The 57671-nt window shown below is 73.6% G+C and carries 46 protein-coding genes; 19 read left to right on the top strand and 27 right to left on the bottom strand.

All coding sequences use genetic code 11. The features are described from left to right. Positions 1–68: 68 nt before the first annotated feature. The 5 genes from AB0J67_RS00230 to AB0J67_RS00210 form a co-directional block, all read right to left on the bottom strand. Positions 69–1457, bottom strand: a complete 1389-nt coding sequence (locus tag AB0J67_RS00230) for a M1 family metallopeptidase (protein ID WP_363474580.1) — start codon at positions 1455–1457, stop codon at positions 69–71. A gap of 102 nt (positions 1458–1559) precedes the next feature. Continuing rightward, positions 1560–2366, bottom strand: a complete 807-nt coding sequence (locus AB0J67_RS00225; RefSeq protein ID WP_363474578.1) for a hypothetical protein — start codon at positions 2364–2366, stop codon at positions 1560–1562. A gap of 121 nt (positions 2367–2487) precedes the next feature. Beyond that, positions 2488–6588 (bottom strand): bifunctional nitrate reductase/sulfite reductase flavoprotein subunit alpha, encoded by a 4101-nt coding sequence (locus AB0J67_RS00220; RefSeq protein ID WP_363474576.1) that lies wholly within the window; start codon positions 6586–6588, stop codon positions 2488–2490. A 400-nt stretch (positions 6589–6988) separates the two neighbouring features. After that, entirely contained in the window at positions 6989–10384 is a 3396-nt protein-coding gene (locus tag AB0J67_RS00215; RefSeq protein ID WP_363474574.1) for a S8 family serine peptidase, read from the bottom strand. 161 nt (positions 10385–10545) lie between these two features. Further along, entirely contained in the window at positions 10546–12834 is a 2289-nt protein-coding gene (locus AB0J67_RS00210) for a UvrD-helicase domain-containing protein (RefSeq protein ID WP_363474572.1), read from the bottom strand. A gap of 193 nt (positions 12835–13027) precedes the next feature. Between AB0J67_RS00210 and AB0J67_RS00205 the strand changes: the two genes are divergently transcribed. Beyond that, a complete protein-coding gene (locus tag AB0J67_RS00205; RefSeq protein WP_363474570.1) occupies positions 13028–13546 on the top strand; it encodes a GNAT family N-acetyltransferase in 519 nt (172 codons plus the stop codon). 58 nt (positions 13547–13604) lie between these two features. On the opposite strand, the gene AB0J67_RS00200 is transcribed toward AB0J67_RS00205, so the two are convergent. From AB0J67_RS00200 to AB0J67_RS00185, 4 genes are all read right to left on the bottom strand, one after another. Next, positions 13605–14141 (bottom strand): MarR family transcriptional regulator, encoded by a 537-nt coding sequence (locus AB0J67_RS00200; RefSeq protein WP_363474568.1) that lies wholly within the window; start codon positions 14139–14141, stop codon positions 13605–13607. Between the two features lie 425 nt (positions 14142–14566). Further along, on the bottom strand, positions 14567–15049 hold the full coding sequence (locus tag AB0J67_RS00195) for a hypothetical protein (RefSeq protein WP_363474566.1): 483 nt from the start codon (positions 15047–15049) through the stop codon (positions 14567–14569). Beyond that, positions 15042–15566: a sigma-70 family RNA polymerase sigma factor gene (locus AB0J67_RS00190; protein ID WP_363474564.1), complete on the bottom strand. Its 525-nt coding sequence runs from the start codon at positions 15564–15566 to the stop codon at positions 15042–15044. Before AB0J67_RS00190 ends, AB0J67_RS00195 begins: the two co-directional genes overlap by 8 nt. A gap of 112 nt (positions 15567–15678) precedes the next feature. Then, positions 15679–16680 carry a universal stress protein gene (locus AB0J67_RS00185; protein WP_363474562.1) on the bottom strand — a complete coding sequence of 334 codons (1002 nt, stop codon included), beginning with the start codon at positions 16678–16680 and terminating at the stop codon, positions 15679–15681. Positions 16681–16978: 298 nt separating this feature from the next. On the opposite strand from AB0J67_RS00185, the gene AB0J67_RS00180 reads away from it, so the two are divergent. Continuing rightward, a complete protein-coding gene (locus AB0J67_RS00180) occupies positions 16979–18067 on the top strand; it encodes a DNA alkylation repair protein (protein ID WP_363474560.1) in 1089 nt (362 codons plus the stop codon). A gap of 134 nt (positions 18068–18201) precedes the next feature. Here AB0J67_RS00180 and AB0J67_RS00175 read toward each other — a convergent pair whose 3' ends face one another. Both AB0J67_RS00175 and AB0J67_RS00170 read right to left on the bottom strand, forming a co-directional pair. Beyond that, the gene (locus AB0J67_RS00175) at positions 18202–18636 is read right to left on the bottom strand and encodes a DUF4326 domain-containing protein (RefSeq protein WP_363474558.1); all 435 of its coding nucleotides are present in this window, start codon (positions 18634–18636) and stop codon (positions 18202–18204) included. A gap of 84 nt (positions 18637–18720) precedes the next feature. Then, on the bottom strand, positions 18721–19494 hold the full coding sequence (locus AB0J67_RS00170; protein WP_363474556.1) for a methyltransferase domain-containing protein: 774 nt from the start codon (positions 19492–19494) through the stop codon (positions 18721–18723). Between the two features lie 120 nt (positions 19495–19614). On the opposite strand from AB0J67_RS00170, the gene AB0J67_RS00165 reads away from it, so the two are divergent. Continuing rightward, a complete protein-coding gene (locus AB0J67_RS00165; RefSeq protein WP_363474554.1) occupies positions 19615–20352 on the top strand; it encodes a carbon-nitrogen hydrolase family protein in 738 nt (245 codons plus the stop codon). A gap of 109 nt (positions 20353–20461) precedes the next feature. Here AB0J67_RS00165 and asnB read toward each other — a convergent pair whose 3' ends face one another. After that, positions 20462–22339 (bottom strand): asparagine synthase (glutamine-hydrolyzing), encoded by a 1878-nt coding sequence (asnB, locus tag AB0J67_RS00160; RefSeq protein WP_363474552.1) that lies wholly within the window; start codon positions 22337–22339, stop codon positions 20462–20464. 185 nt (positions 22340–22524) lie between these two features. Here asnB and AB0J67_RS00155 point away from each other — a divergent pair, with 185 nt between their 5' ends. Then, complete coding sequence (locus AB0J67_RS00155; protein WP_363474550.1) at positions 22525–23217, top strand: response regulator transcription factor; 693 nt, start codon at positions 22525–22527, stop codon at positions 23215–23217. Beyond that, a complete protein-coding gene (locus AB0J67_RS00150; protein ID WP_363474548.1) occupies positions 23214–24908 on the top strand; it encodes a HAMP domain-containing sensor histidine kinase in 1695 nt (564 codons plus the stop codon). Before AB0J67_RS00155 ends, AB0J67_RS00150 begins: the two co-directional genes overlap by 4 nt. Positions 24909–25048: 140 nt before the next feature. Here AB0J67_RS00150 and AB0J67_RS00145 read toward each other — a convergent pair whose 3' ends face one another. Continuing rightward, positions 25049–25654, bottom strand: a complete 606-nt coding sequence (locus tag AB0J67_RS00145; protein ID WP_363474546.1) for a hypothetical protein — start codon at positions 25652–25654, stop codon at positions 25049–25051. 223 nt (positions 25655–25877) lie between these two features. Continuing rightward, entirely contained in the window at positions 25878–26048 is a 171-nt protein-coding gene (locus AB0J67_RS00140) for a hypothetical protein (protein ID WP_363474544.1), read from the bottom strand. Between the two features lie 254 nt (positions 26049–26302). On the opposite strand from AB0J67_RS00140, the gene AB0J67_RS00135 reads away from it, so the two are divergent. The 8 genes from AB0J67_RS00135 (at position 26303) to AB0J67_RS00100 (ending at position 40202) form a co-directional block, all read left to right on the top strand. Then, positions 26303–27559, top strand: a complete 1257-nt coding sequence (locus AB0J67_RS00135) for an AI-2E family transporter (protein WP_363474542.1) — start codon at positions 26303–26305, stop codon at positions 27557–27559. 402 nt (positions 27560–27961) lie between these two features. Next, positions 27962–28105, top strand: coding sequence for a hypothetical protein (locus tag AB0J67_RS00130; protein WP_363474540.1), 144 nt, complete (start codon positions 27962–27964; stop codon positions 28103–28105). A gap of 299 nt (positions 28106–28404) precedes the next feature. Then, the gene (locus AB0J67_RS00125; protein ID WP_363474538.1) at positions 28405–29697 is read left to right on the top strand and encodes a cytochrome P450; all 1293 of its coding nucleotides are present in this window, start codon (positions 28405–28407) and stop codon (positions 29695–29697) included. A gap of 230 nt (positions 29698–29927) precedes the next feature. Further along, positions 29928–35378, top strand: a complete 5451-nt coding sequence (locus tag AB0J67_RS00120) for a carboxyl transferase domain-containing protein (protein WP_363474536.1) — start codon at positions 29928–29930, stop codon at positions 35376–35378. A gap of 112 nt (positions 35379–35490) precedes the next feature. Further along, positions 35491–35883, top strand: coding sequence for a hypothetical protein (locus AB0J67_RS00115; protein ID WP_363474534.1), 393 nt, complete (start codon positions 35491–35493; stop codon positions 35881–35883). Then, on the top strand, positions 35883–38369 hold the full coding sequence (locus AB0J67_RS00110; protein WP_363474532.1) for a DUF4132 domain-containing protein: 2487 nt from the start codon (positions 35883–35885) through the stop codon (positions 38367–38369). The genes AB0J67_RS00115 and AB0J67_RS00110 overlap by 1 nt, the downstream gene beginning before the upstream one ends. A 73-nt stretch (positions 38370–38442) precedes the next feature. After that, positions 38443–38874, top strand: coding sequence for a VOC family protein (locus tag AB0J67_RS00105; protein ID WP_363474530.1), 432 nt, complete (start codon positions 38443–38445; stop codon positions 38872–38874). 53 nt (positions 38875–38927) lie between these two features. After that, on the top strand, positions 38928–40202 hold the full coding sequence (locus tag AB0J67_RS00100; protein WP_363474528.1) for an amidohydrolase family protein: 1275 nt from the start codon (positions 38928–38930) through the stop codon (positions 40200–40202). A 146-nt stretch (positions 40203–40348) separates the two neighbouring features. On the opposite strand, the gene AB0J67_RS00095 is transcribed toward AB0J67_RS00100, so the two are convergent. The 3 genes from AB0J67_RS00095 to AB0J67_RS00085 form a co-directional block, all read right to left on the bottom strand. Continuing rightward, complete coding sequence (locus AB0J67_RS00095) at positions 40349–41653, bottom strand: sigma-70 family RNA polymerase sigma factor (RefSeq protein WP_363474715.1); 1305 nt, start codon at positions 41651–41653, stop codon at positions 40349–40351. Continuing rightward, positions 41653–42072 (bottom strand): YciI family protein, encoded by a 420-nt coding sequence (locus AB0J67_RS00090; protein ID WP_363474526.1) that lies wholly within the window; start codon positions 42070–42072, stop codon positions 41653–41655. The genes AB0J67_RS00095 and AB0J67_RS00090 overlap by 1 nt, the downstream gene beginning before the upstream one ends. A 282-nt stretch (positions 42073–42354) precedes the next feature. After that, positions 42355–43707, bottom strand: a complete 1353-nt coding sequence (locus tag AB0J67_RS00085) for an alpha-lytic protease prodomain-containing protein (protein ID WP_363474524.1) — start codon at positions 43705–43707, stop codon at positions 42355–42357. A 127-nt stretch (positions 43708–43834) separates the two neighbouring features. On the opposite strand from AB0J67_RS00085, the gene AB0J67_RS00080 reads away from it, so the two are divergent. Together AB0J67_RS00080 and AB0J67_RS00075 are read left to right on the top strand one after the other, a co-directional pair. Beyond that, positions 43835–44584 (top strand): hypothetical protein, encoded by a 750-nt coding sequence (locus tag AB0J67_RS00080; protein ID WP_363474523.1) that lies wholly within the window; start codon positions 43835–43837, stop codon positions 44582–44584. Between the two features lie 69 nt (positions 44585–44653). Continuing rightward, positions 44654–45703, top strand: coding sequence for a hypothetical protein (locus AB0J67_RS00075; protein WP_363474521.1), 1050 nt, complete (start codon positions 44654–44656; stop codon positions 45701–45703). Positions 45704–45761: 58 nt separating this feature from the next. On the opposite strand, the gene AB0J67_RS00070 is transcribed toward AB0J67_RS00075, so the two are convergent. The 7 genes from AB0J67_RS00070 to AB0J67_RS00040 all read right to left on the bottom strand — a co-directional run bounded on the left by AB0J67_RS00070 (position 45762) and on the right by AB0J67_RS00040 (position 53023). Beyond that, positions 45762–46658 (bottom strand): RNA polymerase sigma-70 factor, encoded by an 897-nt coding sequence (locus AB0J67_RS00070; RefSeq protein ID WP_363474520.1) that lies wholly within the window; start codon positions 46656–46658, stop codon positions 45762–45764. A 14-nt stretch (positions 46659–46672) separates the two neighbouring features. Further along, a complete protein-coding gene (locus AB0J67_RS00065) occupies positions 46673–47875 on the bottom strand; it encodes an FAD-dependent oxidoreductase (RefSeq protein WP_363474518.1) in 1203 nt (400 codons plus the stop codon). Positions 47876–48007: 132 nt separating this feature from the next. Beyond that, positions 48008–48529: a hypothetical protein gene (locus tag AB0J67_RS00060; protein ID WP_363474516.1), complete on the bottom strand. Its 522-nt coding sequence runs from the start codon at positions 48527–48529 to the stop codon at positions 48008–48010. Between the two features lie 163 nt (positions 48530–48692). Then, a complete protein-coding gene (locus AB0J67_RS00055) occupies positions 48693–49259 on the bottom strand; it encodes a hypothetical protein (RefSeq protein WP_363474514.1) in 567 nt (188 codons plus the stop codon). A gap of 162 nt (positions 49260–49421) precedes the next feature. After that, the gene (locus AB0J67_RS00050) at positions 49422–51461 is read right to left on the bottom strand and encodes a PKD domain-containing protein (RefSeq protein ID WP_363474512.1); all 2040 of its coding nucleotides are present in this window, start codon (positions 51459–51461) and stop codon (positions 49422–49424) included. Between the two features lie 181 nt (positions 51462–51642). Further along, the gene (locus AB0J67_RS00045; protein ID WP_363474510.1) at positions 51643–52521 is read right to left on the bottom strand and encodes an LLM class flavin-dependent oxidoreductase; all 879 of its coding nucleotides are present in this window, start codon (positions 52519–52521) and stop codon (positions 51643–51645) included. After that, entirely contained in the window at positions 52514–53023 is a 510-nt protein-coding gene (locus tag AB0J67_RS00040) for a hemerythrin domain-containing protein (protein ID WP_363474508.1), read from the bottom strand. Before AB0J67_RS00040 ends, AB0J67_RS00045 begins: the two co-directional genes overlap by 8 nt. A 64-nt stretch (positions 53024–53087) precedes the next feature. Between AB0J67_RS00040 and AB0J67_RS00035 the strand changes: the two genes are divergently transcribed. Then, positions 53088–53456: a helix-turn-helix domain-containing protein gene (locus AB0J67_RS00035; RefSeq protein WP_363474506.1), complete on the top strand. Its 369-nt coding sequence runs from the start codon at positions 53088–53090 to the stop codon at positions 53454–53456. A gap of 16 nt (positions 53457–53472) precedes the next feature. Here the strand turns inward: AB0J67_RS00035 and AB0J67_RS00030 are convergent, their stop codons facing one another. Next, entirely contained in the window at positions 53473–53910 is a 438-nt protein-coding gene (locus AB0J67_RS00030) for a hypothetical protein (RefSeq protein WP_363474504.1), read from the bottom strand. Between the two features lie 109 nt (positions 53911–54019). Between AB0J67_RS00030 and AB0J67_RS00025 the strand changes: the two genes are divergently transcribed. Beyond that, complete coding sequence (locus AB0J67_RS00025) at positions 54020–54544, top strand: AAA family ATPase (protein ID WP_363474502.1); 525 nt, start codon at positions 54020–54022, stop codon at positions 54542–54544. Here AB0J67_RS00025 and AB0J67_RS00020 read toward each other — a convergent pair. Further along, complete coding sequence (locus AB0J67_RS00020; RefSeq protein WP_363474500.1) at positions 54504–55445, bottom strand: arginase family protein; 942 nt, start codon at positions 55443–55445, stop codon at positions 54504–54506. The genes AB0J67_RS00025 and AB0J67_RS00020 overlap by 41 nt on opposite strands. A gap of 264 nt (positions 55446–55709) precedes the next feature. On the opposite strand from AB0J67_RS00020, the gene AB0J67_RS00015 reads away from it, so the two are divergent. Continuing rightward, entirely contained in the window at positions 55710–56048 is a 339-nt protein-coding gene (locus AB0J67_RS00015; protein ID WP_363474498.1) for an RNA polymerase-binding protein RbpA, read from the top strand. A 70-nt stretch (positions 56049–56118) separates the two neighbouring features. Next, positions 56119–56769, top strand: coding sequence for an NAD(P)H-dependent oxidoreductase (locus tag AB0J67_RS00010; protein WP_363474496.1), 651 nt, complete (start codon positions 56119–56121; stop codon positions 56767–56769). Between the two features lie 18 nt (positions 56770–56787). On the opposite strand, the gene AB0J67_RS00005 is transcribed toward AB0J67_RS00010, so the two are convergent. Further along, positions 56788–57576 (bottom strand): class I SAM-dependent methyltransferase, encoded by a 789-nt coding sequence (locus AB0J67_RS00005; RefSeq protein ID WP_363474494.1) that lies wholly within the window; start codon positions 57574–57576, stop codon positions 56788–56790. Between the last annotated feature and the right edge of the window lie 95 nt (positions 57577–57671).

Raw genomic sequence — 57671 nt, 5'->3', positions numbered from 1 at the left:
CTAAAGTTAGCAATTGATTGCGCGCGATCCCGGCAGGTGCACGCCGGGGAATCCCCGGTCGGGTGCGCTCAGGACGGCCGGCCCTTGGTGTAGAGCCACTGGTCGAAGAACCCGTCAAGCCGCCGCCCGGCGGCCTGCTCGGCCAGGGCGATGAAGTCGGCGGTGCCGGCGTTGCCGTCGCGGTGCCGGTCGGTCCACGTGCGCAGCATGCCGAAGAACGTCTCGTCGCCGACGAGCTTGCGCAGGGCGTGCAGGGTCATCGCGCCGCGCTCGTACACGCTGTCCGAGAAGATCTCCTCCCGGCCCGGGTCACCCGGCGGGACCTGCCACAGGTCCGAGCCGCGGTCGGCGTAGCGCTGGTCGTACTGCTGCTGCACGCTCGGGCCGCCGTCGTGCTCCAGCCACAGCCATTCGGCGTACGTCGCGAAGCCCTCGTTGAGCCAGATGTCGCGCCAGGTGTCCACCGACACGCTGTTGCCGAACCACTGGTGGGCCAACTCGTGGGCGAGGATGCCCGTGTCAGGGCCGTCCGCCCAGGTCTGCGCGGTGTAGACGGGCCGGGTCTGGCTCTCCATCTCGTCCTCGACCCGGCGCTCGGCCACCACGACCCCGCCGTACGCGTCGAACGGGTACGGCCCGGCGATCGTCTCCAGGAAGTCGGCGACCTCCGGCGAGCGGGCCAGGTTGCGGTCGGCCTCCCCCACCGGCACCTTCTCGGCGATCGCCGTGATCACCGGCTTGCCCTTGTGCTCCCCCTGGGCGACCCGGTACCGGCCGACGGCCATGAGGGCCAGGTAGGAGGCCATCGGCGAGGTGACCTCCCACTGCCACGTCTGCCAGCCGTCGCGCTGGGTGCGCCCGCGCAGCAGGCCGTTGCTGATCCCGCTGTAGCCGTCGGGCACGGTCAGCTCGATGTCGTAGAGGGCCTTGTCACGAGGGTGGTCGTTGACCGGGAACCAGGCCGCGGCCGACTGCGGCTCGCCGACCGCGACGGCCCCGCGGCGGCTGGTGAAGAACCCGTTGTTCTCGGCGTCGCGATCGGGGGTGTCGGCGGGCCGCCCGCCGTAGGTGACCTCGGCGGTGAACGCGGCGCCCTTGGCGACGGGCGCGGCCGGGGTGATCACGAGCTCGTCGCCCTCGCGGGCGGCGTGGGCGGGGCGGCCGCCGACGGTGACCCCGCTCACGGTCAGGCCGTAGAGGTCGAGGTGGAAGCGGTCGAGCTGCTGGGTGGCCGTGGCCTGCACGGTGGTGGTCCCGTCCAGCCGTCCGGTGGCCGGGTCGAACCTGACCTTCAGCCCGTAGCGGGTGACGTCGTAGCCGCTGTTGCCGTAGGTCGGGAAGTACGGATCGCCGATGCCGCCGAGCCCCACGTCGGCGGACCCGCCGAACCCCGGCAGGCAGCCGGCGAGCAGGGTGGCGGAGAGGACGCCGACTCCGACTATCCGGACGATTCGCATGTGACCACGGTAGGGCGCGCCGTGCCGCGGTCATGGACAGTCGGCCAAGCTTGGAGAAACCTGTGATGCGGTCGGCGGCGCGCCCGGTCCGCGCGGCGGCGTTCAGACTCGCGGCTGCGGGCGCGGGCCGCGGAAGGCGGAAACCACCGCGCCCCGGCCCTCGCGGGCGCCGGGCTGCTGCGGCGGCGCCGCGTCGGTCTCGGCGAGCTCCCGGTAGCGGTGCAGGCAGGTGCCCACGGCGTACAGGAACGCGATGACGGCGGCGCCCTGGATGAGCTCCTCGGTGGACGCCGCCACCAGGTAGCGCAGGTACGCCGCGCCGGTCAGCTCCTGGCCGGGCAGGTGGGCCAGCAGGTTGCGGCCGGTCAGCATGCCCACGGCCTCGACGGCGGTCACGCCGATCACGAACGCCGCCGCCGACCCGCAGATCATCCACCGGGTCCGCGCCCGCAGGTGCAGCAGGAACGGCACGTACGCCACCGCGAAGACCAGCACCAGCGGCGCGGCCACCAGCAGCCAGGACGACGCGTTGCCGAGCGCGGCCAGCGCCCCGACCCGCAGCACGCGGTGCGCGTCGGTCATGTCGTCCAGCGACAGCAGCGCGAACACCACGCTGAGGATGCGCCAGTGCCGCACGTACCGGTACTCGCCGACGGCGCCGGCCGCGCCCGCGACCTCCCACAGGATCCACGCCGTCAGCAGCAGCACCCCGGCCGAGAACCAGGCCGGCAGGTTCTGCTGCTCGTCGACGTTGAAGAACGTCGCGAGCCAGATCGCGGCGTGCACCTTGCGGCCGTAGCCGAGCCCGTGGAACAGGAAGTTGCTGGCCAGGCTGAGCACGTGGATCGCCAGCAGCGCCCAGAGCAGGCGCCGGGCCAGGACACGGATGTGCGGCAATGCCATGCTCATGGACAACTCCCCGGTCGCGGGTCCGCCGAAGGACCGACCGACAACTCTATGCACATAAGCGGTCGAATCAGTCCTTCCCACGCCGTCACGGGAGAAGTACGGCGCGGCCCGGCGGGGACCGTCAGTACACGTCCCGCACGTAGCGGCGGTCCGCGACCAGCTGCTCCACGTACGCGGCCGCGCCGTCGGGGGCCAGGTGCCCGTGCCCGGCGACGATCTCGCGCAGCGCCCGGTCCACGTCCTTGGCCATCCGGCTCGCGTCGCCGCACACGTACAGGTGCGCGCCGTCGGCCAGCCAGGACCACAGCTGCGCCCCGTGCTCGCGCATGTGGTCCTGCACGTACACCTTGTTGCGCTGGTCGCGGGAGAACGCCAGGTCCAGCCGGGTGAGGGTGCCCCGCGCGCGCAGCGCGGCCAGCTCCGCCGCGTAGTAGTGGTCGGTCGCGCGGCGCTGCTCGCCGAAGAACAGCCAGTTGCCGCCGGTCGCGCCGGTGGCCTGGCGCTCGTGCAGGAAGCCCAGGAACGGCGCGACCCCGGTGCCCGGCCCGACCATGATCATGGGCGTGGCCGGGTCGGCGGGCGGCCGGAAGTGCGGCGAGCGCTGCACGAACACGTCCACCTCGGTGCCCGGCGCGGCGTCGGCGAGGTAGGTGGAGCAGGCGCCCTTGCGGGCCTGCCCGGCGGGGCCGCCGTAGCGGACCACGGAGACGGTGAGGCTGATCCGGTCCGGGTCGACCAGCGGGCTCGACGAGATGGAGTACAGCCTCGGCTGCAGGCGGCGCAGCACGTCGACCCACTCCTGCGCGGTGGCGCGCACCGGGCGCTCGGCGACGACGTCGACGGCCTGCCGTCCCCAGGTCCACTTCGCCAGCTCGCCGGTGTTCTCGGCGCGCAGCAGGGCGGCCAGGCGCGGGTCGTGTGCGCGCTCGGCGACCAGCCGGACCAGGTCCGGCGTCACCTTCGTGAGCTCCAGGCGGCGGTGCAGCGCCTCGCCCAGCGGCAGCGGCCCGTGGCCGGGGACCTCGACGGTCTCGTCGGCGCGCAGCCCGGTCACCGCGAGCCACTCGGCGACCAGGTCGGGGCAGTTCACGGGCCATACGCCGAGCGCGTCGCCGGTCTCGTACGGCAGCCGCCCGGCGGTGTCGAAGGTGAACTGGCGCACCTCCTTGGCCGAGCCGGGCAGGCTGAGCAACCGGTTGCCGGTCAGCGCGGCGGCCAGCGGCGCGTCCTTGGTGGCCCGGCCGGTGCGGGCCGGGCCGGCGGGCAGCGCGACCGGGCCGGCGAGCGCGGCGAGGACCTGGTCGAGCCAGCCGCGGGCGGTGTGGTCGTAGTCGGGCTCGCAGTCGACCCGGGCCAGCAGCGGGGTGGCGCCGAGCTCGGCCAGGCGGGTGTCGAGGCGGCGGCCGTGCCCGCAGAAGTCGGCGTAGCTGGAGTCGCCGAAGGCGAGCACGGCGTACCGGCGCCCGTCGAGGCGGGGCGCGTCGTCGCCGCGCAGCGCCTGCCAGAAGCCGGTGCCGTTGTCGGGCGCGTCGCCGTCGCCGAACGTGCTGGTGACCACGAGCAGGTCGGCGTCGTCGGCGAGCACCTGCCGCAGCGGGGAGCTCATGTCATGCACGGCCGGGCGCCAGCCCGAGTCGGCCAGGCGGCGGCCGACGGTGGTGGCGAAGTCCTCGGCGTTGCCGGTCTGCGACGCCCACAGGATGTGCACGGTGCGGGCGGTCGCCGCCCCGCCCGGCTCGGGCCGGCGCTCGCGGGAGTACGCCCCGGCGAGCAGCCCGTCGAGCCACACCCGCTCGGCGGGCGCGAACGGCGCCGACGGCGGCAGCACCGGCACCTGGCCGGGCGCGGGCGGCGACGCGGTCAGCCCGGTGAGGAACCCGGCCAGGTAGCGGCGCTGCTCAGCACCCAGCTCGGGGATGTCGCCGTCGGACAGGTCGAGCAGCGTCCACAACCCGGCCACGCCGCCGACCGGTGCCCGGTCCGCCTGCGGTGCGGGCAGGATCCCGTCCGGGACGGCGACCGCGGCATCGGCCGGCGACGGCTGGACGGCGACCTTCGTCAGCGCGACCGCGCAGGCCTTCAGCTCGGGCTGGAACGAGACCGGGTCGACGGCGTCGTTGGTCACCGCGTTGACGCTCAGGTACTCCCCGAACAGGTCGTTCCAGTGGAACGGGGCGAAGCAGGCGCCGGGCATGACCCGGTCGCTGACCGCCGCCGGGATGACCGCGCGGCCGCGCCGGGAGGCGACCTCGACCAGGTCGCCGTCGCTCAGATCGAGGGCTGCGGCGTCGGCCGGGTGGATCTCGACGAACGGGCCGGGGTTGAGCCGGTTCAGCTTGGCGACCTTGCCGGTCTTGGTGAGGGTGTGCCACTGGTGCTGGACGCGGCCGGTGTTGAGCAGGAACGGGTAGTCGTCGTCGGGCAGCTCGGCCGGCGGCAGGTGCGGGCGCGGGTGGAACGCGGCCCGGCCGGTGGCCGTCGGGAACGCCAGCCGTGGCCGGGTGCCGTCGGCACGGGTCAGTACGTCCTGGCTCACCCCGTCGTTGCGGTAGCGCACCGGGTTGCGCGCGGGGCCGTCCGGGGCGGCGGGCCACTGCACCGGCCCTGCGGCGAGCCGTTCGTGGGTCACCCCGCGCAGGTCGTATCCGGTCGCCGGGTTGGCGAACCGCCGGATCTCGTCGAAGACCGCGGCCGCGTCGGGATAGGTGAACGCGTCGGCGTAGCCCATCTCGGCCGCGACCCGGGCGATGAGCCGCCAGTCCGGCAGCGCCTGGCCCGGCGGGTCGACCACCTGGCGGGTCAGGGTCATGCCGCGCTCCGAGTTGACCATCACGCCGTCGGTCTCGGCCCACATCGCCGCGGGCAGCATGATGTCGGCGTACGCGTTGGTCTCGGTGTCGGCGTAGGCATCCTGGGTGATCACCAGCTCGGCGGCTTCGAGGCCCTCGATGACGGTGCGGCGGTTGCCGACGGAGGCGACCGGGTTGGTGCAGATGATCCAGCACGCCTTGATCTCACCGGCGGCCATGCGCTCGAACATGTCGACGGTGCCCCGCCCGCCCTCGGCGCGCACGGTGCCGGCGGGCAGACCCCACACCTGCTCGGCGTACGCGCGGTCGGCCGCCGACAGCGCCGAGCGCTGACCGGGCAGGCCGGGACCCATGTATCCCATCTCCCGGCCGCCCATGGCGTTCGGCTGCCCGGTGAGCGAGAACGGCCCGGCCCCGGGGCGGCAGATCGCCCCGGTGGCCAGATGCAGGTTGACCAGGGCGTTGGTGTTCCAGGTGCCGTGGGTGCTCTGGTTGAGGCCCATCGTCCAGCAGCTCATCCACGCCCCGGCGGCGCCGATCCAGCCCGCCGCGCGGCGCAGGTCGTCCTCGGCCAGGCCGGTGATCTCGGCGACCCGCTGCGGCGGGTAGTCGGCCAGGAACCCCGGCATGTTGTCCCAGCCCTCGGTGTGCTCGGCGATGAACGCCTCGTCGAGGGCACCGCCGGCGGCCAGCAGGTGCAGCAGCCCGTTGAGCAGTGCCAGGTCGGTGCCCGGTCGGAGCTGCAGGAACAGGTCGGCCTTGTCCGCGGTGGCGGTGCGCCGGGGGTCGACCACGATCAGCTTCGCGCCCGCCTTGACCCGGTCCATCATGCGCAGGAACAGGATCGGGTGGCAGTCGGCCATGTTGGACCCGATCACCAGGAACACGTCGGCGTGGTCGAAGTCCTCATACGAGCCGGGCGGCCCGTCCGCGCCGAGCGACAGCTTGTAGCCCGAACCCGCGCTGGCCATGCACAGCCGCGAGTTCGACTCGATGCGGCCGGTCCCGATGAACCCCTTGGCCAGCTTGTTCGCCAGGTACTGCGCCTCCATCGTCAGCTGCCCGGAGACGTAGAACGCGACCGCGTCGGGGCCGTGCTCGTCGACGATCGCGCGCAGCCGCCGGGCGGTCTCGCTGATCGCGTGGTCCAGCTCGGCGTCGACGGCGGCCGCCCCGCGCTCGGGGCGCAGCCGTGCGGTGCCGAGCCGGCCGGGCGCGGCGAGCATGTCGACGCTGGTCGCACCCTTGGTGCACAGGCGGCCCCGGTTGGCCGGGTGCGCGCGGTCGCCCGCCAGCTTCAGGACCCGGCGGCGGCCGTCGGCGTCGCGGGCCACGTCGAGGACCATGCCGCAACCCACGCCGCAGTACGAGCACACGGTGCGGACCTGCGTGACGCCGTCCACCTCGGGCACTGGCGATGCACCACCCTTCGCGCAGGGTCGGTGCCACGGTCGGCGACCGAGCCGCACACCGACGGTAGGGACGGCCCGTTACACGCCCGTCACACCGCTGCGTCGCAGCGCGTTACGGCATACCCACAACATCAACCGCGCGGCTGTGAGCTGCTGCACCGAACATCAACACATCGACAATCCTCACGTCCGGAATCTACCGGGCCACCCGGCCCCGGTTGTGTCGCCTGGCGGACACGAACGGCACCAACGCTCTCGGCCGGGCTGTCGCGAATTCGGGGAAACCGCACGAATCCCGCTGCGGATTGCTGCACTTTCCCCGAAACTGCGCGCGGCACGACGGCCGGAGGGCGGCGGCCCGCATCGTCGAGCCGCCGCCCTCCCTGTGCCGTCGGCCGGATCAGCCGGCGCGATAGGCGCGGATGATGGTCTGGTCGATGCCGCTGCCTGCGGAGCCGTCGGCCTTCACCCGCAGCGACACCGCCTGCCCCGCCGCAGGCATCGGCAGCCGCGCGGTGAACGCGTCCGCACCGTCCCGGCCCACCGCCACGGACTGCCAGGTGGCGCCGTCGTCGAGTGAGGTCCACAGCTGGAACGACGTCACCTCCTGCCGTGCCACACCGTGTGCCTGCCGCACCGTGAAGACGCCGGTGCCCGCGGTCGGGTGGTTTGCCCGGTCCAGCGGCAGCGCGTAGTCCACCGCCAGCAGCGCCAGCGGCACCCGGCCCGTGCCGGCCGGACCCGCCGAGCGGAAGGTCCACGCCGTGGAGACCCGGGTGGAGACGGGGAACACCGCGCTCGCGTCCAGGTCGTAGGTGAGCCGGTAGCGGCCGGCCGCCTGCGGGATCTCGAAGTCGCCGTACGGTGCGCGCCGCTCGCCGACCAGCGACCCGTCACGGTAGAGCTTCAGCGAGGAGGTGTTCTCGTCGCCGAACCCGAAGCACCCGAAGCGCTGGTGCTGGTCGGTCAGGTCGATCAGCTCGATGTGCAGCAGGCCGCGCGTGCGGTACGGCGACGACGGCCGGCAGCCGCTGTAGGAGGTCGCCGGATCGTCGTACCAGTCGGTGCGCATCGGCTGGCGCACCCACACCAGCTCCTGCCGGCTGCCCGGCGCGTAGGTGCGCTGCGCCTCCTGGGTGACCATGTCGAACCAGCCGCCCACCGGGTAGAACGCCTCGTCGAGCCAGGCGAACCCCGGCGTCACGTAGTCCACCCGCTCGGTGGCCACGTTGTCGAGGAAGGTCTCGGCGACGTACGCGCCGGTGGGGCTGAACCCGTAGCGCTTGTGCCCGACCCGGGTGTCGGGCACGTCGAGCAGGTGGAACCGCTGGTCGATGCGGGCCAGCCGGGCCTGCTCCGCGGCGTCGAGCCGGTAGTGCGGATCCTGCGGGATCGCGCTGCCCAGCGGACGGATCAGGTCGTAGAGGAACGGGCTGGGCACCTGGTCCGCCGAGACCAGCCCGTACGCGGCGTGGACGCTGAACGTGCCCAGCCCCGGCCCGGTCATCGGCGCGGCGAACACGCTGCCCTTGGCGGCGTCCTCGCCCCAGGCGAACGCGAAGTCCGACCAGCCCGGGCCACGCCTGCCCGTCTGCTCGTAGGTGATGCCCACCGTGGTGGGCACGGTGTCGACCCCGTCCACCGCGGCGGTGACCGGGCGGGCGGCGGCTCCGTCGAGCACCAGCGCGGTGTCGGCGGTGACGGCGACGTCGGGGTCACCGACCAGGCCCATCCGGGTGCCCGTCATGGTCAGGTCCCACAGCGAGCCCACGATGCTGTAGCGCCCGGCGGGCAACCGCAGCACGACGGTCTCCTCACTCGACGGTGAGATGTAGTCGGAGTACAGGCTCGGATCGTCGATGTTCACGATGCTGGTGAGCATGAGGCTGTCGGTGCCCGGCTGCGTGCCGGGCAGCGGGGTCGCGGACAGGGTCAGGTCGAAGCTGGGCGGCTCGACGTAGAACGTGACCGGGGTGCGCGACACCGTCGCGCCGGCCGCGGTGCGGGCGGTGACCACGGCCGTGTACAGGCCGGGCCGGGCCGCGAGCCGGGCCCGGTCGACGCGCAGCACGGCCGACGCCTTCCCGCCCGGCGGCAGGACGGCTCCGGACGTGGACAGGGTCGCGGTGCCCGCGGGGGCCGCGGCGCCGGTCCGGTCGGCGACGGCGACGCTGAACCGCAGCGCCCGGGGCAGCAGGGTCGAGGTGTTCGTCCAGGACAGTGCCGTCTCGGCGGTGCCGGTCTGCGGGTGGGCGAAGATGCCGAGGTTGACGACCGGCTGCTCGCTCACCACGCCGTGCAGTGCCCGCACCGCGTCGAGCCGGCCGGCGCCGACCTCGTACGGGTCGCCGCCCGCCAGCGGCTCGACCGCGCCGACCAGCGCGGCCTTCAACCGGCCGGCCGTCCAGTCCGGGTGGCGCTGGGCCAGGATCGCGGCCGCGCCGGCGGCGTGCGGGGCGGCCATCGACGTGCCGCTGAGGCTGGTGTAGCGCGCGTCGACGACCCCGCCCAGGCCGGTGCCCGCGGCACGGGCCGCGACGATGTCGACGCCCGGCGCGACCAGCTCGGGCTTGGCGGCGCGGGTGTTGACCAGCGGGCCGCGGCCGGAGAAGTCGGCGAGCACGTCACCGCCGTCGACCGCGCCGACCGTCAGCGCGGACGCGGCGGCGGCCGGTGACGACACGCTGCCGTCGAACGGCCCGTCGTTGCCGGCGGCCACCACGAACAGGGTGCCGTGCCGCTCGGTCAGCTCGTCGACGGCCAGCGACAGCGGGTCGGAGCCGTCGCTGGGCTCCCAGCCGCCCAGGCTCATGTTGACCACGTCGGCGCGCGACGCGGCCCACTCCATACCGGCGATGACCTGGGAGTCCGAGCCCTCGCCGCCGTCGTCGAGCACCTTGCCGACCAGGAGCCGCGCGTCGGGAGCGACCCCGCGGCGCTGCCCGGCGGAGGCCGCGCCGCTGCCGGCGATGGTGGCCGCGACGTGGGTGCCGTGCCCGTGCCGGTCGACGGCGTCGCCGCCCTCGGCGGTGAAGTCGGCCCGGTCCCCTACCCGGCCCCGCAGGTCGGGGTGGCCGAAGTCGGCGCCGGTGTCGAGCACCGCCACGGTGACGCCCTGGCCGGTGTATCCGGCGGCCCAGGCCTGCGGCGCGCGGATCTGGCTCAGGTTCGCGTCGAGCCCCGCGCCGCCGCCGGTCTGCGCGGTGGCGCGCACCCGGTGGTCGAGCCACACCCGCGTACGCGCGGACGCCGCGGTCGCTCGGGCGGCGGCCGGGACGGCGGCGGCCTCGGCGGACAGGGTGCGGATGAGGTCCGGGCCCTTCGCCTTGGGCTGGCGGGCCGCCACGGCGCCGATGCTGGGCAGCGAGCGGGAGACGTGCAGCCCGCGCGGCGGTGCGGCCCTGCGCTGCGCCGACTGCTCGGCCGGGCGCACGATCAGCGGCAGCTCCTTGGTGGAGGCGTCGTCGTAGCCCTCGCGGATGAGCGTGGTGACGTCGAACAGCGACGCGTCGAGGACCGTCCCGATCAGCGCGGCGACCCGGCCGGGCACGACCCGCACGTGCCCGTCGGGGCCGCAGCTGCGGTCGAGCACTCCGCTCGGGTCCACCGGCCGCACCGTGACCACGGGGCAGCCGGAGGCCCGGGTGTGCACCGTGACCACGTCGCCGGTGAGCAGCGTGACCGTGTACGTGCGCCCGGCCGGCAGCACCGCCGGGCCTGCCTCACCGGCCGTGGCGGGCGTCGGCCGCAGCCCGGCGCCGGCGAGCGTGACGGTGAGCGCCACGGCCGCCAGCACGCCCAGACTGCGAGATCGTCGTACGTTCACATCGGACCCCCATTCGTACGAAGTCCGCGCACGGAGGTCGTGCGCGGACTGCATACCCTGTAACGGGTCCTATGTGGTCGAAGGTTGTAGGCGAACGCCGACTTTCGGAATCGGTGCCACCGCCGGGTCGGTCAGGCCGCGTCGCGCAGGACGGCGGGCAGGGGTGCCCGGTGCAGCACCGTCAGGGACGCGACGGCGCGGGTGAGCACGACGTAGAGCCGGTTCGCGCCACGGGGCTCGGCCGCCAGGATCTCGGCCGGCTCCACCACGATCACGTGGTCGTACTCCAGGCCCTTGACGATGCTCGCGGGCACCACGGTCACGCCGTCGCCCGGCGGCGCCAGCGACTCGGCCGTCCGGTCGGCCGCGATGACGGCGACCGTCGCGTCGCGCGGCGCCGCGTGTACGGCGTCGTGGACCGCCGCGGGCAGGTCGTCGACCTGCCGCACGGACAGGTCGCCGCCGGACCGGTAGGAGTGGGTGGGCGCGATGCCCGGCGGCAGGAGCCTGGCCGCGTACTCGGCGATGACCTGCGGCACGCGGTAGCCGGTGCGCAGTTCGAGCGTGCGGCTGTCGCGCCGGTCCAGGCGGGCCAGCAGCTCCGGCCACGACCCGGCGGCCAGCGGGTGGGTGGCCTGGCCCAGGTCGCCCACGATCGTCATCGACGCGTACGCGGCCCGGCGGGCGATCATCCGCGACTCCAGTGGCGACAGGTCCTGCGCCTCGTCGAGGATCACGTGGGCGTAGGCCATGTCGTCCGGTGACTCGTCGACCGGCTCGGGCGGCGGCAGCGGCTCGGCCAGCAGCGGCACGTACGCGTCCTCGCCGTACGGGTCCTGCCCGTCGGTCCAGCCCACGACCCGGTGCCCCTCGCGCAGGACCACCGCCTCGGCCCAGCGCTGCGCCGCGCGCACCGCGTCGTTGTCGATCCCCGGCCCGGCCAGCGCGATCGGGGTCGGGTGGCCGGGGGCGTACAGGCTCCAGCCGTCGTGCAGGCCGCAGCTGAGCGCGAACGTCTCGACGGTCTGATGACCTGTCGTCAGCTCGCGGATCCGCCAGCCGGTGTCGGCCGGCCGCGCCGGGGCGGGCGGCTCCCCCAGCAGCTGGCCGAGCTCGTCCAGCAGCGGCACGTCGTCGACGGACCAGTCCGCGCGGTCGCGGTAGGACGCGGCGAGGACGTCGGCCTGCCCGGCGTCCAGCACGGGCCGGGACCGGTCGGCGTCGCCGAGCCAGGCCAGCACCTGCGGCGGGTGCAGCGGCGGCCACCAAGCGTGCAGGAAGCGCAGGAACTCGCCGCGGTCGCCGACGTCCTCGGCGAACAGCCCCCGGTCCAGGTGGTCACCGTCGACCTCGGCCCACAGCGCGTCCAGCAGGACGGCCGCCGCGAGACGTCGGGCGCCGTTGGGCGGCGTGCCGAGTTCGTCCGCCCGGGCGCGCACCCGGCCGCGGGCAGTCGTCAGGGCGGCCTCGTCGAGGGTGAGCACCTGGCCCGCGTACACCAGGCGCAGCCGGTCGGGCGCGGTCGGCGGGGTCTGCCACATCAGCTCGGTCAGCACGGCGAGCATCCGTTCGGCGCCCTTGATCTCGGCGACCACCGCCGGGTCGCGCCGGACGGCGGTCACCCCGTCGACGAGCTCGCCGATGGCACGCAGGTGCACGCTGTCCTCGCCGAGGGTGGGCAGCACCCGGCTGATGTAGTTGGTGAACACCGTCGACGGCCCGACCACCAGCACCCGGCCGTCGGCGAACCGGCCCCGGTCGGTGTAGAGCAGGTACGCGGCCCGGTGCAGCGCGACCTGCGTCTTGCCCGTGCCCGGCCCGCCGGTGATGAGCGTGACGCCGCGGGCGGGCGCCCGGATCGCCTCGTCCTGCTCGCGCTGGATCGTCGTCACGATGTCGCGCATGAGCGGGCCCCGCGAGCGCCGCAGCGCCGCCAGCAGCGCCCCCTCGCCGAGCACCCGCAGGTCGCCGGCCTCGTCCGGCGCCAGCAGGTCGTCGTCGAGGTCGACCACCTGCGGGCCGCGGCAGATGATGACGCGGCGGCGCACCACGCCGAGCGGCTCGCCCGACGTGGCCCGGTAGAACGCCGCCGCGGCGGGCGCGCGCCAGTCCACCAGCAGCGGCTCGGCGTGCTCGTCCCGCAGGCCGAGGCGGCCGATGCGGTACACCTCACCGTCGTCAAAGTCGAGCCGCCCGAAGACCAGGCCCTCGGTCTCGGCATCCAGGCTGCGCAGCCGCTCGGCGGCCCGCAGCACCATCGCGTCGCGCTCGACGAGCCCGGTCGTCAGACCCGAGGTGGCGCGCTGGTGGCCTTCGCGTTCGAGCTGCTGCGCCTGCGCCCGCATCACCTCCACCCGCTCGTAGACCTGATCGACGATCCGCTGCTCGTCGGCGATCTCCAATGTCCTTGCGTCAGGCACAGTGCTCCCCGGGAACGTGGGCTTGGGTGGCCTGCCGAGGCTAAACGCAGTTCAGCAGCCGAAAATCGTCATTCGGGCGGATCCATCCGGGTTGCGCCACCGATACAATGAAAGTGGGCCCAGGGAAAGCGAAGAGAGAGTTCGCCTTCCGCACGGGCCTTCTTCGTCTGTGGATCTCTGCTTTGATGGCCGGATGCCCGCCCTCGTGCCGCCCAGCCACCATGTCCGCGACTCCTACCTGCGCGCCGTCGCCGAGTACCGGTCCGAAGGCAGGCGCCGGTATCTGAAGCCGCGGTACGACGCCGCGCTGGCCGGCGAGTTCGACCGGCATCTCGAGGATCTCGCGCGCGACGCGACCGAGTGCCCGGGCCGCGAGACGCAGGTCCCGCAGACCACTCTGTGGTGGGTCGACGGCGCCGAGTTCCTCGGCACGGTACGCATCAGGCACCGCCTCACCGACGAGCTGCGGCGGTCGGGCGGCCACCTCGGCTATGACCTGCGTCCCGCCGCGCGCGGCCGAGGGCACGGCACCCCGATGGTGGCGGCCGCGCTGCGTGCGGCGGCCGCACTCGGCATCGAATGCGCCCTGCTCACCGTCGACGCCGCGAACACGCCCTCCCGCCGGATCATCGAGCGGGTCGGGGGGCTGCGCTGGCAGGCCGACGGCGACCGTCTCCGGTTCTGGGTGCCGACGCACGTAGCGCCGGCTTGACGACATCGCCGTTGCTCGCCGCGGCGAACGCGGACTCGATGTGCCGAACCGCGTCGTCTCAGGCCGCGGGCGCCGGTGACGGCGGCTGGTCGAGGACGCTGCTCACCGCGAGGCAGGGGTCGGTGCCCGGGGCGGCGTCGACGATGGCCTCGGCGGCGCGCTCGGCCGCCTCGCGGAAGGCGACGCGCTGCTCCTGGGGCAGGCCGCCGAGCACGTGGTCCTCGGCGTGGGCGACCCGCTCCTCCGCCGCGGCGAGCACCTGGCGGCCGCGGTCGGTGGCCACGATGCGGCGGGCCCGGCGGTCACGGGGGTCGAGCTGCCGGGCGATCAGCCCGGCCGCCTCCAGGTCGTCGATCACATAGGTCAGGACGCTGCGGTCGATCACCAGGCGGGTGGCCAGCGCCCCCTGCGTGGGCACGTCCTCGTGCGCGACGACGGCCAGGATGTGGTAGCCGCGGCTGCCGTGCGGCAGATCCTCGAGCGCCTCTTCGACGGACTCCTGCCAGCGGCGCAGCACCATCGCGAGCGACCACCCGAAGTTCACACCTCGCCGCTTGTCACCGGTCTGCGCGGAGACGTCCGTGGCTGCCGACACACGCAAACCCTACCATGTGTTGATCACCATATAGGTTGACGTTCATATGATGTGGCCGTCCTGTTCCGGGGTGAGTGGCGCAGCCCGGGGTCGGGTGGGACGCCGGGTCACACCCGGTTCCACGGCCCAGGTGCTGTCCTCGGTGAACCCGGCGGGCGCGTCGAAGGGCTGCCCGCCCGCCGGGCACCGTATCCGTCGGGGCGGCGGTCAGGTCACCAGCTTGATCACACCGGTTACGAGCAGGCCCGCGACGACCAGCGTGACGGCGACGAGGGTCGCCGTCCCGAACCTGCGGCGGATGAACTTCGCGTTGTGCACCATGTCTGTCCTCTCGGGGGAAAGCCGCGTGCCCACCTGGCGCGCGGCAGAACCGGGGCGGATGCCACCGTGGGGCGCCGGTCACCGCCCCCGCGGCCGTTCGGGCGTCATGCCCGCGCGCGGCGGGTCAGCTCGTGTCGGCGGCGCAGCAGCCCCGCGCGGCGGGCGTGCGCCCGCACGGCCAGCGCGCCGGACACCGCGACGAACGCGCCGCCGACCGCGAGCACAGGCCACAGCCCGGTGCCGCGCTCCGCGGCGATCACGGCCAGCAGGCCGGTGGTCGTCGCCGACGCGGCCACCGCGATCCAGGCGGCCACCACCTGGTCCGTGGCGAACAGCACCACCTTGCGGGTGAGCAGCAGCGCGCCGTACCCGGCCCAGGCCAGGCAGATCAGGATGAACAGCGCGAACGCCAGCCGGGTCCGGCCCGGCAGCGGCGCCGGTTCGGTCAGCCACAGCAGGGACAGGAACGCCGCGCCGAGGCCGCCCGCCAGCAGCGCCGTCACCGCCCGTACGCGGGCCCGCAACGACAGCGACGCCTCGAGCCGGTCGACGATCTCCTGCGCCGTCCGGCCTGGCTGCTCACTCATCTCCGACACCCCTCTCCAGGTGCTCCCGCAACATCCGGCGGGCCCGGTTCAACCGGGACTTGACGGTGCCGACGGGCACGCCGCAGATCTGCGCGCAGTCGGCCAGGGACAGGTCCTCCAGGTGGAACAGGACGAGGACCTCACGTTCCGGCACCGGCAGCGCGGCCAGGGCGCCGACCAGCACGGCACGGTCCACCATCGCCTCGACCGGGTCTGCGACGGTCGTGCCGTCCGACACGAGCTGCTCCGACCGGTCGGCGTACTCGCCGCGCAGCCGGTCGGCGACCGAGCGGCGGGCGATCGTGAACAGCCAGGGCGTGAACCGGTCGGGTTCGCGCAGCCGGGGCAGGCCGCGCACGACCGCCAGCCAGACCTCCTGGGCGACGTCGTCGGCACGCTCGGCGTCGAGCATGCGCCGCACGTAGGTCCACACGGGCAGCCGCCAGCGGCCCACCAGCTCGGCGAGCGCGTCGCGCTCCCCCAGCTGGGCCCGTACGACCAGCAGCTCATCGGTCATCTCGCCCTCCCGTCACCATGCATAGTCGGGCGGGAGGCGGGCGAGGTTCACGGCTGGCGGGACACGATCGGGCCGGCACCGGATGCACCGGTGCCGGCCTGACGGGCGGGGATCAGTCGTCGGTGGCGTGCACGACGCCGACGGGGCTGTGCGCGTGATGGGTCAGGGTCAGGCTCACCGAGCCGAGCAGCAGCCCGGCGAAGCCGCCGCGGCCGCGCGAGCCGGCTACGGTCAGCGACGCGCCGCGGGACGCCTCGACCATGGTGTGCTCCGCGTTCAGGCTGCGTACGGCACGGGTCTCGATGCCCAGGCCGGGGTGGTCTGCCAGCAGCAGCCGGGTCGCGTCGGTCAGCAGCCGCTGCGCCTTGTCCTCGGCCGTGCGCTCGGCCTCGGCCTGCCGCTCGGCGTCGTCGCCCTCCCGGCCGAACCACGGCTCCGGCCAGTAGACGTGCACGATGACCAGCGGCACCTCGCGGTCTGCGGCCTCCCGCGCGGCGAAGGCGAGCGCGGCCTGCGCGGCGGGCGACCCGTCGGTGCCGACGACGACCGGTCCGGACACGGCGGCCTCGGTTACCGGTGCCGCGCCGGGCTCCCCTGCCACGACGTCCCCGGCCGTGCCGGGCTCTGCCACGACGTCCCCGGCCGTGCCGGGTTCGGCGGCCGAGTCGGGCACGGGTGGGCGTACCACGATGACGGGGCCGTGCGCGTGGGCGGCGACCTGGGCCGATACCGAGCCGAGCAGCAGTTCGGCGAAGCCGCCCCGGCCCCGGCTGCCGACGACCGTCACCGCTGCGGTGCGCGACCGCTCGATGAGGGCCGCGGCCGGGGTCTGCGCGACCTGCTGGGCGTCGATCTCGTCGAGGGTCGGCTGCTCCTTGCGGATCTGCTCCACCACCTGGGCTAGGTCCCGGTCGATCTGGGCCCTGGTCTCGGTGTCGTCGAAGTACGCGTCGGCCATCGCTATGGTGCCGTAGCCCCACACCGGGTTGACGTGGCAGTACAGCAGGTGCAGCGGGGCCTGGCGGCGGACCGCGACGGCCGCGGCGTGCGAGGCGGCGGCGATGCTGGACGGGGAGCCGTCCACGCCGACGACGACGGGCCGGGTGCTGGTCATGGGCACTCCTGTTCGGCGGGAGGGGGACGGACACGGCCCGGCGGGCGGCGCTGCCGGAGCCCCGCCGCCCGGTGGCCCGGGCTCGTCATCTGCCATACCCACACTGTGTCGCCGTGAACGGAGACCGGGCAGAGCCGCCGGACCCGCGCGCCCGGGTCTTTGGTCCCGCACCCGTTCGCGGACCGGCCGCCCGGCGCGGCATACCGGGTCTTCGCGCATGTCAGAGGTGCCAGGTCTACTGGTGGCGTCCGGCTCGCGACCCGCCGGGCGGCCACGCACCACGGAAGGCGGTCCCTTGATGGCCGAGCTGAAGGACCACATCGACGACGCCAGCCTGACGCGCCTGGCGGCGGCGGTGAGGCGCGTGCATCCGGCGTTCCCCGGTGACGAGTTCCGGGCGGCCGCGCGCCACGGGCTGGCGCCGCTGGCGCTCAAGCAGCGCGTCTCCGCGGTCGCCGCCCAGCTCGGCCGCTTCCTGCCGCAGGAGTTCCCGGACGCCGCGCGGATCCTGCGCGAGACCGTCGCCGCGACCCCGCTGGACATGTGGAGCGCCTGGCCGGCCACCGAGTACGTCGCCGTACACGGGCTCGGCCACCCCGACGACGCGCTGGCCACCCTCGCGGCGCTGACCCCGCACGCCACGGCCGAGTTCGCCGTCCGGCCGTACCTGGCCGCGCACCCCGGCCGCACCCTCGCCCGGCTGCACGAGTGGGCCGCCGATCCCGACCAGCACCTGCGCCGCCTCGCCTCGGAAGGCTCCCGGCCCCGGCTGCCGTGGGCCACCCGGGTGCCCCTGCTGGCCGACCCGCAGGTCACCATCCCGCTGCTGGACCGGCTGCATGACGACCCCGAGCCGTACGTGCGGCGCTCGGTCGCCAACCACCTCAACGACATCACCAAGGACCATCCGGACGTCGCGCTCGGCACGGCCCGGCGCTGGGCCGCCGCCGGTGGCGACGGCACCGCCTGGGTGATCCGCCATGCGCTGCGGTCGCTGGTCAAGCAGGGCCGGCCCGAGGCGCTGGAGCTGCTCGGCTTCGACCATGCCGCGGACGTCGACGTCACCGGCCTGACCGTCACCCCGGGCACGCTGGCCATCGGCGGGCAGGTCACGATCGCGTTCACGCTGACCGCCGGCACTGGCGTCCGGGCGGTCGTCGACTACGTGGTCCATCACGCCGGAGCGCGCGGCCCGCGTGCGCCGAAGGTGTTCAAGCTGACCACGGCGACGCTGGCGGCCGGGGTCCCCCGTCAGGTGACCCGCCGCCACACGTTCCAGCACGTCAGCGTGCGACGCCTGCACCCCGGACCACATCGCATCGACATCCAGGTCAACGGGCGCGTGCTGGCCGGCGCCGAGATCATCCTGCACGATGGCGGCATCTGATCGCCGCCGGCGGGCGCGGCCAGGTGCCGCGGGGTGTCGTCGGCGCGGCCGTAGGCGTGCAGCAGGCCCGCGAACCGTCCGGCATCGAGGTCGGTCACGGTCGGAACCTACCGCCGGAGCCCGACACCGCCGGGCTACGGCTCCTCACCGGCGGCGACGCGCAGCAGCACGTCGGCGTGGCAGGGCACCGGGTTGCCGTAGGCGTCGATCAGCGGGCACCAGCAGGCCAGGTCCTTGCCGGGCAGGTGCTGCCGGATCGGCGGGATCAGCAGTGCGGGGTAGCGCAGCAGGTGTGCCCGGAACAGCTCGACCGCGTCGGCCCGGTCGGTGACCGGACGGATCTCGTACGTGTCCGGACCGGCGGCGTCCTCGCCGAGGTACACCCCGGGCGGCTGGTTGCCCGCGTAGTGCTTGGCGTACCCGCCCGGGAACTGCTGCACCATGTCCCCGACCGCGAACGGGTTGCCCCAGCGCGTCGGCCTGGTCACGATGACCGCGCCCTCCGGGAGCTGCCAGCCCTTCTTCCGCTCCCGCTGTATCCGCCGCGGCGTGCCGTCCGTCAAGGTCATCCTCCCTCCCGCCACCGTAGCCAGCCGCCCGCGTACCCGCCACCGGCTTCGACAGCCCGGGAGGATGTGGCGGGCGGGCGGCCCTCAGTGCTCGGGGACCCTGCCCACCACGGTGAAGAAGGTGACCGCGGCCAGGAAGGGGCCCTGCTCCAGGCCCGCCAGCCAGGCCCGCGCGGCGGGTTCGTCAAGCGCTCCGGCCTGCCAGGCACGTCGCGCGACGGCGGGCATCCGCAGGATCGCCTCCGCCGAGTCATGGTCGCGGAACAGGACGGCCCGCGCGGCGACCGACTCGACCACGAACCCGGCCTCGTGCAGCAGCCGGGCCAGCCCGCGACCGACGCAGGCGTTGCGGACGACCTCCGAGACGATGAAACGCGTGTACGCGCGGCTGGTCGCGAGGTCGGCGGCGTCGATGGCGAGGGTGTCCCAGTCCGGCTCGGCCAGCGTGACCAGGCCGCCCGGCCGGAGCACGCGCCGCAGCTCCCGCACGGCGGCGGCGGGGTCGGCCAGGTGTTGCAGCACCCGGTCACTGCGCGCCCGGTCCGCGACGGCATCGTCGAGCGGCAGCGCGTGGGCGTCACCGACCCGGATCGTCACGCACGGGTGTGCGGCGGTCCGCGTGCGAGCCTGCTCGACCATCCCGGGGTCGTGGTCGACGCCGACGACCGAGCCGCCCGCGCCCACCGCGGCGGCGAGCGCGGGCAGGTCGGTGCCGGGCCCGCAGCCGACATCGACGACGGTGTGGCCGGGGCGCAGGTCCAGCGCGGCAAGCAGCTCCCGTTTGTAGCTTCGGCCGGCGTCGCTACCGGCGGCCCGGTCGAGGTAGGCGATCTGGTCGAGGGTATTCGAGGCGGTCACCCGTGGAGCAGATCATGGTCGGGGGCGGGAGATGGTGATGGTGTCGTGATCGTCTGGTGAAGGCGGGCCGCCCGCGGGACGGAGCCGCACGGCCGGTGCCTGCGCGGCTAGGATCTGCCGGTGCGTGCCGTGCTGCGGGTCGGGGCCTGCCAGACCCCGGAGATCATCGGCGACGTGGACGCGGCGCTGACCTGCCTGGCGGGGTTCGCCGAGCGGGCCGAGGCGCAGGAGCTGGACCTGCTGCTGTTCCCCGAGGGCTTCCTGCAGGGATACCTGGTCGAGCCGGGCCATCTCCACAGCGGCGCGATGGACGTGGACTCGGCCGGGTTCGCCGCCGTGCTGCGGCGGGTGCGCCCCCTCCGGCCCATGCTGGTGTTCGGGTTCGTCGAGGCCGACGGGGACGAGCTGTACAACTCCGCGGCGGTCGTCGCGGGCGGCGAGCTGGTCGGCGTGTACCGCAAGACGCATCTGACCGCGGGCGAGCGCTGGTTCTCCGCGGGCGAGGAGTACCCGACGTTCGTGTGCAACGGGGTGCGGTTCGGGATCAACATCTGCTACGACACCCGCTTCGCCGAGGCCGCGGCGGCGGTGGCCGGGCAGGGTGCGCGGCTGCTGCTCGTACCGGCGCAGAACATGATGCGGCGGGAGAACGCCGTGCGGTGGCGGGACCGCCACGACGGGGTGCGGGCGCAACGGGTACGCGAGACGCGGATGTGGCTGGTGTCGGCCGATGTCACGGGCGCGCGGGACGAGTCACGGATCGGCTGGGGGCCGACCAGCGTGATCGCCCCCGACGCGCGGATCGTGGCTCGGGTGCCCCTGGACACCGTCGGCATGGTCACCGCCGCCGTCGGCTGAGCCCGCCCGCCGAACGCGGCACCGCGACCTGCGCCGTGCGGGCCTCGGCCCATGCGGCGCAGGTCGCGGTGCCCACGTGCTTCCGCGGGACGACGTGGTCCCCGCCCGGCTACCTGCGCGCGGCCCACCGCGGCGACGCGACGCCGGCGTGCGGATCGACGGAGCGCTCGACGAAGACGGCGTGCCAGAGGCAGAACATCAGCACGGTCCACACCTTGCGCGAGTTGTCGGCCTCCATCCGCTGGTGGGCCACCAGCAGGCTGCGGGCGTACGCCAGATCCAGGTGCTCGCCCGCGGCCGAGCGCGACAGCAGCTCGTGCGCCCAGTCGCCGATCTCGCCGCGCAGCCACACCCGGGCCGGGGTGGCGAACCCGACCTTGCGCCGCTCGGCGACCGGCGCGGGCAGCAGCCCGGCCACCGCCGCGCGCAACAGCTTCTTGGTCTGTGTGGTGTCGGGCGAGACCCGCAGCGCCGCCGGCACCCGCGCGGCGACCTCGTACACGTGCCGGTCCAGGAAGGGCACCCGCAGCTCCAGCGAGTGCGCCATGGACATGCGGTCGGCCTTGGTCAGGATGTCGCCGGGCAGCCAGGTGTGCAGGTCGACGAGCTGCATGCGGCTGACCGGGTCGAGGCGCTCGGTGCGGGCGTACAGCTCGTCGGTGACGTCGGTGCGCAGCGCCGCCGGGCGGCCGCGCAGCAACAGGTCCTTCTGCTCGGCGTCGAAGATGCGGGCGTTGCCGTAGTAGCGCTGCTCCAGCGGGGTGGTCGCGCGGTCCAGGTAGCTCTTGCCGCGCACCCCGTCGGGCATGGCCGCCGACACCCGGCGCAGCGCGCCCTGCACGGGCCGGGGCAGCCGCTGCACGGGTGCGGTCGCGAAGGGTTCGCGGTAGATCTCGTACCCGCCGAACAGCTCGTCGGCACCCTCCCCGGACAGCACCACGCGCACGTGCTCGGCGGCGGTGCGGGCGAGGAAGTACAGCGGGATCAGCGACGGGTCGGCCAGCGGGTCGTCGAGGTGCCAGACGATGCGCGGCAGCGCCTCCAGCACGTCGGCGGCCGAGACGACGGTCGGGGTGAACCGCAGCCCCAGCCCTGCGGCGGTCTCCTGCGCCAGGTCCAGTTCGGAGTATCCGGCGATGTCGAACCCGGCGGAGAAGACCTGCAGGTCCGGCTTGACCTCGGCGGCCAGGGCGACGACGGCGCTGGAGTCGACCCCGCCGGACAGGAACGCCCCGACCGGGACGTCGGCGACCAGGTGCGCGCGCACGCTGTCGCGCAGCGCGTCGCGCAGCTGCCCCGCCAGGACGCGCTCGTCGGCGTGGGCCGGGGCGGCGAAGTCCGGCTGGAAGTGGCGGTGCAGCCGGACCTGCCCGCCGGGCTCGTAGGTGAGCGCGCACCCGGCGGGCACCCGGCGGACGTGGGTGTCCAAGGTGTACGGCTCGGGGGCGTACTGCATCGACACGTAGTGCGCCAGGGCGTCGGCGTCCAGGCCACCGCCGACCGGCAGGGACTTGCGCTCGTTGGCCAGCCACAGCCCGTCCGGCGTCGACGCGTAGTAGAGCGGCTTGACGCCGAACGGGTCCCGCCCGGCGTGCAGCCGCCGCTCCTGCCGGTCCCACAGCACGTACGCGAACATCCCGCGCAGCCGCCGCACGGCCTCGGGACCCCAGTGGTGGAACGCGGCGGCCAGCACCTCGGCGTCGCCGTCGGTGGTGAACACCGCGCCGTACCCGTCGACGAGCTCGTCGCGCAGCTCGCGGTAGTTGTAGATCTCGCCGTTGAAGCACAGGTCCCAGCGGGCCGCGTGGGTCAAGGGCTGGCGGCTGCCGTCGACGTCGATGATCGCCAGCCGCTGGAAGCCCATGGTCACGCCGGGCTGGACCGCCGCCACCGCCGCGTCGTCCGGACCGCGGTGCCGGATCAGGCGCAGCCCCGCCGCCACCGCTTCGCACGCGTCGCCCTCGCCTGCTGCGCTGATGAAAACCACGAATCCGCACATTCTCGCGCCGTCCTCTCCCCGTTGCGGGCAATGAGCGGACGGTAGGGAGCCACTTGTCAAGAACCGATCAAGATCCCGTGTGCGGCCGATGTGCCGGCGGCGCGGCACCCTTAACAGGTTCTTCACACCCCTGCGGGCACACTGCCCTGCGTACCGGAACGGGGAGGTGGGCAGTGTCGGCTCGGATCCTGGTGGCGGAGGACGACCCCAAACAGGCCAACGTCATCCGCATGTATCTGGAGAACGCGGGGCACAGCGTGCTGTCGGTGGCCGACGGCCGCGCCGCGCTCGACCAGTCCCGCTCGCGCAGGCCCGACCTCGTGGTCCTCGACGTGATGATGCCGCTGGTCGACGGGCTCGACGTGTGCCACATCCTGCGCGCCGAGTCCGACGTGCCGATCATCCTGCTCACCGCGCGCAGCACCGAGAACGACATCCTGCTCGGCCTCGACCTCGGCGCCGACGACTACATCACCAAGCCGTTCAGCCCTCGCCAGCTCGTCGCCCGGGTCCGCGCGCTGCTGCGCCGCACCGGCATGCCGGGCCCCGAGGCCAAGGCCCCGCTCGTCGTCGGGGACCTGGTGGTCGACCCCGGCCGCTTCGAGGTGACGGTCGGCGGCCGCCCGATCGTGCTGACCGCCAAGGAGTTCGGCATCCTGGAGGTGCTCGCGGCCGAACCCGGCCGCGCCTTCACCCGGGCGCAGATCATCGACCGCGCCTTCGGCTTCGACCAGGACGTGCTGGAACGCACCATCGACGTACACGTGATGAACCTGCGCCGCAAGATCGAGGACGATCCGGCCGAGCCGCGGTACGTCCAGACGGTCTACGGACGCGGGTACCGGATACCGCAGGCGGCCGCATGACGTTCCGCGTCCGGGTCTTCGTGCTCGTCGCCCTCGTCGCGCTGGTCGCGACCGGCGCCAGCACCTACGTCACGCTGACCTTCGCCAAGAGCGAGGTCGCCCAGTCGGCGCAGGCGCAGGAGCAGACCATGCGGCGGATCGCCGAGCAGATCACGCAGTACGGCCGCGACCACGGCACCTGGGAACGGGTCGCCGACCTGGCGACGAGGCTGGCGCAGCAGACCGGCCACCGGATCCGGCTCGACGTGCAGGATCGGCCGGAGACCATCGTCGACACCGCGGTGCTGCTCCAGCAGCCGGTCGAGCCGATGACCGACCTGAGCGCGCCGATCGACGCCCGGACCCGCTTCGAGCCGAGCCGTTCCTACGGGGCCAAGACCAGGCTGCTCGCGACGAACTCGATGGAGCTCTACCGGCAGGAGACCCGCTTCGCCGCCTGCCTGACCCGCTACGGCTTCGACCCCAAGGCCGTCGACGTCGCCGACGGCGTCCCGGTCTTCGCCTACCCCGACGTCCCCAAGGACATCGTCCGCACGTGCCGGGAAGGCATCGCCAGCACGCCCCAGTCGCTCGAGCTCGACCTCGCCGAGGTGGAGCGGTGCCGGCCGCTGACCGGCGCGACGCCCGCCGCGCCCACGCCGGCGCCCGCCGGCTCGGCGACGGCCGGCGCCGACCCGGTCCGGTCCGAGCTGGGCTGCCTGCAGGAGGCGTTCCTGTCCCGGATCAGCGGCATCGGCCCCGTGCCGCTGCGGCTGGCCGTCGCCTCCCACGAGGCCGCCATCTCGGCCACGCCGATCGCGCTGGCGGTGGGGGTGGTCACCGTGCCGATCCTGCTCGGCACCCTGCTGCTGAGCAGGCATGTGCTGCGCCCGATCCGGGGGCTGACGCTCGCCGCGCGCCGCTTCGGCGAAGGCGCCCTCGACCAGCGGGTCACCGTCGCCGGCGGCGACGAGCTGGCCCAGCTCGCCGTCACGTTCAACCGCATGGCGGACTCGGTGCAGCACGGCGAGGAGCAGCAACGCCGCATGGTCGCCGACGTCGCGCACGAGCTGCGCACGCCCCTGGCCAACCTGCGCGCCTACCTCGAAGCGCTGGAGGACGGCCTGGTCACCGCCGACGCGGCGCTGTTCCGCTCGCTGCACGAGGAGACCCTGCTGCAGCAGCGGATCGTCGACGACCTGCAGACCCTCGCGCTGGCCGAGGCGGGCCGGCTCGTCTACCACCGGTCCGCGGTGAGCCTCGGTGACCTGCTGGAGAGCTGCCGCACGGCACACCAGCCGTCGGCCACGGCCGCCGGCGTCGAACTCGACGTGACCGCGGACCCCGGGCTGGTCGTCCGAGCCGACCCGGACCGGCTGCGGCAGGCGCTGGGCAACCTCGTCACGAACGCGGTCCGGCACTCCCCGGCCGGCACGACCATCACCCTGGCGGCCGTACCGGCCGGGCAGGCCGTGCTGCTGCGGGTGATCGACCAGGGCAGCGGGATCGCACCCGCCGACCGGGAGCACGTCTTCGACCGGTTCTGGCGGGCGGACCGGGCGCGCACGCGCGGCAGCGGCGGCAGCGGCCTCGGGCTGTCCATCGCCCGGCAGATCGTGCTGGACCACCAGGGGTCGATCTCGGTCGCCAGCGACGTCGGCCACGGGACGACCTTCACCATCCGCCTGCCCGTCGGCGAACCCGCCCGGTGACCCGCCCGCGTCATCGCGTAGGCACGTCATCGCGCGGCACGCGTTTTGAAACAGACCCATCCGGCCGTCAGGAGCGGAACGAGCAGGCGGCCGGCGGCGACCCCGTGAGGGTCACCGCCGGCCGCACCGTCCGAAGCCGATCAGGGCAGCGTGTACCGGACCCGGTAGTTGCCGCCGTCGCCGACGTACTGCGCCCACGACCCGCTCGCCGACGCGGTGCCGCTGGCCGTGGCGACCAGCTCGTCGTTGCTCAGGTACAGGTTGGTCGTGTTCCGCAGCGTGTTGCGCAGCTCGGAGATCTTCGTGGCCTGGTCCTTCCAGAACGAGATCTGGTACTGGTTGAACATGTTGTTGCCGATGCTGGTGATCTCGCCGGCGCTGAGGTCGTTGTCGTAGTCCTCCTCCAGCATCACGGTGATGAGCAGCCAGCCGCTGCCCACACCACTGGCGATCGCGGCGTTCGGGTAGTAGGTCTCGCCGCTGGCGACCTCGGCGTCCCAGCCGCCCGGTCCCCACTTGCCGAAGGCGGTGGCGGAGGGGTTCGTCGGGCTGGCCGCGAAGACCAGGAAGTACGGGCTGTCGTCGCCGACCTCGTCCGTCTCCTCCAGACACTGGACGGTCGCGACCCGCAGCGTGGTCGCGGCGTGCGCCGGGGCGCTGGCGGCGAGACCGGCCGCCAGCGCGACGCCGGTCAGCGCGCCGAGCAGGCCGATCCTGCGGGAGAGGTGGCTGAGCGTGATGGACATGAGGACTCCGTCCCGCCGCGGCGTTCCGGGGAACCCGCGACACGTGTACCGGAGCGGTCCGGCGGACCCGGCCGCGAGACCAGGTAACGCGGACCGGGTTGTCCTCAGGTTGTGACCGGGTTGTGCCGCAGGTGGGCGCTGCTCGGCGCCGGCGTCGGGCGGCACGTCCTCAGACGCGTCGCGCCCCCCGGGCAGGCCCGGGGGCGCGACGGCATGCCGGAGGTCAGTCGGCCGCGCCGCCCTCGACCTCGGCCGGCACGGCGAACGGGTCGACGACGGCAGGGGTCGTCGCGGCGCGGCCGTGCGGTTCGGGCTGCGGCTCGACGGGCGTGCTGAACACCAGCGTCGTCTGCTGGTGCGAAGGTGCCGGTCGGTCTGCGGCGACGGCTGTCAACTCGGGCTCCCCGATGGTCGGAACGGTGCCGCACCTGTCGCGGGCGGCTGGACGTGACCATACCCACCGGATGCGACAGGTAACTCCTGTTTTCGCGAAGCGGCGACCCGGCCGCCGGTCCGCACCGGTCCGGCGGCGAAGCCCTGGTCCGCGTTTGCGCACGGCACGGGCGGGTAGGCGCTCATCGCAGCCGGCCCCGCGCCTTCGACCGGGATCACTGCCTCCGCGCGCGCCGCCTATCCGGGAGCCCCGCCATGCCCACGCCCGACACCGCCCCGCCGCCGACCGCCGAGGCCATCGCCCAAGCCCGCTGGCAGGCCGGCCTGCGGGCCGCCCAGGAGCGGCTGCGCGCGGGCCGCGACCGCACGCCGCTCGTGCTGCCGGACTTCGGCGGCGAACACGAGGACGAGGCGCCGGCCGACCCGGACCACGCGGTCCCCTACTGGCTGCGCCTGGCCGCCGCCGCCGGGTGGCGCCTGCTCGTGCTGGCCGCCGTCGCGTGGGTGCTGCTGTCGCTGGCCGGCCGGCTGGCCCAGGTGCTCGTCCCGCTGGCCATCGCGCTGCTGCTGTCGGCGCTGCTGTCGCCCATGGTGCAGATCCTGCGCCACCGGCTGCGGCTGCCCCCGTCGCTGGCCACCGCGATCGTCCTGTTCGGCGGGGTGATCCTCACCGTCGGCTTTCTCACGCTGCTGGTCTCCCAGCTCATCGAGGGAGCGCCGGAGCTGGGCGAGAACGCCTCGGCCGGCCTGCAGCAGATCCGTGACTGGCTGCGCACCGGGCCGCTGCACCTGTCCACGCACCAGCTCGACGTCACCTTCGACGCCGCGGGCACCTGGGTGCGCGACAACCGGCAGAACCTCACCAGCGGCCTGTTCGCCACCGCGGGCGCGAGCCTCCAGCTGCTGGTCACCGCCATGCTCATCATCGTCGTGACGTTCTTCTTCCTGCGCGACGGCCGCCGGCTGTGGCAGCTGGCGATGATCGCCGTGCCGCGGCGCGCGCGGCGGCCGGTGCTGGAGGCGGGCGACGCGGGGTGGCTGACGCTGGTCGCGTACGTGCGCGCCACCGTCATCGTGGCGTTCATCGACGCCCTCGGCATCGGGCTGGCGCTGGTCCTGCTCCGGGTCGAGTTCGCGTTCGTGCTGGCCGCGCTGGTGTTCCTGGCCTCGTTCATCCCGATCGTCGGCGCGACGGTGTCCGGCGCGGTGGCGGTGCTGGTCGCGCTCGTCGACCAGGGTCCGGTCACGGCGGTGATCGTGCTGGCCGCGGTCATCGCGGTGCAGCAGCTCGAAGGGCACGTGCTCCAGCCGCTGATCATGGGGCGGACGGTGTCGATCCACCCCCTCGCGGTGATCGTCGCCCTCGCCGCGGGCATCGCCATCGCCGGCATCGTCGGCGCGCTGGTGTCCGTGCCGATCGTGGCGGTCCTCAACACGGCGCTGCGTCACCTGCTGCAGGGCCGGCAGCCAGCCCCGGACGCCGTCGTGGTCAGCTCCGATCCGACCCCCTGAGGGCGCGACCGCGCCGGGCAGCCGTCGCCGCTGGAGAGGATCCGATGACCCGTGCCAGGTCACCGCATCGCGATCCCACCGACCGGCAGATCCGAAGGAAAGGCCGGTACGCCGCCAAGGCGAATCCGGCGTCCGCCGGTGTCGCGGGAGTGGACAGGTGTGCTAATTTGGTGCGGCCTGGCCGGCGAGAACCAAGCTGGCAGGGCCTACCGCCGGGCTGGCGGGAAGTCAGGTCTGTGGAGCTCGTGTAAGACCGATGAGCGGCACACCGCTCCTTGCTGGTAACCCAGGTCGGCAACGGGCTGCGAAGCAGAAAGGTCAACCCGCGAGGGTCGAGTCCCCCGCTTCAGCTGGGGGAGATGTCAAGTACGCGGACAAGTTCCGCAGCAAGACGACGCCGCGGTGTTCCTGACCGCGGCCGCCTACACCGCGAGCATCCGCCGCTTCGGCGAGGACAAGGCGACCCGGTTCACCGAGATGGTCGCGCAGTACGGCGAGCCGGACCTGGCGGAGCTCGCCCGCCGGTTCGGCCACGCCCTGGTGTGACGGCCGGCCGTCATCGACGGCTCGTGCGGAGGGCGCCGCTCGCCGTACCCCGCGGATGGTTGCATGCGCAAGCGACGCGTGACACGATAGATTCTCATATCTAGTTCTATGGATATAGGAGGTCACCATGGCACGCGTGCTGCGCCACGTCGCCGCTCGCCTGATGGGCAGGTCTCAGGTCAGCGGGCGCTACCCGTACTGGTTCTACGGCTACGACCAGTAGCGCGACCGGCGACCGCCGGAGCACCGACGACAGGATCCCGATCCGGGATCCTGTGGCTTTTTCGGGGGGAGACCTGATGGCACAGGCCGACGAGTGCCGGCGGCCGCCGGGGCCGCGCGGGCACTGGCTGCTGGGCAACACGCCCGCCTACGACACCGACCGCATCGGCTTCCTCCGGCGCACCCACCGCGAGCACGGCGACGTCTTCGCCTTCGACGAGCGCACGGTCTTCGTGGCCGATCCCGAGCTCGCCCACGACGCGCTGGCCCGCACCAACAGCAGCTTCCTGACCGAGCTGACCCCGTTCGACACGCGGCCCGACCTGGATCGGGCCGCCGCACAGGCCGACGCGTGGATGTCGGCCCGCCGCACGGTGTGGCCGGGCCTGAACCACGCCGCCGCCGCGGCGGCCGACGGCCGGACCGTCGCGCTCCTCGACGCGCTCGCCGGGCTCGCGGCCGAACGCGAGGTCGACGTGCTGCCCATGATGCGCACGTACGCCGCCCACGCGATCGCCGGGTACTGCTTCGGCCGCGACGCCACCGGCATCCCCGAGCTGCTGGCCGACAACCTGGAGATCACCGAGCCGTTCACCGACACGTCCTACCGGCTCCCGGCCTGGCTGCCGCTGCCCCGCCACCGGCGGTTCTTCCGCGTGCACCGGCACACCGTCGACACGCTGACCGGGATAGTGCGGCGCAGGCGCGCCGATCCGGGGCGGACGCCTGCGGATCTGCTCGGCTTCCTGCTCGCCGCCGACCCCGCGATGGGCGACCGGACGGTCATGTCGACGCTGCGCGGCATCCTGATGGGCGGCCACGGCATCCCCGCGGCCGCGCTGACCTCCATCGTCCGGGAGCTGGCCACCCGGCCCCGGCTGGCGGGCGACCTGCGCGACGAGGCGGGCAGCGGCGCACCGGCGGCCCGGCTGCCGCTGGCCGAGGCCGTGGTCAAGGAGGTGCTCCGGCTGCACCCTCCGGTGTGGCTGATGACCCGCACCGCGCGCACGGCCACCACGCTGGGCGGCTGGACCCTGAACCCCGGCGACGAGGTGCTGATCAACCCGTACCTCATCCAGCGCGATCCACGATGGTGGGAGCGGGCGGACGGGTTCGACCCCGGCCGGTGGCTGTCCGGGCAGGCCGCGCCGCGCGCGGCGTACCTGCCGTTCGGCGCGGGCCCGCGGGTCTGCGTCGGCGCCGCGCTGGCGCTGCGGCAGCTCACGCTCGCCACGTCGCGGCTGGCGCAGGCGTACACCGTGGAGTCGTCGAACGCCGCGGGGGCCGAGCCGAGGTTCCACGGCCGGCTCGCGCCCTCGGGGCTGCGGGCGCGGCTGCGGCCGGGCGGGCCCGCTCGTCACGCAACGTAGCGTGCGCGATGATGGTAGGGCGGAACCCACCGGTCTCCGGCCGCCAGATCTTGTCCTGATTTGGTCATGATTGTTCGTTTGAACATCATCGAGTTTTGGTGGGAACCTACAAATTTCGCTGTCGTCTACTGATACGACCAACGGTTTCCTACCGGCCAGTAAGTGCGAAGGTTGGTTACGGGACCCCGCCCCTGAAGGGGTCCCGGTTCGGTTCCTGGGAGGCTTGCTCGGTGTTCAGTCGTATCGCCATCGTCAACCGCGGTGAGGCCGCCATGCGGCTCATCCACGCCGTCCGCGAGATCAACGCCGAGGCCGGCTCCCCACCGATCGAGACCATCGCGCTGTACACCGAAGCGGAGCGCACCGCCTCCTTCGTCCGCGAGGCCGACGACGCCTACTGCCTCGGCCCCGCCTCGGCCCGCCCGTACCTCGACCACGCCGTGCTGGAGCGCGCCCTGGTCGAGACGCACGCGGACGCGGCCTGGGTGGGCTGGGGCTTCGTCGCCGAGGACCCGACGTTCGCCGAGCTCTGCGAGAAGATCGGCGTCACCTTCATCGGCCCGAGCGCCGAGGCGATGCTCAAGCTCGGCGACAAGATCGGCTCGAAGCTGATCGCCGAGGAGGTCGGCGTCCCGGTCGCACCGTGGAGCCGCGGCGCGGTCGAGAGCCTCGACGCCGCCAAGGCCGCCGCCGCGCAGATCGGCTACCCGCTGATGCTCAAGGCCACCGCCGGCGGCGGCGGGCGCGGCATCCGGGTCGTGCGCAGCGACGAGGAGCTCACCGACGCGTACGACCGCACCAGCCTGGAGGCCAAGCGCGCCTTCGGCAGCGGCATCGTGTTCCTGGAGCGCCTGGTCACCGGCGCGCGCCACGTCGAGGTCCAGGTGATCGCCGACGGCCAGGGCACCGCGTGGGCGCTGGGCGTGCGCGACTGCTCGGTGCAGCGGCGCAACCAGAAGGTCATCGAGGAGTCCGCCTCGCCGGTGCTCGCCCCCGAGCAGATCGCCGAGGTCAAGGCGGCGGCCGAGCGGCTCGCGCTGGCCGTGGGCTACAAGGGCGCGGGCACCGTCGAGTTCCTCTACCACCCCGGCGAGAAGCTGTTCGCCTTCCTGGAGGTCAACACCCGGCTGCAGGTCGAGCACCCGATCACCGAGGCCGTCACCGACTTCGACCTGGTCAAGGCACAGATCCACGTCGCCGCGGGCGGCCGGCTCGGCGACCGGGTCCCCACCGAGATCGGCCACGCCGTGGAGGCCCGGCTCAACGCCGAGGACCCCGACCGCGATTTCGCGCCCTCGCCCGGCCGGATCGTGCGGCTGACGCTGCCCGCCGGCCCCGGCGTCCGGGTCGACACCGGCGTCGCCGAGGGCGACGTGATCCCCGCCGACTTCGACTCGATGATCGCCAAGATCATCGCGTACGGCCGCACCCGCGAGGAGGCGCTCGGCCGGCTGCGCCGCGCGGTCTCCGAGACCACGGTCATCATCGAGGGCGGCGCGACCAACAAGAGCTTCCTGCTCGACCTGCTCGACCAGCCCGAGGTCATCGACGGCAGCGCCGACACCGGCTGGATCGACCGCGTCCGCGCCGAGGGCCGCCTGTTCTCCACCAGGCACTCCGGCATCGCCCTGGCCGCCGCCGCGATCGAGGCGTACGAGGACGAGGCGATGGTCGAGCAGCAGCGGCTGCTGTCCACCGCGCACGGCGGCCGCCCGCAGGTCCAGCACAAGAGCGGCCGGCCGATCGACCTCAAGCTGCGCGGCGCCGGCTACCGGGTGACCGTCGCGCAGATCGGGCCGCACCGGTTCCGGGTCGGCATCGGCGAAGAGTCCACCGTGGACGTCGAGCTGGAGCGGTTCGACGAGCACACCGGCCGGATCGTGGTCAACGGCCGCCGCTTCCGGCTGGTCACCGACACCCACGGGCCGATCCACCTGGTCGAGGTGGACGGGGTCACCCACCGGGTCAGCCGCGACGAGGGCGGCGTGCTGCGCTCCCCCGCCCCGGCGCTGGTCGTCGCCGTCCCGATCGAGGTCGGCGCCGAGGTCGAGGCGGGCGCGCCCGTGCTCGTCCTGGAGAGCATGAAGATGGAGACGGTGCTGCGCGCGCCGGTCAAGTCCCGGGTGCGCGAATGCCTGGTCACCGTCGGCAGCCAGGTCGAGACCGGCGCGCCGATGCTGCGCCTGGAGCCGCTCGGCGACGGCGACGGCGCCGAGGCCGCCGAGACCGCGACCGTCGACCTGGAGCTGCCGCACGAGCCGGCCGGCCTGTCCGCCGAGGCCCGCGTCGCGCGCGGCATCGCCGACCTGCGCAGCCTGCTGCTCGGCTACGACGTCGACCCCCGCGACGAGCGCCGCGCGCTCTCGGCGTACCTGGCCGGCCGGGCCGAGTCGGGCCGCCGCCCGATCGAGGCCGAGGTCGGGCTGCTGCAGGTCTTCGCCGACCTGTCCGAGCTGAGCCGCAACCGGCCCGCCGGCGAGGAGACCCGGGCCGACACCCGCGTGCACAGCCCGCGCGAGTACTTCCACACGTACCTGCAGAGCCTCGACGTCGACCGCAGCGGCCTGTCCGACACCTTCCGGCAGCGGCTCGGGCGGGTGCTGGCCCACTACGGCATCGACGGCTTCGACCGCACGCCCGCGCTGGAGGAGGCGGTCTTCCGGATCTTCCTCGCGCAGCAGCGGGCCTCCGCCGACGTCGCGGTCATCGTCGCCCTGCTGCGGCAGTGGCTGACCGACCCGATGCCCGGCGACGGGCAGCGCGAGCTGGTCAGCCAGGCGCTGGAGCACCTGATCTCGGCGACCCAGGTCCGTTTCCCGGTCGTCAGCGACCTCGCCCGCAGCGTGGTGTTCCGCTGGGCCGCCCAGCCGATGCTGCGCCGCAAGCGCGCCGAGGTCTACAACGAGGTCCGCGAGCACCTGCGCCACCTCGACCGCGACCCGGCCGCCGCCGATCGCGCCGAGCGGATCGCGAAGATGGTCGCCTCGCCCGAGCCGCTGGTCCGGCTGCTCGGCCAGCGGATCGGCCGGCCGGGCGCCGACCCGGGGCCGCTGCTGGAGGTGCTCAGCCGCCGGTACTACGGCAGCCGCGGCGCCGGCGACTCCCGCTGCGTGGAGGTCGACGGCCACACCTTCTTCACCACCGAGTACGACCGCGACGACGAGCGGTTCCGCCTGATCGCGACGGCGGCCGACTTCGCCGAGCTGCCCGCGGCCCTGGGCAAGATCGCCGGGCTGGTCGCCAACGGCTCGGTCGCCGACGTGTACCTCACCTGGGCCGGGCAGCCCGACACCGACACGATGGCCACCACCCTGCGCGAGGTGCTCGACCGCGCCGGGCTGCTGGACGTGCTCCAGCGGGTGACGATGTCGGTCGCCGGGCCGACCGGCACCGCGATGCACCACCACTTCACGTTCCGCCCCGGCGAGGGCGAGGACCGGGTGATCCGCGGCCTGCACCCGATGATCGCCCAGCGTCTGCAGCTGCCGCGCCTGGCGAACTTCGACCTGACCCGGCTGCCGTCGGCGGACGAGGAGGTCTACGTCTTCCGCTGCGTCGCGCCGAGCAACCCGGCCGACGAGCGGCTGGCCGCGATGGGCCAGGTCCGCGACCTGACGCCGCTGCGCGACGCCGAGGGCCGGGTCATCGCCCTGCCCGCGCTGGAGGGCATGCTCGACGGTTGCCTCGACGCGATCCGCCGCGTGCAGGCGCAGCGCCCGGCGCGCAAGCGCCTGGACACCAACCGGATCACCCTCTACGTCTGGCCGTCCAGTGAGCTGACCATGGAGGATCTGCACGGCGTCATCCAGCGCGTGCTGCCGCGCACCGCCGGTGCGGGCCTGGAGAAGGTGCTGGTGCTCGGCCGCCAGCGGGACGCGGCGACCGGTGAGATGGCCGACGTCGCGGTCGAGGTCTCCTTCGACGCCGGCATGCGGATGTCGGTCACCGCGCCGACGACCAAGCTGATCCAGCCGATCGACGACTACCGGCAGAAGGTGCTGTCGGCGCGCCGGCGCGGCACGACGTACCCGTACGAGCTGACCAACCTGCTCGCCGGCAAGGACGGCACCTTCACCGAGTACGACCTGGACGACCAGGGCGCGCTCGCCCCGGTCGAGCGGCCCAAGGGGCGTAACAAGGCGGGCATCGTCGCCGGTGTGGTCAGCACGCCGACCGACCGCTACCCCGAGGGCGTCACCCGCGTGGTCCTGCTCGGCGACCCGACCAAGGCGCTGGGCGCGCTCGCCGAGCCCGAGTGCGCGCGGGTCATCGCCGCACTCGACCTGGCCGAGCGCATGCAGGTGCCCGTCGACTGGTACGCCCTGTCGGCCGGCGCGCGGATCTCGATGAGCTCCGGCACCGAGAACATGGACTGGGTGGCCGCTGCGCTCAAGCGGATCGTGGAGTTCACCCAGGACGGCGGCGAGATCAACATCGTGATCGCCGGGATCACCGTCGGCGCCCAGCCCTACTGGAACGCCGAGGCCACCATGCTCATGCACACCAAGGGCATCCTGGTGATGACGCCGGACTCGGCGATGGTGCTCACCGGCAAGCAGTCCCTGGACTTCTCCGGCGGCGTGTCGGCCGAGGACAACTACGGCATCGGCGGCTACGACCGCGTCATGGGCCCCAACGGCCAGGCCCAGTACTGGGCGCCCGACCTGCGGGCCGCCCAGGACGTGCTGATGGCCCACCACGACCACGCGTACATCGCCCCCGGCGAGTCCGGGCCGCGCCGCGCCGCCACCGGCGACCCGGCCGACCGCGACATCTCCGGCTTCCCGCACTCGGCGCCCGACAGCGACTTCACCACCGTCGGGCAGATCTTCTCCCGGGAGCACAACCCCGACCGCAAGAAGCCGTTCGACATCCGGACCGTGATGCGCGCGCTCGTCGACCAGGACCACCGGGTGCTGGAGCGCTGGGCGGGCATGGCAGACGCCGACACCGCGGTCGTGCAGGACGTGCACCTGGGCGGCATCCCGGTGACCCTGCTCGGCATCGAGTCCCGCTCGGTGCCGCGGCACGGGTTCCCGCCCACCGACGGCCCCGACACGTACACCGCGGGCACCCTGTTCCCGCAGTCGTCGAAGAAGGCCGCGCGGGCCATCAACGCCGCCAGCGGCAACCGGCCCCTGGTCGTGCTGGCCAACCTGTCCGGCTTCGACGGCTCCCCGGAGTCGATGCGCAAGCTGCAGCTGGAGTACGGCGCCGAGATCGGCCGGGCGATCGTGAACTTCCGGGGCCCGATCGTGTTCTGCGTGATCTCGCGCTACCACGGCGGCGCGTTCGTGGTGTTCTCCAAGGCGCTCAACCCGAACATGACCGTGCTGGCCGTGGAGGGCTCGTTCGCCTCGGTGCTCGGCGGCGCGCCCGCCGCCGCGGTGGTGTTCTCCGCCGACGTCGACGCGCGCACCGCCAAGGACCCGCGCGTGGCCGACCTGCAGGCGCGGGTCGCCACCGCGACCGGCGGCGAGCGGGCGGCGCTGGCCGCGCAGCTGCTCGACGTGCGGGCCACGGTCCGGGCGGAGAAGCTCAGCGAGGTGGCCGCCGAGTTCGACGGCGTGCACAGCATCCAGCGGGCCGTGCAGGTCGGCTCGGTGGACGCCATCGTCCGGCCGGAGGAGCTGCGCCCGCAGATCATCGCGGCCATCGAACGCGGCCTCGCGAAGGCGTGACACCCGCCTCCTGCTGATCGAAGCTCCTTTCCCGCCGTTCCACCAGCGGGAAAGGAGCTTCGATCACGACAGGGCGGGACGGTGTCGGTCCGCCTCTCTAGACTCCGCGGCCATGGCGACGCTGACCATTGTCGACGAGACGACCGCGGGCGAACGCGGCACCGCATGGCATCTGGAGATCTTCGAGGAACGGATGTCCCTGCGCGAGATCATCAGGCGCCGGGTGTTCCAGGAGGTGGCCGAGCACAACGCGGCCGGTGCCGAGGTGTTCCACGGCCTGGTGCAGCCCGGTGACACCGAGCGGACGCTCAACGGCCTACGGATGAAGGCACACCGCCGGGTCGACGCCGAGCAGCAGTTCGCGCGGGCCGTCGAGGCGTTCTCGCGCAACGGCTTCGTGGTGCTCGTCGACGACCGGCAGGTCGAGGAGCTGGACACCGAACTCCAGCTAGGACGCGGCACGGAGATCACCTTCCTCAAGCTCGTCCCGCTGGTGGGTGGCTGATGGCACCGACGGCGCAGTTCCCGGCGCGGATCGCGGAACTGCAAACGCTCCTCGCGACCGACGGTGCCGAGGCCGTCGTGGACCTGCTGGTGGCGCTCGGCGAGCAGACCCGCGGGGCGTGGGGATTCGGCGAGCCGTCGGTCCGTGACGTGCTGTCCGCATCGCCCGGACGACGGCGGGCGGCGCTGCTCCGGCTGCTGCTCGACCGGGCCCGCACGGCGCGCACCGCCGCGTCCGCCGACCACCTGTACGAGCTGGCCGAGTGGCTGGCGCACGGGCTGTCCCTGCCGGACCGGGCCGAGGAGCTGGCCCTGGTGCTGGACGTGGCCGGGCAGCGCTGGACCTGCCACGACCCGGACCTGATCGGCACCGCCTGGGACCTGCTGGACCGGGGGCGGCCGCTGCCCGCCGACTTCCTGGCGACGCTGCGCCGGACCGTCGCCGGCACCTACCACACGAAGGTCTTCGCCGCGCTGCTCGCCAAGGTGCCGGCGCCGCCGCTGCTCAATCTGGGCGAGGCCTGGGCGGACCGGGTGCTGGCCGACGTCGCCGAGCTGGGGCAGCCCTGGCACGACCTGGTGGCGCACGCCGCGACCGCCACCCCGACGAAGATCACGAAGGCGTTCGAGAAGCGCGGCCGGGCGCTGCTGGACACCGTCGGCGCGGACAAGGCCGCTGACGTGCTGGGCGGCTGGCTCACCCTGGTCGGGCGGTCCAGGACCCGGCCGCTGGTGCGCCGCCACTACGACGGCGACGTCAACGAGCTCTACGACCCGGTCAACGCCACCACGCTGCGCGGCCTGATCTGGCTGGCGGGCCTGCTGCCGCCCCGGCCGGAGACGGCCCGGCTGCTCGGCGCGGTGGTCGAGACGTCGCTGCGCAAGGCCGCCGGGGTCGGCCCGCGCTCGCCGAAGATCGCCAACACGGCCGTGCACACGCTGGCGCGCCTCGAGTCCGACGAGGCGCTCGCGCAGATCGCCCGGCTGGCGGCCCGGGTCACCTACAAGGGCACGCTGAAGGAGCTCAACACCGCCCTGGACACCCGGGCGCAGGCCCTCGGGCTGAGCCGGGCGGAGGTCGAGGAGCTGGCCGTGCCCGCGTACGGGCTGACCGAGGTCGGGCGCCGCGTGGACCACTTCGGTGAGGTCCGCGCGGAGACCGTGGTCGGCGCCGGCGGCGTCCACACGAGCTGGCACACCGCCGCAGGCCGGGTCGTGAAGTCGGCGCCCGCGGCGGTGCGCCGTGACCACGCCGAGCAGCTGCGCGAGCTGAAGGCGGCCGGCAAGGACATCGAGCAGATGCTCGCCGCGCAGGCCGAGCGGCTGGACCGCCAGTTCCTGGCCCGGCGCAGTTGGGCCTACCCGGCCTGGCGCGCCCGCTACCTGGACCACCCGCTGCTCGGCACCCTCGCCCGGCGGCTGATCTGGGTCATCGGGGAGCAGCAGGCGGTCGCCTGGTCGGCGGCTGGGCTCACCACCCTGGACGGCACGGTCGCCGAGCCGGAGCCCGACGCGACGGTGCGGTTGTGGCATCCCATCGGCCGCCCGGTCGACGAGGTGCTGGCGTGGCGCGAGCGGCTGGAACGCGACCAGGTCGTGCAGCCGTTCAAGCAGGCGCACCGCGAGGTCTACCTGCTGACCGCGGCCGAGGAGAACACCCGCACCTACTCCAACCGGTACGCCGCGCACGTGCTGCGCCAGCACCAGTTCCACGCCCTCGCCGCCGCCCGCGGCTGGCGCAACCGGCTGCGGCTGATGGTCGACGACGAGTACCCGCCCGCGACCCGGGAACTGCCCGAGTGGGGGCTGCGGGCCGAGTTCTGGGTCGAGGGCGCCGGGCACGAGTACGGCGCCGACACCACCGACAGCGGCGCGTACCTGCACCTGGCGACCGACCAGGTGCGCTTCTACGCCCTCGATGCGCCCGGGCACTCCGCGCACGCGGGTGGCGGCGGCTACCACCGCTCGTGGCGCGACCGGCCCGCGGACGGGATACCGCTCGACCAGGTCCCGCCGCTGGCGTTCAGCGAGGTGATGCGCGACGTGGACCTGTTCGTCGGCGTGGCCAGCGTCGGCAACGACCCGACATGGCAGGACGGCGGGCCGGAGGGCCGGTTCCTCGACTACTGGACGTCCTACAGCTTCGGCGAGCTGACCGCGACCGCGCAGACCCGCCGCGACCTGCTGCGGCGGCTGGTGCCCCGGCTCGCGATCGCCGACCGGGCCACCGTCGAGGACCGTTTCCTCGTGGTACGCGGTGACCTGCGCACCTACCGCATCCACCTCGGCTCGGGCAACATCCTGATGAGCCCGAACGACCAGTACCTGTGCATCGTGGCGAGCCAGAGCGCCGCGGCCGGCACCGGCGGGGTGTTCCTGCCCTTCGAGGGCGACCGCGTGCTCGCCGTGATCCTCAGCAAGGCCATGCTGCTGGCCCGTGACAGCGCCATCACCGACCCCACCATCACCCGCCAGATCCAGCGCTGACCCCGCACGGCACCGCCGCGGCCGGCCTTGCGGGGACGGTGCGGGCGGTGCCGTGCTGCCATACTTCGTCCTCGTGACCGTTCCCGCGCGCCTGTCCATCGTGACGCTCGGCGTCTCCGACCTCACCCGCTCGACGGCGTTCTACCAGGCGCTCGGCTGGCCGCTGTCCGGCCGCTCGTCGGCCGAGATCAGCTTCTTCCGCACCGGCGGCGCGCTGCTGGCCCTCTACCCCACCGCCGAGCTGGCCGCCGACGCGTTGCTACCCGCGGCCGAGGTGACCGGCTTCCGCGGCGTCACCTGCGCGATCAACCTCGGCTCGGAGTCCGAGGTGGACGAGGCGCTCGCCGCCGCGGTCGCGGCCGGAGCGACGCTGCTCAAGGCCGCTCGAAAGGCGGAGTGGGGCGGGCACTCGGGATACTTCGCCGACCCGGACGGGCACGCCTGGGAGGTGGCGTACAACCCGTTCTGGCCGCTGAACGAGCACGGCCTGCCCGAGCTGCCGTAGCCGGAGCGCGACATTCGGCAGAAGTCGCACGGTCGGCACGGGACAATCGGTTCATGGCCGGTGAGCAGCAGACATCGATCGTGAACGTCCGCGTCTTCGACGGTGTCGCCGACGCGCTCACGGCGCCGACGACGGTCACGGTCACCGGCAACCTCATCACCGGGGTCGGCGACCACCCCGCCGAGGGCACCGTGCTCGACGGCGGCGGCCGGGTGCTGATGCCCGGACTGATCGACGCGCACTGGCACGCCATGATGGCCGCCGTATCCCTGCCGGTGCTGGCCACGTCCGATCCCGGCTACCTGCACCTGATCGCCGCGAAGGAGGCCGAGCGGACCCTGCTGCGCGGGTTCACCACGGTGCGCGACGCGGGCGGGCCGGTGTTCGCGCTGAAACGCGCCGTCGACGAGGGCATCGTCGCCGGACCGCGTATCTACCCCAGTGGCGCGTTCATCAGCCAGACCGCGGGGCACGGCGACTTCCGGTCGCTGCTGGAGCTGCCCCGCGAGCCCGGTGCGCCGCTGAGCATGGTGGAGCGCACCGGCACCTCGGTGATCGCCGACGGGGTCGACGCGGTCCTGCGCGCCACCCGCGAGCAGCTCATGCGGGGCGCGAGCCAGATCAAGGTGATGGCCGGGGGCGGCGTCGCGTCGTCGTACGACCCGATCGACGTCACCCAGTACACGTTCGCCGAGCTGGCGGCCGCGGTGGAGGCGGCCGGGCACTGGGGCACCTACGTGATGGTGCACGCGTACACCCCGGCGTCGGTGCGGCAGGCGGTCCGGGCCGGGGTGCGCTGCGTCGAGCACGGGCACCTGCTCGACGACGAGACCGCGGCGCTGCTGGCCGAGCGGGACGTGTGGTGGTCGCTGCAGCCGTTCCTCGACGACGAGGACGCCATCCCGATCCCGACCCCGGAGGGCCGGGCCAAGCAGCGGCTGATCACCGACGGCACCGAGGCGGCGTACGCGCTGGCCCGCAAGCATGGGGTGCGGCTGGCCTGGGGCACCGACACCCTGTTCGACGCCCGGCTGGCGGGCCGGCAGGGTGCGCAGCTGGCGAAGCTGGCCCGCTGGTTCACCCCGGCCGCGGCGCTGCGCATGGCGACCAGCGAGAACGCGGCGCTGCTGGCCCTGTCCGGCCCGCGCGACCCGTATCCGGCGCCGCTGGGCGTGGTGCGGCCGGGCGCGTACGCGGACCTGCTGCTCGTGGACGGTGATCCACTGGCGGACCTGGCGGTGCTCGCCGACCCGGCGAACCTCGCCGTGATCATGAAGGATGGCGCCCTCGTCCGGAACACGCTGGCCACGCCGGGTTCGGGCGGGTAGTCAGATCCGTTCGAAGCGGACGGACGTGTTCGCGTCCTCGGTCGTCAGGTGCGTCGGCGAGCACGCGTACCGGCTGCTGAGCCACCAGATCCCAGGGACCTTGCGCTCGTCATGGACGTTGGCCGGGGGCGTGCCGGGAGAGCCCGTCAGGCGAGTGCGGCGGCCTTGCGGAGGAGGACGGAGCGTTCGCGGAGGTTGGCGCACAGGCGGGCGGCGAGTTCCAGCTCGGCACGTGCCTCGGCGGTGCGGCCGAGCCGGGCGAGCAGCTCGCCGCGCACGGTGGGCACCAGGTGCGACCCGGGCAGGCGGTCGGTGGCGACCAGCTCGTCCACGATGGCCAGCGCCGGCCCGGGGCCGCTCGCCATCGCGACGGCGACGGCCCGGTTCAGCTCGACCACGGGCGAGGGTGCCACCCGGCCCAGCGCCTCGTACAGCAGCACGATGCGTTCCCAGTCGGTCTGCGCGACCGACGGCGCGGACGCGTGGCACGCGGCGATCGCCGCCTGCAGCCCGTAGGGCCCGAGGCCGCGCCCGACGGCCGACGCCTTCCCGAGCGCGGCCAGGCCGCGGCGGATCGCCGACCGGTCCCACAGGCGCCGGTCCTGGTCCTCCAGGAGCACCGGCTCCCCGTCGGACCCGGTCCGGGCCGGGAACCGCGCGGCCGTCAGCTCGCACAGGGCGAGCAGCCCGGACGCCTCCGGCTCGGCGGGCAGCAGCGCGGTCAGCGTGCGGGCGAGCCGGATCGCCTCGTACGCCAGATCGCGCCGCAGCAGGCTGTCGCCCGCCGTCGCCGTCGAGCCCTCCGTGAAGATCACGTAGAGCACGCTCAGGACGCTGCCGAGCCGCTCGCGCCGCTGCTCGGCGGGCGGCAGCTCGAACGGCACCGCCGCGGCGGCGATCGTCTTCTTCGCCCGGGTGATCCGTGCCTGGACCGTCGGCACCGGCACCAGGAACGCCCGCGCGATCTCCTCGCTGGACAGACCACCGACCGCGCGCAGCGTGAGCGCCACCCGCGCCTCCGGCGACAGCACCGGATGGCAGGCGATGAAGATCAGCGCGAGCACGTCGTCGTCGACCCGGTCCGGGTCCCAGGGCAGGTCGCCCGGGTCCTGCGCCGGGGTGTTCAGGCCCGAGCTGGTCCCGCCCTCGCCGAGGCGGCGGGCGAGCGCGGCGTACCGCTCGTCGCGGGCCGAGCGGCGGCGGAAGGCGTCGATGGCCCGTCGCCGGGCGGACGCCAGCAGCCAGCCCACCGGATCGCGGGGCGACCCGTCACGCGACCACGCGACGAGCGCCTCGGCGACCGCCTCCTGCGCCACGTCCTCGGCGAGCGCGAAGTCGCCGGTGTACCGGGCCAGCGCGCCGACGATCCGGGCGGACTCGATGCGCCAGACGGCCTCGACGGCCCGCCGTGCCGGCTCGGTGACCGGCGGGCCGTCGACGTCGGAGGTCATCAGAGCTGGCCGGTCCGCTCGCGCCACGCCCGCTCCTTGACGATCCACTCGTTGTCCTGCGGGAACTCGTCGATGCTCGGCACCCGGCGGATCTCACACTTCGATCCGTCCATCGCGGGCAGCCGCTTGGCCCACTCGACCGCCTCCTCCTTGGTGGCCACGTCGATCACGTAGAAGCCGCCGAACAGCTCCTTCGTCTCGCCGTACGGGCCGTCGGTGACCACCGGGGTCTCGCCGCTGAAGTCGACCACCACGCCCTGGGCCGGGTCCTCCAGACCCTCGGCGGCGACCAGCACGCCCGCCCGGATCAGCTCCTCGTTGAAGCGGCCGACCGTCTCCAGCATCTGCTCGAAGGGCGTGTCCATCATCTTCGCGAGGGACTCGTCGGTCGCGCGCATGATCAGCATGTACTTGGCCATCTCGGTTCTCCTTGCCGTCGGGCCGTCTCTCGACCCTCTCACCCCTGGGTCGAACGGCACGCCGCCGGATCGACACGGCGTTCGCAGATTTTCTGGCGGGACGGTGGAATCCACCAGGTCGCATCAGATCACGCAGCTATGCCTGATGAATCCACCGTACGGCGGCCGGCCGCGCCCGGAGGCCCCTCGCCTCGGTGGGCCCTACCGGCTGGTCGGGCCCACCCCTGGTGCATGACCGGGGCGGCCGCCCCCATGTCGCGCGGCCGCCCCTCCCCCTTTTGTTCAGCAGGCTCCCCGGTCGGACCAGACGGCCCAGGAGCCGGCCGCGCCGGGTTCGGCGCCGGTGGACCACCAGGTCGACTCGTACCGGCGGCCGAGGTGCGCCACGGTCGCACCGGGTGCGTACGCCGTCGTCGAGCTCCAGCCCGGCAGGCCGCCGCAGCCAGGCGGCGGACCGGTCGGGCCGGCGGTCGGGGTCGGGCCCGTGGTCGGCGGCGTGCCGCCGCTGACGGTGAGCGTCAGGCCGTACGTCTGCAGGATCTCGTTGACCGGCTGGAAGTACGTGGTGCCGCCGGAGCTGCAGTTGCCCGAGCCACCCGAGGTGACGCCCTGCGCCTGGTCACCGGCGATGAGCGAGCCGCCGGAGTCGCCGGGCTCGGCACACACGTTGGTCCGGATCAGACCGGTGACGGTGCCCTGCGGGTAGGTGACCGAGCTGTTGAGCGCGTTGATCGTGCCGCAGTGCCAGCCGGTGGTGGAGCCGGACCGGCACACCGACGCGCCGACCCCGGCGGCCTGCGAGCCGGCCACCGGCACGGTGCCGGAGTAGCGGTTGACCAGCGCGCGGGGCGTGTTGCCGGCGGCGGTGCGCACCCAGGCGTAGTCGTTGCCGGGGAAGCTGGACCCGGCGAAGGTGCCGCTGGGCTGGGTGGTGGTGGCGCCGGTGCCGCCGCAGTGCCCGGCGGTGACGAAGCCGCCGGTGACGGCGAACCCGACCGAGCAGCGGGTGCCGCTGCCGATGTAGTAGGCGTTGCCGCCGATGACGTCGATCAGCGGCTGCGGCTGCTCCGCGCTGGCCTCGTACCGCACGGTCGCGCCGTCCAGGCCGCTCGCCGCGGCCCAGGTGCGCGCCGCGTCGAGGGCGCCGTCGCGGTACATGACCACGACCTGGTTGGTGCGCACGTCCGGGTACCAGCCCGGCACCTGGCGCGGTGCGGTGGTGGCGCGGCGGTCGAGGCGGGCGGCCGACTCGGCGAGCCGGGCCTCGCTGCGCTCGACGACGACCGGGCTGGCTCCGGCGGCACGTACGCGGGCGCCGTCGGCGCGGCGGGTGACGGCGACGGTCAGGACCGAGGCGTCCGTGTCCAGGTAGGCGCCGCCGAAGCCGTCCCCGAGCGCGCGGCGCAGGCCGGCCTCGACGCGGGCGAAGGCTGCCTCGCGGCCCAGCCGGGCCAGCGCCTGGTCGGGGCTGACGCCCAGGGTGCGGGCGAGTTCGGCGACCATGCCGCGGTCGGCGTGCACGGGTGCGCCGGCGGGGGCGGTGCTGCCGGCCAGCGCGGTCGGCGCGACGAGCAGGGCAGCGGCCAGGCCCGTCGCGGCGATCACCGTAGTGATCAATGTGGATCTGTTAGCCATTCCTGGAATCTAGGAAGACCACTGTTAACTTTGTACTGTCGAATAGCTCATATTGTTAACGGTAGGGTCGGCCGAGCCCGGGAAACCATGCGGCGCAGGCTGCTCCCCGCTGCTACCGTGACCGACCATGGTGCAGGTCGCGAACAAGCCGATGAGCGGCAGCTGCTACGCCGGGGTCAAGGTGACCGTCGATGTGGAGCTCGCCGAGCAGAGCAGCCTCACCGTCGCCGAGGACTTCATCGACGCCCGCGGCCCGCACGAGGAGCACCTGCGCGCGGACCTCGCCGACCCCCGGTGGGTGGCGGAGCTGACCGCGGGCGCGCTCAAGGGGGCGCGCAGCACGCTGATCGAGTACGAGTACCGCACCGGCCCGCTGCGTGTGGTGCTGCTCAAGCACTACCTGCACATCGTCGACTCCGGCTACGGCGCGATGCAGGCCGCCACGTCGCGGGCGGTCAAACGCGCGATCGACATGCTCCCGCACCGCATGGTGGCCGAGTGGGTCACGCACACCGCCACCGGCCCGGTCGTCCGGCTGACCAGCCCGGTCGGGGACGACGGCTGGCGCGACGCCGCGATCACCGTCGAGGTCGCGCCCGCGCCCGAGCGCCTGGTGAGCACGGCCCCCGGCTTCGACCGGCACCCGGCCACCGAGCGCCTGTCCGATGCCGACCTGGCCCGGGTGCCGCAGCTCGCGGTCGCGGCCGCGCACGCCGCCCTGGACGAGTACGAGCCGCGTGTCGGGCCGCTGCGGGTCACCCTGGTCAGCCACCACGCGGGCGAGGCCGGCCCGCGCTCGCTCGACCTCGACTACCGGTTCGGCGTCGACGCCGCCGTGCGGATGGCCGTCGAGCAGCTGGAGTTCGCCCTCGCCTAGGGACGCTCGGTGCCGGAAAATCCGGTGCGCACGCTGGCGGGCTGCGGCATGCTGCGCCCGGGAGGTCGCATGACGGTGTTCGTGTGTGCGGGCTGCGGTGCCCCGCTGACCCCACCGCTGTCGCAGGTGGCGCTTCCAGATCACGCCCACCAGCAGTACGGCTACGGCCTGCTGGGCGTGCTGATGGACCCCGGCACCTACGCGGTGGAACCCGAACCCTCCGGGCAGCCCTGGCTGCCATGGGCCGAGGTGGGGGCGGACGCGGCCGCGGACCAGGGGGTGTACGCGCCGGTCTACACCGTCTCGGGCGGGCCGCGCCGAGCCGTCGTGATCGCACCGGGCGACATCCGCGGGACCGTCTTCATCCCAGGCCGGCTCGACGGCTACTGCTGCGGACTCGACGGCCGGGACGGGCCCAACATGGCGTGCGACCGGTGTGGACTGCCGGTCGCGAGCCGCACCGACGACTGCGGGCTGTGGCAGACGGTGTGGCTGGACCCGCGGGCGGTCGACCCCGTCACCGACGGCGCCCCCGCGCACCGGACGCTCGACTGGCACGACCTGCTGCGGGAACGGCCCGGTATCCCGCCGATCGAGCAGGGCGGGTATTGGAGCCCGGTGTGGTCCGCCGCCGCCGGAGCCACCCTTGCCCACCTGCTCGCCGCCTCGGCGGGTACGCAGGTCACCGTGCCCGGCGGCCTCGTCGCGACCGTCTTCAGGCGGGCGCTCGACGCGATACTCCCGCCGGGGCCGCCGGTGCGGTCGCTGACCCTGGCCGGGCCGGGCCTGCCCGCCACCGTCGCGGACATCGCCCTGGTCCCGCGGCACCCGCAGACCGGCGAGCGCTGGACGCCGCCCGAGGCCGTGGACGTGGTGCCGCTCTCCTGGGACGTGTGGGCGCAGCTGGCCTGCCCACGTGACCTCCGCGTGCCGGGAGCCGGCGAACTGCCCACCGGCATCCTCCGGGACGACCCGCTGCCGCTGCTGCCGTACTGGCATTTCACACCCGACGAGGCGGTGTTCGCGGCGACGCTGGCGAGGCTGCCCGCGGTGCGGCAGCCGTGGCTGCGCGACTTCTACGACCGCCGCTGCCACCCGCCACTCCGCCTGTTCTGGTGACACGCCCGGATCGCACGCCGCGAAGTACGGCCCTGGACCGCCGCTGGTCCCGGATACCTCAGTGCAGGGTCAGCGGGGTCTCAGACTCGACGCGGGACAGCTTCTCCGGGTTGCGGACGTAGTAGAGGCCGGTCACGCGGGCATCCTCGATGCGCAGCGCGGCGACGCCGTCGAGCTCCCCGTCGAAGCGGAACAGCAGTGCCGGGTTGCCGTTGATCACGGTCGGCTCGGTGGTGAGCGTGCCGCCGACCCGCTGCACGTTGCCGACGAACATGCGGACCGCCCTGTCCACGCCGACGACCGGCCGCAGCGCGGCCTGCTTGACGCCGCCGCCGTCGCTGACCACGACCACGTCCGGCGCGAGCACGTCGAGCAGCCCCCGCAGGTCGCTGGTCTCGACCGCGCGCTGGAACGCCTCCAGCACCGCCCGCTGCTCGCCCGCCGAGACCGCCTTGCGCGGGCGGCGGGCGTCGACGTGCCGCCGCGCCCGGTGCGCGATCTGGCGGACGGCCGCCGGGCTCTTGTCGACGGCCGCCGCGATCTCGTCGTAGCCGACCTCGAACGCCTCACGCAGCACGAAGACGGCGCGCTCGGTCGGCGAGAGCGTCTCCAGCACGAGCATCATCGCCATCGACACGCTCTCGGCCAGCGCGGCGTCCTCGGCCGTGTCCGGCGCGGTGCGCAGCGGCTCGGGCAGCCAGGGACCGACGTACGCCTCCCGGCGCCGCTGCATGGTGCGCAGCCGGTTGAGCGACTGTCGGGTGGTGATCCGGATCAGGTAGGCGCGCTGGTCGCGTACCTGATCCAGCGCGACCTTGACCCAGCGCAGCCAGGTCTCCTGCAGCACGTCCTCCGCGTCGGCCGCCGAGCCGAGGATCTCGTAGGCGACGGTGAAGAGCAGGTTCCGGTGGGCCACGAAGGCCTCGGTAGCCGGGTCGCCGGCGTGGTCGCTCATTTCGGTGCTCCTCCTCAGGCCGCCCGGCCGGCGACCGCCGGCGCCTCGCCCGCCCTGGCCGCCAGCACCTTCCGGCGCCGGCGGTCCTGGAACCACAGGTTGAGCGAACCGGGCCGGCGGGCCTCGTGGGCCAGCTGCCAGACGGTGCTCTTGCAGACGGCCTCCTTGAGCATCGCCATGGGCCGCCCGCCGAGGAGGAACACCCGCGTCACGGTGTCGTCCTTGCGGGCGTACTGGACGACTCCGGCGTGGCGGCCCAGGCTGAGGCACTGGCCGGCGAACCCGACGTGGAAGCCGGCGGGCTGCTCGCCCGCGATCCGGCTCAGCACCGTCTCGGCGGCCTGCGGGCCCAGCTGCACCGCGGACTGGCAGCTCATCCGCACCGGCAGGTCCGACGGCGCCGCCGCGTCCCCGGCCGCGACCACGCGTGCGTCGTCCACGCTCGTAAGCGTCTCGTCGGTGAGCAGGCGCCCCAGCGCATCCGTGCGCAGCCCGCTGCGGGCGGCCAGATCCGGCACGCCGAATCCCGCGGTCCAGATGGTGACGGCGCTGGGCAGCTCGCGTCCGTCGGCGAGCCGGACCGCGTCACCGGTCACGCCCGTCACCGTCGCGCCGGGGCCCGCGAGCACGGTCACCCCGAGCCTGACCAGCCGCGTGGCCACCGCGCGCCGGGCACGCGGGTGCAGGTACGGCCCGAGCACCGCACCGCACACGAGGGTCACCTGCCGGCCCGCCTCGGCCAGCTCGGCAGCGGTTTCCAGGCCGGTCGACCCGGCGCCCACGACCGTCAGCGCGGCGGAGGCCGGTGCGGCGTCGACGACCGGCCGCAGCCGCCGCGCCTCCTCCAGGGTGGCGACCGGGTAGGCGTGCTCCGCCGCACCGGGCACGCGCGGGTCGGCGCTGCCGCTGCCCACGGCGTAGATCAGGTAGTCGTACCCGAGGGTGCCGCCGCCCGCCAGGCTCACCTCGCGGCCGGCCGCGTCGATGCGGGTCACGGTGTCGACCACGAGCCGGACGCCGCCGGCCAGGATGGTCCGGTAGTCCACGACCGCGTCGTCGGATCCGGCGATGAGCTGGTGCAGGCGGATCCGCTCGACGAAGGCCGGTCGCGGGTTGATCAGGGTCACGGTCACGCCGTCGCGCCGCGTCAGACGGTTGGCCGCCATCACGCCCGCGTATCCGCCGCCGACCACGATGACATCGGTGTTCTCGGCCATGGCCTCTCCTTCGTCTCAAGGTGCGGCCTCAAGACACCGGGCGTCCGGCGGTTTGTGACATCCGTGAGTCAGATCACGCGCTGGGCACCTGATCCAGCAGGCCAGGCGGGCGGCCCGCCTGCGATCGGACGGTCATGCGGCCGGCGGGCTCCCGGCTGCTCCCGCGACCGGCACCCCGAGCGCCCGGTAGAGATGCTGGACGCCGCCGGACGGTCCGAGACCACTGCGCACCGCGGCCTCCAGCTCCGCCGCGGTGCCCGCCACCAGCCCGGCCTCGGCCGCCCAGCGCCGCAGCTCGGCGACGGTCTCGGCCGGCGGCGGCGGCTCGACCGGATCGTCGAAGTCCTCGAAGATCTCCATGGCCGCTTCCGGGTCCAGGTAGAACCAGTGCCTGACGCCCTGGGGGCTGTCGAGGTGCACGGTGGCGAAGTCGCTGTCGAAGACGTACATCGCCAGGGCGGGCGCGCCCGTCGCGGCGACCAGCGCCGCCGCCAGATCCCCCGGATCGGTGTAGTCGCGTCCCGCCACGCTGCCGTGCCGCCAGCCGCCGGAATGCGCATGCTCGCGCAGCTGCTCGCCCTCGATCGCCTGGACGCAGGCCAGCTCGCCCAGCGCCGCGCACCGGGCCAGAAAATGCGTGCCGAAGTAACCCACCGGCGTACTGTGCCAGCCCGCCCCGACCCCCGCTCGCTTGGCCGGCGGACCGCCGCGCCCACCGCTGTCGGGGCCCCGCGATCGACTGCGTTCAAGCACCGACCCCCCGTCAAGCCGCAGGGGTGGGTCGCTTTCCTCACGCCGCGCCGGGCCAGGCAGCGAGTCAGCAGTTCGGGGATTCGACGACCGCAGTCTGACGGCACATCAGGGCTTCGAAACGAATCCGCTGGTCACTATATGTCTTCAGGCGCTCAGCAACGCCTCGCCGGAATACATCGTCGGATACGAACACCGTCGCGTGAATCTCACGCGCGAGGTCATACGCTTCCCGATCACCGTGAGTGCGAACCTCACGAATGACCGTCAGCATCGCGGACTCCTTCGTTCTGTATGAGTCGTTGTAGTACTGACAGTTTCCGTTTGAAACCCATATCAGGACTTCTGCCGCATTCGGTGCCGCAGCAGGATCCTTACAGTGGGAGATCAATTTCATCCAAGTCGCGGCAAGGTCGATTTCATCGAGGAAATGTTGATAGGTGGAGGCCCGAAGCGCGCGCTGCTCTGCTTTGCTGTTTGCTGCAATTTCCCTCGCGGCCGCATCCGCAGCACCCTCGTAACTAGCCCACGCACCCGCGAAAGCCCCCAGCAGGCCAGCCAAAGCCGGAATCACCAGGGAGGTCCAGAATCTCTTGTTGTGCCCGACTTCAGGCGCAGCGGACTCCCGTCCCACGCTGTCGCGATCTTGATTAGAGCGCTCGACGGCTTTGCCCGGAGACTTACTTCTCGTTCGCGCCATTATTAGCTTTCTGGATGGGGCTCGGCGGTGTTCTTGCTCGCTCTGGCGGAATGGGGTCCGCGGATGCCGTCTCAGTGAATGCGCAACCCTCCGGGTTCAGGCGGGCGGGAGAACGACGCTCCAGCCGATAGCGCGGGCCGAGGCGACGCTGCTGGTCGCGGTGACCCCGGGCCACGTGCCCGCGGCGACGTCGCCCGTGTCGCCCACGACGGTGGACAGCTGCCCGCCGCCGCTGCCGGACGTCGAGGTGCGCGGGATCACCGTGCCCGGCACCGTCCAGGAACCGGTGGTGCTCAGCTTCTGCACCCAGTAGCTCACCACGGTGGACCCGGTGGTCGCGACGGCCACCGACGCCATCGGGTGCCCGGTCGTGGTCGCGGTGTCCTCCAGCGAGCCGGTGACCGTGACCGGCCCGGCGCCCGAGTACGCCACCACCACCAGGCTCGCCTTGGTGAAGGCGTCGAGGGTGGTGCTCACCGTCGACCCGGCGGTGCCGGCGGCTGCGGTCCGGGTGAACACCCACGAGCGCAGGTCGGTGCCGTCACTGCGGGTGCCGAGCAGCGTCCAGCCGGCGGGCGTGGTGGTGGTCGCGGCGCGGTTGCCGGCCAGGAACAGCACGAGCGTGTCGCCCGCCTGCACGCTGCCGGGCACCGTGACCGACGGCGTCATGGTGTTGGCGTCGGTGCCCGCCGCGGCCCGGAACGTGACGTCGCCGACCGGCGGCGGGGTGTCCGTGACGGTGACGGTGCGGGTCAGGGCGCCGGTCAGGCCGTCGTCGTCGGTCACGGTCAGCGTCACCGGGTAGCTGCCCGCCGCGCCGTAGCCGTGGGCCGGGTTCGCGCCGGTGCCGGTCGCGCCGTCACCGAACGTCCAGGCGTACGCGGTGACCACGCCGTCCGGGTCGGACGAGGTGCTGCCGTTGAACGTGCAGGCCAGGGCGTTGCACGATAACGTGAACGCGGCGGTCGGCGCCTGGTCCGGCGGGGGCGGGCCGTTGGGGACCAGGACCGTGGAGTACGCCTGGCCGCCGCCGCCCGCGACGGTGACACCGGTCAGGCCGGTCACGGTGACGGCGCGGGTGCGGCTGGTGGTGGTGCCGTCGCCGAGCTGGCCGTTGGCGTTGTAGCCCCAGCTCATGACGGTGCCGTCGGCCATCGCGGCGAGGCCGTGGTCGCGGCCGGACGCGATGGACACGGCCGAGGTCACCCCGATGACGGAGACGGGCCGGGTGCGGTTGGTGGTGGTGCCGTCGCCCAGCTCCGAGCGGTAGTTGCGGCCCCAGGACAGCACCTGCCCGTCGGAGCGCAGCGCGTATGAGTGGTGGGCGCCGCCGATGACCTCGGTGACGCCCGACGCGATGATCTGCACCGGCGAGGTGCGGTCGGTCAGCGTGCCGTCGCCGACCTGGCCGTACTCGTTCCAGCCCCAGGCCCACAGGGACCCGTTCGACAGCTTGGCCAGGCCGTGGTTGCGGCCGCCCGCGATGGCCTCGACGCCGGTGAGCGTGCCTACGCGCACCGGGGTGCTGCGGTTGGTGGTGGTGCCGTCGCCCAGCGCGCCGGTGTCGTTGAGTCCCCACGCCGAGGCCCAGCCGTTGGCGCGGATCGCGTAGCTCATGTCCCGCCCGGCGGCGATCCGGACCGCGTCGGTCAGGCCGGACACCAGGACCGGTGACGTGCGGTTGGTGGTGGAGCCGTCGCCGAGCTGGCCGGTCGTGTTCATGCCCCAGGTGTAGACGGTGCCGGCGGCGGTGCGGGCCAGCGAGTGGTCGTGGCCGGAGGCGACCTCGACGATGGCCGGCAGGCCGGGCACGATCGTCGGGGTGGACCGGTTGGTGAGGTTGCCGAGCCCGAGCTGGCCGAACGCGTTGCCGCCCCACGTCCACACCCGGCCGGACCCGTCCAGCGCGACGACGTGGTCACGGCCGCCGGCGATCTGCACGAGGTCGGTCACCGCGGTGACCGGGCCGGGCGTCAGCCGGGAGGTGGTGGTGCCGTTGCCGAGCTGGCCCAGGCTGTTGCCGCCCCACGTGTACGCGGTGTACGTGATGTCCGCGGCCTCGGCGGTGGCGGGGATCCCGACCGCGACCAGCACACCCACCAGCACCGCGCAGAGCTGCCTCACCGACGTACGCATGCACGACTCCCGCCCCATAGGTCTGTGCGAATGCAACCATGTGCGGGCAGGGGCGCGGCAGCGCCGGTTCAGGTGGTCTTTTTCCACCGTGCATCCGGGCCGATCGCGTCGGTGGGCCGACCCGCATCGAGTGATCCGGTCCACAACGGACCGGTTCGCTCGATGCCGGACGCCGATCCGATCAGGACCGGAGAAGCTCACGCACCCTCGGCACGACCTCGTCCGCGAACAGCCGCAGCTGGTCCAGCTGCGACCCGGCGGGCCAGTACACGAACGTGTCGAAGCGCAGCTCACGCGCCCACTCGGCGAGGGTCTGCGCCCACACCTCGGCCGAACCGAACAAGCCCTTGCCCCGGTACCCGTCGCCGATCATGCCGAGCACGTTGTAGAGGCGGCGTACGTCGGAGGTCCGGCGACCCGACGCCAGCGCGGCGCGGTCGATGACGGCCTGCTTGGCGGGCACCTCGGCCGGTGGGACGTAGATGTTCAGGGGGCAGATCCAGCCGTCGGCGAGCTCACCGAGCAGGCCGAGCATGCGCGGGCCCTGCGCGCCCAGCCACACCGGGATCCGGTGCGGCGGGACCGGCCCCGGCTGGTATCCGGCGACGCGGTGGTGGCGGCCGTCCATGCCGATCGGGGACTCGGCGTCGAGGGCGGCACGCAGCAGCGGCAGCGCCTCGGCCGTGAACTCCACGGCCTGCCCGCCGCGCACCGCGTTGCCGCCCATGCCGGCGACCGCGTCCGGGAACCCGCCGGAGCCGACGCCGAGCTCGACCCGGCCGCCGGTCAGCACGTCCAGCGACGCCGCGGCCTTGGCCAGCATCGGCGCCGGGCGCAGCGCCAGGTCGGCCACGTCGGTGAGCAGCCCGATCCGCTCGGTGCGGGCGCCGAGATGGGTCAGCGCCGTCCAGGTGTCGAGGTGGCCCGGCTGGTAGGGATGGTCCTGTACCGCGACCAGGTCGAGTCCGGCCGCGTCGGCGGCCTGGGCCAGCGCGGTCATCGCGGCCGGGTCACCGGCGTCGGGGGTAACCGCGACGCCGAACCGGAGCTGCTCAGCCATGGAACGGCCACCTCCGCCAGGTCGCCAGCACGGGCGCCAGCGACTCCTCCTCGAACTTCAGGTGCGCCAGCAGGTGCTCGGACAGCGTGCGCAGCGCCTCCACCAGCTTGCCGCGCACCGCCGCGTCGTCCCCACCCAGGGCGCGAGCCGCCCCCTCGACCTGGTCGAGCAGCTCCGACACCAGCCGGTGGTCGGCCTCCAGCCGGTCCACCGTCTCCTTCAGGTGCGGCGCGGAGCGGCGTACGGCGGGGAACAGCAGCGCGCTCTCCAGGTGGTGATGGTGGTGGACGACCTGGCAGTAGCTCAGGCAGTTGGCCTTGAGCTGGAACAGCGGGCCGTTGCTCTGCAGCCGCCGCACGCCCTCCTGGAGCCGGGCGGCGGAAGCGCCGGTGGCGGCCTCGTCGGCGATCCGCCGCACCGTCGCCAGGTCGCGGCGCAGCATGTCGTGGATCCAGCGCAGCTCCGCCAGCAGCGGATTGTCCGTTGATCGTTGTTGTCTCACCGCCCCAGCCTGTCGTCACCGGCCGCGCTGGGCAAAACCCTGGTTAGTTACTTACTATGGGTAAGTGACTCCCGCGCAGACCGCCACCGACCTGCACACCCAGCCCAGCGACGCCGCGTGCCGCTCGTTCCAGCCGGTGCTCGAACTGCTCGGCCGCCGCTGGGTCGGCATGGTGCTGCTGGCCGGGCAGCACGGCGCCCGCCGCTTCGGGCAGTACCGTGCTTTCGTCCGCGGCATCTCCGACCGCGTGCTCACCCAGCGCCTTCGCGAGCTCGAGCAGGTCGGCCTGCTGGAACGCCAGGTCATCCCCAGCACGCCCGTGCAGATCCTGTACGCGCCCTCCGCGCGTGGCATGGAGCTGCTCGACGCCCTACGGCCGCTGCTCGACTGGACCAACCGCAACCCCGGCGCGCTCGGCCGGCTCCCCGACTGACCGTCGGCCGGCTCGCCTATTCGCGACCACCCGGGAAGAAGCCGTGCCGCAGGTGGGTGGCGCCCGCGAACGAAGCCACCCCGGCCAGCAGCGCCGGCGCCACGGCGATGGCGGACGGCGTGCCGAGCAGGGCCTGTGCCGCCACCGAGAACAGCACGCCGACACCCAGGCCCAGCAGAAGTGCCGGACCGCGGTGCCGGATGGGGCGGATCAGCACCGGCAGCAGCACCACCAGTCCGATGCCGACCACCGCACCGTTGAACCCCCACCGCCAGCGGCCCTCCCCCAGCAGTCCGGAGATGCCGTGCATGGAGGCGAGGACGGCCAGCCCGGCGGCGGTCGCCGCGAGCAGCGGCCAGACCCGGACCGGCGCCGCCGGTGCACCCGGAGCGCCGAAGAACAGGACGTGCAAGGCGTCGCGTCGCGGCATCGGCGACCGTGGCTCGGAGGACATCGCCCGATCGTAGGCGTCAGCGGACAGGCGCGCGGGGCACGCGCGTCCCGGGCTGCCGGGCGGTCGCCCGTGGTTGACGGATGATCATCCGCCCGCCGAGGATGGCATCGTGTTCATCATCGTGTCGGGCCTGCCCGGCAGCGGAAAGACTACGCTCGGGCGGCAGCTGGCCGAGCGGACACACCTTCCGTTCATCGACAAGGATCTGATCCTGGAGGCACTGTTCGACTCCCTCGGCGTGGGCGATCACACGTGGCGCAGCCGGCTCAGCCGGGCCGCCGACGAGATCCTGCTGAGCACGGCGCGCGAGGCGTTCGGGGCGGTCCTGGTCAACTGGTGGCACCGCGACTGGGCTGCTCGGCACCTGCCGGGTCTCGGACCCCTCGTCGAGGTCCACTGCCGGTGCCCGGCGGAGACCGCCGCGGACCGGTTCCGCCGGCGTCGGCGCCATCCCGGGCATCTCGACCCCGCCCTGACCGACGAGGAGTTCGCCGACCGCGTCACGACGATCCGCGCCTCCTACCGCGGCCCGCTCGACCTCGGCGGGCCGGTGCTGACCGTGGACACGACCCGGCCGGTCGACATTGCGCTCCTCATGCCGGAGCTGCGCACCCTGCTGACCACGGTGCCCTAGGCGGCGGCCGGAGGGCGTTGCGCAGGCAGGCGACGAACCGGGTGAGCGTCTCGGGGTGTCCCGCGGCGCGGGCCGGGTTCAGCTCCCCGATCGAGAGCACCCGGAACCGCGGGTCGCGACACGCGATGCGCAGCGCCGCCCGGAGGCTGTCGAGCGAGGGGCCGGTGTTGCGGCCGTCGGTGCTCTCGGCCAGAGGCGCGTCGGTGAAATCCAGGACGTCGACGTCGAGGTGCACCGCCAGGTCGCCGGGCGGCAGCGCGGCCAGGGCGCGGGTCGCCTGGGCCGCCGGCTCCGCGGCCAGCGCGGCGCTCGACGACCACCGCAGGCCCAGGTGTTCGGCCTGTTCCCGCTCCCACGGGGTGGCGGCGGCGTACTCGACGCCGAGGTAGAACAGCTGCGCCGGGGTGAGCAGCGGTCGGTGCCCCAGCGCCGAGACGAGCGGCTCGGCGGCGTCCGGCAGGTCCAACGCGTGGGCGAGGCCCATCCAGTCGAGGGCACCGTCGGTGGTGCTCTGCGGGGTGTTGAGATCGAAGTGCCGGTCGACGTACAGCAGCCCGGCGTCCGGGTCGTGGGCGGTCAGCGCGCTCATCACGCCCAGCGCCACCGTGCAGTTGCCGCCCAGGACCAGCACGTCCGCGTCGGCTTCCAGGGCCGCCGCGACCTGCTCGGCGACCGCGGCGACCGCCCGCGTCACCGCGGCGAGGTTCTGCACGTGCGGGTGGTGGCGGTCCGGCGACCAGACCTGCACCGGCCCGTCCCCGGCGTCGCGGACCCGACGGCCCGCCGCCCGCAGCTGGTCGATCAGGCCGAGCTCGCGCAGCACGCGGGGCGCCGCCTCCTGGCCGGGCGCGTAGCTGCCGGCACTGGTCGGCGCGCCCACGACGACGAGCTCGCGCGGCATGGTCCCCTCCTCCCCGGCCGATCCGGCCGGTGCGCGCAGCCACGCCTTCCGGTCGCGCCGTCGGCCGGCGCGGAAGGGTCCGCCACCTCAGGGTCTCGCAAACGTGATCAGCACGGAGGCCGCATTCCGGGATTTCGGGCGTAGGCTGGCGGAACGGCCACGCCGAAGCTGGAACTGCTGGAGGACACCCAGGGGCTACGAGGAGCTCGCGGTTGTTCGCGTCGTCGCATCGCCCGACACCGATCCAACCTTGAGGAGCCCCGTATGGCCGATCGCATGTTACGAGGAAACCGGCTGATGTCCGCCAGTTCCATGCCCGTCCGGGAGAGCGAGCTCGCCCCGCGGCAGACCTGCGAGTTCCGCTGCGCCAACGAGCACCGCTTCCAGGTGCACTTCGCCATGGACGTCGAGCCCCCCAGGACCTGGGACTGCAAGTTCGACGGGAGCGTGGCCCGGCTCGTCGGCGGCGCCGACAACGATGATGATCACGCCAAGGCGCGGCGTACGCACTGGGACATGCTGCTGGAGCGGCGTTCGATCGAGGAGCTCGAAACGCTGCTCGCCGAGCGGCTGGCCGTGGCTCGCGCACCGCGGCGCCGCTGACCCGGCCAGACCGGCAGGAGGTTTCGGGTAACCGCCTGTGGGTCGCCGCGCCGGATGCTTCAGTGAGGGGATGGAGCCACACGCCCACCGCCCCGTCCGGGTGCTGACCCTCGGCGGTTCGTTGCGCACGGACTCGTTGAACCGCGCGCTGGCCACGCTGGCGGCGCAGGAGGCGGCCCGGCTCGGCGCGCAGGTGCGCCACGCCCAGGTGGGCGACTGGCCGCTGCCGCTCTACGACGGCGACATCGAGACGACCGCCGGCGTGCCGCCGACCGCCCGAGCGTTCGGCGAGGTGCTGACCGACACGGACGCGATGATCATCGCGTCGCCGGAGTACAACGCGTCGGTCCCGGCGGGCCTGAAGAACCTGATCGACTGGGCGTCGCGGCTGCGGCCGCAGCCCTTCTCCGGCCGTCACGTGCTGCTGCTGTCGGCGTCGCCGTCCATGGTCGGCGGCAACCGGGGGCTGTGGGCGCTGCGCGTGCCGCTGGAGCACCTGGGCGCCCGGGTGTACCCGGAGATGTTCTCGCTGGCCCAGGCCCATCAGTCGTTTGACGCGAGCGGCGGCCTCGCCGACGAGGAGCTGACCCGGCGGTTCGTCGCCACCCTGACCGGATTCCTCGAACTGGCCGAGGCGGCGCTGCACTACCCGTGCGCCAAACAGGTCTGGATCGAGTTCCTCGGCGAGCGCCCCGACCCGGTGGTCGACCGCATCGAGTAGCGGACCCGTGCGCGGCCGCTAGTCGAGCCGGCGCGCCAGCCACAGTGCCGTCGTCAGCTTCTGCGCCACGACCCCGCCGCGCTCGTCGATGAGGTCGGCCAGCGCCCCGTGCAGGCGGGACCGCTGCTGCTCCGGCAGCATCCGGTGCGGCGAGAACGTGGACAGCAGGGTCAGGTAGCGCCCGGTGTCGTACGGCACCACCGTCACCACCCGCTGCTCCTCGACATCGGTGAACCACGGCGAACCGCGCAGCTCCTCGGGGTGGAACGCGCCCGGATGGCGGGTGTTGACCGGCCGTCCCGGCTGGTCCGCGATCTCCGGCGCGAGCTCGTGGTAGACCGCGTCCATCGCCACGCGCAGCTCGTCGTCGGCGAACCCGAAGTCGTGCCCGAAGACCGCGAGCACACCGCCCGGGGCCAGTGCCTCGGCCGCCAGCCGGGTGCGCCGGGTGTGGTCCACCCAGTGCCAGGCCTGCGCGCTGGCCAGCAGGTCGACGCCGCCCGCCGGCGGGGTCCAGTCCTCGAACCGGCTGACCGCGACCGTCACCAGGTCGTCGCCGTCGTATCGGCGGGCCAGCAGCGCGGCCATCGCCGGATCGGGTTCGACGCAGGTCAGCGGTGTGCCGAGGGTACGCAGCAGCGCGGTGCCCTTGCCCGTGCCCGCGCCGGACTCCACGACGGACCCCGGCGGCCGGACCGCGTACGCGGTGATCAGGTCCAGGATCTCGGCCGGGTAGCCCGGCCGGACGTCGTCGTAGGCCTCGGCGACCTCGCCGAACACCCGCTGCTGCTCCCGTGGCACCGTCATGGTGAAACCCTACCGAGCGTGGTCCGCCGAGACCGCCGTCCGGCACGCCGCCGGCCGGGCCGGGTGCCCGGGGCGATCCCGTGGCACCGGCCCGG

It is taken from the genome of Catellatospora sp. NPDC049609, assembly GCF_040675365.1.
Taxonomy (GTDB): Bacteria; Actinomycetota; Actinomycetes; order Mycobacteriales; family Micromonosporaceae; genus Catellatospora.
This window is presented reverse-complemented; position numbering and strand designations above follow the sequence as displayed.

Coding starts and splice junctions, on each gene's coding strand:
- AB0J67_RS00115 (WP_363474534.1), top strand. CDS start 35,491: ATGGCGACGCTGACCATTGTCGACGAGACGACCGCGGGCGAACGCGGC.
- AB0J67_RS00225 (WP_363474578.1), bottom strand. CDS start 2,366: ATGAGCATGGCATTGCCGCACATCCGTGTCCTGGCCCGGCGCCTGCTC.
- AB0J67_RS00195 (WP_363474566.1), bottom strand. CDS start 15,049: ATGAGTGAGCAGCCAGGCCGGACGGCGCAGGAGATCGTCGACCGGCTC.
- AB0J67_RS00010 (WP_363474496.1), top strand. CDS start 56,119: ATGGAGCCACACGCCCACCGCCCCGTCCGGGTGCTGACCCTCGGCGGT.
- AB0J67_RS00145 (WP_363474546.1), bottom strand. CDS start 25,654: ATGTCCATCACGCTCAGCCACCTCTCCCGCAGGATCGGCCTGCTCGGC.
- AB0J67_RS00090 (WP_363474526.1), bottom strand. CDS start 42,072: ATGGCCAAGTACATGCTGATCATGCGCGCGACCGACGAGTCCCTCGCG.
- AB0J67_RS00150 (WP_363474548.1), top strand. CDS start 23,214: ATGACGTTCCGCGTCCGGGTCTTCGTGCTCGTCGCCCTCGTCGCGCTG.
- AB0J67_RS00085 (WP_363474524.1), bottom strand. CDS start 43,707: ATGGCTAACAGATCCACATTGATCACTACGGTGATCGCCGCGACGGGC.
- AB0J67_RS00050 (WP_363474512.1), bottom strand. CDS start 51,461: ATGCGTACGTCGGTGAGGCAGCTCTGCGCGGTGCTGGTGGGTGTGCTG.
- AB0J67_RS00125 (WP_363474538.1), top strand. CDS start 28,405: ATGGCACAGGCCGACGAGTGCCGGCGGCCGCCGGGGCCGCGCGGGCAC.
- AB0J67_RS00005 (WP_363474494.1), bottom strand. CDS start 57,576: ATGACGGTGCCACGGGAGCAGCAGCGGGTGTTCGGCGAGGTCGCCGAG.
- AB0J67_RS00100 (WP_363474528.1), top strand. CDS start 38,928: ATGGCCGGTGAGCAGCAGACATCGATCGTGAACGTCCGCGTCTTCGAC.
- AB0J67_RS00020 (WP_363474500.1), bottom strand. CDS start 55,445: ATGCCGCGCGAGCTCGTCGTCGTGGGCGCGCCGACCAGTGCCGGCAGC.
- AB0J67_RS00190 (WP_363474564.1), bottom strand. CDS start 15,566: ATGACCGATGAGCTGCTGGTCGTACGGGCCCAGCTGGGGGAGCGCGAC.
- AB0J67_RS00095 (WP_363474715.1), bottom strand. CDS start 41,653: ATGACCTCCGACGTCGACGGCCCGCCGGTCACCGAGCCGGCACGGCGG.
- AB0J67_RS00065 (WP_363474518.1), bottom strand. CDS start 47,875: ATGGCCGAGAACACCGATGTCATCGTGGTCGGCGGCGGATACGCGGGC.
- AB0J67_RS00135 (WP_363474542.1), top strand. CDS start 26,303: ATGCCCACGCCCGACACCGCCCCGCCGCCGACCGCCGAGGCCATCGCC.
- AB0J67_RS00175 (WP_363474558.1), bottom strand. CDS start 18,636: ATGACCTTGACGGACGGCACGCCGCGGCGGATACAGCGGGAGCGGAAG.
- AB0J67_RS00080 (WP_363474523.1), top strand. CDS start 43,835: ATGGTGCAGGTCGCGAACAAGCCGATGAGCGGCAGCTGCTACGCCGGG.
- AB0J67_RS00070 (WP_363474520.1), bottom strand. CDS start 46,658: ATGAGCGACCACGCCGGCGACCCGGCTACCGAGGCCTTCGTGGCCCAC.
- AB0J67_RS00110 (WP_363474532.1), top strand. CDS start 35,883: ATGGCACCGACGGCGCAGTTCCCGGCGCGGATCGCGGAACTGCAAACG.
- AB0J67_RS00045 (WP_363474510.1), bottom strand. CDS start 52,521: ATGGCTGAGCAGCTCCGGTTCGGCGTCGCGGTTACCCCCGACGCCGGT.
- AB0J67_RS00180 (WP_363474560.1), top strand. CDS start 16,979: ATGGCCGAGCTGAAGGACCACATCGACGACGCCAGCCTGACGCGCCTG.
- AB0J67_RS00015 (WP_363474498.1), top strand. CDS start 55,710: ATGGCCGATCGCATGTTACGAGGAAACCGGCTGATGTCCGCCAGTTCC.
- AB0J67_RS00185 (WP_363474562.1), bottom strand. CDS start 16,680: ATGACCAGCACCCGGCCCGTCGTCGTCGGCGTGGACGGCTCCCCGTCC.
- AB0J67_RS00230 (WP_363474580.1), bottom strand. CDS start 1,457: ATGCGAATCGTCCGGATAGTCGGAGTCGGCGTCCTCTCCGCCACCCTG.
- AB0J67_RS00205 (WP_363474570.1), top strand. CDS start 13,028: ATGCCCGCCCTCGTGCCGCCCAGCCACCATGTCCGCGACTCCTACCTG.
- AB0J67_RS00030 (WP_363474504.1), bottom strand. CDS start 53,910: ATGTCCTCCGAGCCACGGTCGCCGATGCCGCGACGCGACGCCTTGCAC.
- AB0J67_RS00075 (WP_363474521.1), top strand. CDS start 44,654: ATGACGGTGTTCGTGTGTGCGGGCTGCGGTGCCCCGCTGACCCCACCG.